This window comes from Streptomyces litmocidini, assembly GCF_014649755.1.
Classification (GTDB): Bacteria; Actinomycetota; Actinomycetes; order Streptomycetales; family Streptomycetaceae; genus Streptomyces; species Streptomyces litmocidini.
Window position 1 is genome coordinate 228334 of record NZ_BMTQ01000009.1, and the last position, 55213, is coordinate 283546.

At 72.2% G+C, this 55213-nt stretch carries 54 protein-coding genes and 1 pseudogene (2 of these 55 running past the window's edge); 30 read left to right on the forward strand and 25 right to left on the reverse strand.

Features of this window, described 5'->3' with window-relative positions; all coding sequences use genetic code 11:
- From IE180_RS20965 to IE180_RS20975, 3 genes and pseudogenes are all read left to right on the forward strand, one after another.
- Positions 1-133: the 3' end of a heavy metal translocating P-type ATPase gene (locus tag IE180_RS20965; RefSeq protein ID WP_190158447.1), read on the forward strand. Its footprint begins 1838 nt before the window's first position; only the last 133 of its 1971 coding nucleotides appear in the window; its start codon lies off the left edge, out of view; the stop codon is at positions 131-133.
- Positions 134-405: 272 nt separating this feature from the next.
- Positions 406-693, forward strand: a pseudogene (locus IE180_RS20970) (substrate-binding domain-containing protein); the annotation flags it as partial.
- Between the two features lie 262 nt (positions 694-955).
- Positions 956-1345, forward strand: coding sequence for a VOC family protein (locus tag IE180_RS20975; RefSeq protein WP_190158448.1), 390 nt, complete (start codon positions 956-958; stop codon positions 1343-1345).
- Between the two features lie 307 nt (positions 1346-1652).
- On the opposite strand, the gene IE180_RS20980 is transcribed toward IE180_RS20975, so the two are convergent.
- Both IE180_RS20980 and IE180_RS20985 read right to left on the reverse strand, forming a co-directional pair.
- Positions 1653-1952 (reverse strand): SHOCT domain-containing protein, encoded by a 300-nt coding sequence (locus IE180_RS20980; RefSeq protein WP_190158449.1) that lies wholly within the window; start codon positions 1950-1952, stop codon positions 1653-1655.
- A gap of 42 nt (positions 1953-1994) precedes the next feature.
- A complete protein-coding gene (locus tag IE180_RS20985) occupies positions 1995-2633 on the reverse strand; it encodes an HdeD family acid-resistance protein (protein WP_190158450.1) in 639 nt (212 codons plus the stop codon).
- A 662-nt stretch (positions 2634-3295) separates the two neighbouring features.
- On the opposite strand from IE180_RS20985, the gene IE180_RS20990 reads away from it, so the two are divergent.
- Positions 3296-3487: a CsbD family protein gene (locus tag IE180_RS20990; RefSeq protein WP_190158451.1), complete on the forward strand. Its 192-nt coding sequence runs from the start codon at positions 3296-3298 to the stop codon at positions 3485-3487.
- A gap of 248 nt (positions 3488-3735) precedes the next feature.
- On the opposite strand, the gene IE180_RS20995 is transcribed toward IE180_RS20990, so the two are convergent.
- Genes IE180_RS20995 through IE180_RS21005 form a run of 3 tightly spaced genes read right to left on the reverse strand, consistent with a single transcriptional unit; the run spans position 3736 to position 7213 of the window.
- The gene (locus IE180_RS20995) at positions 3736-4470 is read right to left on the reverse strand and encodes an ATP-binding cassette domain-containing protein (protein WP_373302802.1); all 735 of its coding nucleotides are present in this window, start codon (positions 4468-4470) and stop codon (positions 3736-3738) included.
- A complete protein-coding gene (pstC, locus tag IE180_RS21000; protein ID WP_190158452.1) occupies positions 4458-6290 on the reverse strand; it encodes a phosphate ABC transporter permease subunit PstC in 1833 nt (610 codons plus the stop codon). The genes IE180_RS20995 and pstC overlap by 13 nt, the downstream gene beginning before the upstream one ends.
- A 2-nt stretch (positions 6291-6292) precedes the next feature.
- Positions 6293-7213 (reverse strand): phosphate ABC transporter substrate-binding protein, encoded by a 921-nt coding sequence (locus IE180_RS21005; RefSeq protein WP_190158453.1) that lies wholly within the window; start codon positions 7211-7213, stop codon positions 6293-6295.
- A gap of 848 nt (positions 7214-8061) precedes the next feature.
- Here IE180_RS21005 and arsL point away from each other — a divergent pair.
- The 4 genes from arsL to IE180_RS21025 are packed head-to-tail and all read left to right on the forward strand — an operon-like array spanning position 8062 to position 12553.
- Positions 8062-9312, forward strand: a complete 1251-nt coding sequence (gene arsL / locus IE180_RS21010; protein WP_190158454.1) for an arsinothricin biosynthesis radical SAM protein ArsL — start codon at positions 8062-8064, stop codon at positions 9310-9312.
- A gap of 30 nt (positions 9313-9342) precedes the next feature.
- The gene (locus IE180_RS21015) at positions 9343-10602 is read left to right on the forward strand and encodes a GNAT family N-acetyltransferase (RefSeq protein WP_190158455.1); all 1260 of its coding nucleotides are present in this window, start codon (positions 9343-9345) and stop codon (positions 10600-10602) included.
- A 37-nt stretch (positions 10603-10639) separates the two neighbouring features.
- On the forward strand, positions 10640-11746 hold the full coding sequence (locus IE180_RS21020; protein ID WP_190158456.1) for a GTP-binding protein: 1107 nt from the start codon (positions 10640-10642) through the stop codon (positions 11744-11746).
- 18 nt (positions 11747-11764) lie between these two features.
- Positions 11765-12553: a methyltransferase domain-containing protein gene (locus IE180_RS21025; RefSeq protein WP_190158457.1), complete on the forward strand. Its 789-nt coding sequence runs from the start codon at positions 11765-11767 to the stop codon at positions 12551-12553.
- A 220-nt stretch (positions 12554-12773) separates the two neighbouring features.
- Here the strand turns inward: IE180_RS21025 and IE180_RS21030 are convergent, their stop codons facing one another.
- Complete coding sequence (locus tag IE180_RS21030; protein ID WP_190158458.1) at positions 12774-13187, reverse strand: hypothetical protein; 414 nt, start codon at positions 13185-13187, stop codon at positions 12774-12776.
- Between the two features lie 255 nt (positions 13188-13442).
- Here IE180_RS21030 and IE180_RS21035 point away from each other — a divergent pair, with 255 nt between their 5' ends.
- The gene (locus IE180_RS21035; protein WP_190158459.1) at positions 13443-13784 is read left to right on the forward strand and encodes a hypothetical protein; all 342 of its coding nucleotides are present in this window, start codon (positions 13443-13445) and stop codon (positions 13782-13784) included.
- A gap of 112 nt (positions 13785-13896) precedes the next feature.
- Here the strand turns inward: IE180_RS21035 and IE180_RS21040 are convergent, their stop codons facing one another.
- Positions 13897-14535 (reverse strand): aminoglycoside phosphotransferase family protein, encoded by a 639-nt coding sequence (locus IE180_RS21040; protein WP_229860693.1) that lies wholly within the window; start codon positions 14533-14535, stop codon positions 13897-13899.
- Positions 14536-14858: 323 nt separating this feature from the next.
- A complete protein-coding gene (locus tag IE180_RS21045) occupies positions 14859-15287 on the reverse strand; it encodes an arsenate reductase ArsC (protein WP_190158460.1) in 429 nt (142 codons plus the stop codon).
- A 71-nt stretch (positions 15288-15358) separates the two neighbouring features.
- On the opposite strand from IE180_RS21045, the gene IE180_RS21050 reads away from it, so the two are divergent.
- The 11 genes from IE180_RS21050 (at position 15359) to IE180_RS21100 (ending at position 24591) form a co-directional block, all read left to right on the forward strand.
- Positions 15359-15667 (forward strand): ArsR/SmtB family transcription factor, encoded by a 309-nt coding sequence (locus IE180_RS21050; protein WP_190158461.1) that lies wholly within the window; start codon positions 15359-15361, stop codon positions 15665-15667.
- Complete coding sequence (arsB, locus tag IE180_RS21055; protein WP_190158462.1) at positions 15664-16749, forward strand: ACR3 family arsenite efflux transporter; 1086 nt, start codon at positions 15664-15666, stop codon at positions 16747-16749. Before IE180_RS21050 ends, arsB begins: the two co-directional genes overlap by 4 nt.
- 75 nt (positions 16750-16824) lie before the next feature.
- Positions 16825-17916 (forward strand): ArsO family NAD(P)H-dependent flavin-containing monooxygenase, encoded by a 1092-nt coding sequence (locus IE180_RS21060; RefSeq protein ID WP_190158463.1) that lies wholly within the window; start codon positions 16825-16827, stop codon positions 17914-17916.
- A 55-nt stretch (positions 17917-17971) separates the two neighbouring features.
- A complete protein-coding gene (locus IE180_RS21065; protein WP_190158464.1) occupies positions 17972-18352 on the forward strand; it encodes an ArsR/SmtB family transcription factor in 381 nt (126 codons plus the stop codon).
- 179 nt (positions 18353-18531) lie between these two features.
- The gene (locus tag IE180_RS21070) at positions 18532-18840 is read left to right on the forward strand and encodes an ArsR/SmtB family transcription factor (RefSeq protein ID WP_190158465.1); all 309 of its coding nucleotides are present in this window, start codon (positions 18532-18534) and stop codon (positions 18838-18840) included.
- 569 nt (positions 18841-19409) lie between these two features.
- Positions 19410-20672: an ATP-grasp domain-containing protein gene (locus IE180_RS21075; RefSeq protein ID WP_190158466.1), complete on the forward strand. Its 1263-nt coding sequence runs from the start codon at positions 19410-19412 to the stop codon at positions 20670-20672.
- 38 nt (positions 20673-20710) lie between these two features.
- Entirely contained in the window at positions 20711-21736 is a 1026-nt protein-coding gene (gene mtnA, locus IE180_RS21080) for an S-methyl-5-thioribose-1-phosphate isomerase (protein WP_190158467.1), read from the forward strand.
- Positions 21733-22395, forward strand: a complete 663-nt coding sequence (mtnB, locus tag IE180_RS21085; protein WP_190158468.1) for a methylthioribulose 1-phosphate dehydratase — start codon at positions 21733-21735, stop codon at positions 22393-22395. The genes mtnA and mtnB overlap by 4 nt, the downstream gene beginning before the upstream one ends.
- Before the next feature lie 24 nt (positions 22396-22419).
- Positions 22420-22995 carry a 1,2-dihydroxy-3-keto-5-methylthiopentene dioxygenase gene (locus IE180_RS21090; protein ID WP_190158469.1) on the forward strand — a complete coding sequence of 192 codons (576 nt, stop codon included), beginning with the start codon at positions 22420-22422 and terminating at the stop codon, positions 22993-22995.
- Positions 22995-23777 (forward strand): acireductone synthase, encoded by a 783-nt coding sequence (gene mtnC, locus IE180_RS21095; RefSeq protein ID WP_190158470.1) that lies wholly within the window; start codon positions 22995-22997, stop codon positions 23775-23777. The genes IE180_RS21090 and mtnC overlap by 1 nt, the downstream gene beginning before the upstream one ends.
- Complete coding sequence (locus IE180_RS21100) at positions 23770-24591, forward strand: S-methyl-5'-thioadenosine phosphorylase (protein WP_190158471.1); 822 nt, start codon at positions 23770-23772, stop codon at positions 24589-24591. The genes mtnC and IE180_RS21100 overlap by 8 nt, the downstream gene beginning before the upstream one ends.
- Positions 24592-24695: 104 nt before the next feature.
- Here the strand turns inward: IE180_RS21100 and IE180_RS21105 are convergent, their stop codons facing one another.
- Both IE180_RS21105 and IE180_RS21110 read right to left on the reverse strand, forming a co-directional pair.
- The gene (locus tag IE180_RS21105) at positions 24696-25211 is read right to left on the reverse strand and encodes a GNAT family N-acetyltransferase (protein WP_190158472.1); all 516 of its coding nucleotides are present in this window, start codon (positions 25209-25211) and stop codon (positions 24696-24698) included.
- A gap of 130 nt (positions 25212-25341) precedes the next feature.
- A complete protein-coding gene (locus IE180_RS21110) occupies positions 25342-26463 on the reverse strand; it encodes a permease (RefSeq protein ID WP_190158473.1) in 1122 nt (373 codons plus the stop codon).
- A gap of 401 nt (positions 26464-26864) precedes the next feature.
- On the opposite strand from IE180_RS21110, the gene IE180_RS21115 reads away from it, so the two are divergent.
- Entirely contained in the window at positions 26865-27194 is a 330-nt protein-coding gene (locus tag IE180_RS21115) for an ArsR/SmtB family transcription factor (RefSeq protein ID WP_229832930.1), read from the forward strand.
- 32 nt (positions 27195-27226) lie between these two features.
- Complete coding sequence (locus IE180_RS21120; protein WP_190158515.1) at positions 27227-27601, forward strand: ArsR/SmtB family transcription factor; 375 nt, start codon at positions 27227-27229, stop codon at positions 27599-27601.
- 87 nt (positions 27602-27688) lie between these two features.
- On the opposite strand, the gene IE180_RS21125 is transcribed toward IE180_RS21120, so the two are convergent.
- Complete coding sequence (locus IE180_RS21125; RefSeq protein ID WP_190158474.1) at positions 27689-28201, reverse strand: GNAT family N-acetyltransferase; 513 nt, start codon at positions 28199-28201, stop codon at positions 27689-27691.
- 105 nt (positions 28202-28306) lie between these two features.
- A complete protein-coding gene (locus IE180_RS21130) occupies positions 28307-28669 on the reverse strand; it encodes an ArsR/SmtB family transcription factor (RefSeq protein ID WP_190158475.1) in 363 nt (120 codons plus the stop codon).
- Between the two features lie 261 nt (positions 28670-28930).
- On the opposite strand from IE180_RS21130, the gene IE180_RS21135 reads away from it, so the two are divergent.
- The 3 genes from IE180_RS21135 to IE180_RS21145 are packed head-to-tail and all read left to right on the forward strand — an operon-like array spanning position 28931 to position 32022.
- Positions 28931-30295, forward strand: a complete 1365-nt coding sequence (locus IE180_RS21135) for an NAD(P)-binding domain-containing protein (RefSeq protein ID WP_229860695.1) — start codon at positions 28931-28933, stop codon at positions 30293-30295.
- Between the two features lie 34 nt (positions 30296-30329).
- Positions 30330-30797, forward strand: a complete 468-nt coding sequence (locus tag IE180_RS21140) for an ArsI/CadI family heavy metal resistance metalloenzyme (RefSeq protein ID WP_190158476.1) — start codon at positions 30330-30332, stop codon at positions 30795-30797.
- Positions 30798-30804: 7 nt separating this feature from the next.
- Positions 30805-32022 carry an MFS transporter gene (locus tag IE180_RS21145; RefSeq protein ID WP_190158477.1) on the forward strand — a complete coding sequence of 406 codons (1218 nt, stop codon included), beginning with the start codon at positions 30805-30807 and terminating at the stop codon, positions 32020-32022.
- A 295-nt stretch (positions 32023-32317) separates the two neighbouring features.
- Here the strand turns inward: IE180_RS21145 and IE180_RS21150 are convergent, their stop codons facing one another.
- From IE180_RS21150 to IE180_RS21175, 6 genes are all read right to left on the reverse strand, one after another.
- Complete coding sequence (locus IE180_RS21150) at positions 32318-33076, reverse strand: D-Ala-D-Ala carboxypeptidase family metallohydrolase (protein WP_190158478.1); 759 nt, start codon at positions 33074-33076, stop codon at positions 32318-32320.
- 17 nt (positions 33077-33093) lie between these two features.
- A complete protein-coding gene (locus tag IE180_RS21155; RefSeq protein ID WP_190158479.1) occupies positions 33094-33855 on the reverse strand; it encodes a peptidoglycan-binding domain-containing protein in 762 nt (253 codons plus the stop codon).
- 589 nt (positions 33856-34444) lie between these two features.
- Positions 34445-36421 (reverse strand): oxidoreductase, encoded by a 1977-nt coding sequence (locus IE180_RS37225; RefSeq protein WP_190158480.1) that lies wholly within the window; start codon positions 36419-36421, stop codon positions 34445-34447.
- A 54-nt stretch (positions 36422-36475) separates the two neighbouring features.
- On the reverse strand, positions 36476-37354 hold the full coding sequence (locus tag IE180_RS21165) for a TetR/AcrR family transcriptional regulator (RefSeq protein WP_190158481.1): 879 nt from the start codon (positions 37352-37354) through the stop codon (positions 36476-36478).
- Positions 37351-38769, reverse strand: coding sequence for a flavin monoamine oxidase family protein (locus IE180_RS21170; RefSeq protein ID WP_190158482.1), 1419 nt, complete (start codon positions 38767-38769; stop codon positions 37351-37353). Before IE180_RS21170 ends, IE180_RS21165 begins: the two co-directional genes overlap by 4 nt.
- Positions 38770-38857: 88 nt before the next feature.
- Positions 38858-39478: a TetR/AcrR family transcriptional regulator gene (locus IE180_RS21175; protein ID WP_190158483.1), complete on the reverse strand. Its 621-nt coding sequence runs from the start codon at positions 39476-39478 to the stop codon at positions 38858-38860.
- Positions 39479-39610: 132 nt separating this feature from the next.
- On the opposite strand from IE180_RS21175, the gene IE180_RS21180 reads away from it, so the two are divergent.
- Entirely contained in the window at positions 39611-41170 is a 1560-nt protein-coding gene (locus IE180_RS21180; protein WP_229860696.1) for an APC family permease, read from the forward strand.
- A gap of 297 nt (positions 41171-41467) precedes the next feature.
- Here IE180_RS21180 and IE180_RS21185 read toward each other — a convergent pair whose 3' ends face one another.
- The 7 genes from IE180_RS21185 to IE180_RS21215 form a co-directional block, all read right to left on the reverse strand.
- A complete protein-coding gene (locus tag IE180_RS21185; RefSeq protein WP_190158484.1) occupies positions 41468-42265 on the reverse strand; it encodes an SDR family oxidoreductase in 798 nt (265 codons plus the stop codon).
- A complete protein-coding gene (locus tag IE180_RS21190) occupies positions 42262-44391 on the reverse strand; it encodes an acetate--CoA ligase family protein (protein ID WP_190158485.1) in 2130 nt (709 codons plus the stop codon). The genes IE180_RS21185 and IE180_RS21190 overlap by 4 nt, the downstream gene beginning before the upstream one ends.
- The gene (locus tag IE180_RS21195) at positions 44388-45593 is read right to left on the reverse strand and encodes a Glu/Leu/Phe/Val dehydrogenase dimerization domain-containing protein (protein WP_190158486.1); all 1206 of its coding nucleotides are present in this window, start codon (positions 45591-45593) and stop codon (positions 44388-44390) included. The genes IE180_RS21190 and IE180_RS21195 overlap by 4 nt, the downstream gene beginning before the upstream one ends.
- Positions 45590-47227, reverse strand: coding sequence for a 5-guanidino-2-oxopentanoate decarboxylase (locus tag IE180_RS21200; protein ID WP_190158487.1), 1638 nt, complete (start codon positions 47225-47227; stop codon positions 45590-45592). The genes IE180_RS21195 and IE180_RS21200 overlap by 4 nt, the downstream gene beginning before the upstream one ends.
- The gene (locus IE180_RS21205) at positions 47227-48384 is read right to left on the reverse strand and encodes an acyl-CoA dehydrogenase family protein (RefSeq protein WP_190158488.1); all 1158 of its coding nucleotides are present in this window, start codon (positions 48382-48384) and stop codon (positions 47227-47229) included. Before IE180_RS21205 ends, IE180_RS21200 begins: the two co-directional genes overlap by 1 nt.
- Before the next feature lie 656 nt (positions 48385-49040).
- Positions 49041-50006, reverse strand: coding sequence for an MASE1 domain-containing protein (locus IE180_RS21210; RefSeq protein ID WP_229860698.1), 966 nt, complete (start codon positions 50004-50006; stop codon positions 49041-49043).
- 160 nt (positions 50007-50166) lie between these two features.
- Positions 50167-51009: a PP2C family protein-serine/threonine phosphatase gene (locus tag IE180_RS21215; RefSeq protein ID WP_190158490.1), complete on the reverse strand. Its 843-nt coding sequence runs from the start codon at positions 51007-51009 to the stop codon at positions 50167-50169.
- A 413-nt stretch (positions 51010-51422) separates the two neighbouring features.
- Here IE180_RS21215 and IE180_RS21220 point away from each other — a divergent pair, with 413 nt between their 5' ends.
- The 4 genes in view from IE180_RS21220 to kdpB are tightly spaced (at most 8 nt apart) and all read left to right on the forward strand, a layout consistent with a single transcriptional unit that may run on beyond the window.
- A complete protein-coding gene (locus IE180_RS21220) occupies positions 51423-51572 on the forward strand; it encodes a hypothetical protein (RefSeq protein WP_190158491.1) in 150 nt (49 codons plus the stop codon).
- Positions 51569-51658 carry a K(+)-transporting ATPase subunit F gene (gene kdpF / locus IE180_RS21225; protein WP_190158492.1) on the forward strand — a complete coding sequence of 30 codons (90 nt, stop codon included), beginning with the start codon at positions 51569-51571 and terminating at the stop codon, positions 51656-51658. The genes IE180_RS21220 and kdpF overlap by 4 nt, the downstream gene beginning before the upstream one ends.
- A gap of 8 nt (positions 51659-51666) precedes the next feature.
- On the forward strand, positions 51667-53331 hold the full coding sequence (gene kdpA, locus IE180_RS21230; RefSeq protein ID WP_190158493.1) for a potassium-transporting ATPase subunit KdpA: 1665 nt from the start codon (positions 51667-51669) through the stop codon (positions 53329-53331).
- Positions 53328-55213, forward strand: the 5' portion of a protein-coding gene (gene kdpB, locus IE180_RS21235; protein WP_190158494.1) for a potassium-transporting ATPase subunit KdpB. Its footprint extends 226 nt past the window's final position; the window shows 1886 of its 2112 coding nt (coding positions 1-1886); its start codon is at positions 53328-53330; its stop codon lies off the right edge, out of view. Before kdpA ends, kdpB begins: the two co-directional genes overlap by 4 nt.

Here is a 55213-nt window from a genome sequence, read left to right on the forward strand (position 1 = left end):
GGACCTGGCCGGCACCCTGCCCCTGCCGCTGGGCGTCGCCGGACACGAGGGCTCCACCGTCCTCGTCGGCCTCAACGGCCTGCGCCTCCTCGCCGACGGCGCCTGGCGCCGCGCCCACCCGGCCGTGCGATGAGCCGCCGCGCGGGCAAGCGGAGGGAGGCCGCCCCCGTCCGGACGGGGGCGGCCCCTGCTCGTCACCGGCGTCGCCACCGTCTCGACACCCACCCTCGGCCACGCGGTCCCCGCCGCCCTGCCGGCAGCGGGTGACGGCGGCCAGGGGATCGGCGCCGGCAGGACGGTGGACGCCGTCGTGGACGGTGGTGTCGCCGACGGCGAGGCGGAAGGTGCCCAGGCCCCGGGTGCCGACCCCTCGCCCCGACCGTCGACGTCTGGCGCGACCCGCGGTCCCGGCCGGACGCCGTCTGCGCGTACAACGACGAATTCGCCCCGGTCCTCCCCCAGGCGCTCGCCGACGCCGGCCTTCGCGTGCCCGAGGACATCGCCGTGATCGGCACCGACGACCATCCGCTCGGCGCGGTCCTGCGACCGGCCCTCACCACGACCTCCCCGGACCCGGTCGAAGGCGCGGCGGCCGTGGCCCCGTCCGTCGAGCGCCTTCCCCATGGCGAGGAACTCGCCCCCGGACCCGCCGAGATCGCCCGCCCGCGGATCGTCACACGCAGCACCGCGTGATCTGAACGCACCGGCGAGAGCGTGGACATCCACGCCCGATCCCCCGCCCGAAAAGCCGGCGCGTGAGCCGGATGCCGTCGCTCGGGCCGTCGCCGCGAAGGCGGGGCCGAGCACTTTTTCGCCTTCGCCGGTGCAGCCGCGGCCCTCGTCAACCACCGTTGACTCATGACCTGGACAGAACTATGGTGTACGGCGACATCGCGTGTCGGTCACCGGCTGGGTGAGGCATGGAGGTGTCGGGACATGCCTTCGGAGGCATTCCTTGTCAGTCGAGTTGAACCACACGATCGTCCACGCCCGGGACAACCGGGAGTCCGCGGAATTCTTCGCGAACCTGCTCAACCTCGAGATCACCGCCGAGTGGGGCCCGTTCATCGCGGTCGGCCTGGGCAACGGCGTCACACTGGACTTCGCCACCGTCCCCGCGGACAGCATCACCCCCCAGCACTACGCCTTCTTGGTCTCCGAGGAGGAGTTCGACGCGGCGTACGCGCAGATCGGACAGCGCGGCATCGAGCACTACGCCGACCCCCACCGGAAGCAGCCCGGCACGATCAACCACAACGACGGTGGCCGCGGCGTGTACTTCATGGACCCGGCGGGCCATGCCATGGAACTCATCACCGTGCCGTACGGCGGCTGGACCTCGTAACCACGTGGACCGGGGGCCGCACCCCTGAAGGGTGTTGCGGAAGGCTCAGTTCTGGGCGCCTTGCCTGCACGGGCGGGGTGGTGAGGGCTGAGCCGGTCTGTGGGGGTGGGGGGGAGACGTCCACGGGCCTGTGGGCCGAGGCCTCCTGCTCCAGGAGAGCGCCCCGGTGCCCCCGGCCGCGTGCGTGAAGCCGTCGTACACGCCCGCTCACATCCCGCGGCGTGCGGAGGCGTCCGACCCGGCCGCCCCGTGGCGGGCCGACGAAGCCGGCACCGCCCGACGCGGTCGCCCTACGCGGCGAAGGCGGTCAGTCCTCCGGCCCGGGCCTGCCGCGTGGTGTCTGCCGGCCGTGTGGCGGTCTTGGCGATCCCTCGCTTCTCGGTCGTCGGGGTGCGGTCAGGGTCCGGGGGCGGGGGGGCACGGAGGAGCCGGAGCCCGGGGCGGGCCGGTCGTCGGTCAGGATCAGCGCTTTCGCCCTGTCGAACTCCTCGGTGGTGATGTCCCCGCGGGCACGGAGTTCGAAGAGCCTGGTCAGTTCGTCGACGCTGCTGCGCCGCTTCCACGGCCGCCGGGCACATCGGTGCGGGCGGGGTGAGGGGAGCCCCATGGGGGGGAGGCGGCCCACGGGGCCGGGCGGGCGGCGCGGCCGTCAGAGGGCGGGGTGGGACACGTCGCCGCCCTTGACGCCCGCCCGGCGCAGGGCAGACCGCCACGCCAGGGCGACGGCCGTCTCCGCCAGGCCGAGGAGGACGAGCCACAGGCCGAGCAGCCTGGTCAGGGCCCGGGCGGACTCCGTCGGCAGTGCCAGGACCACGATGCCGGCGACGATGCCCAGGGCCGCGACCGCCATGACGATGCCGCGGTGGGGCATGTCCTTGGTGGCGACGGCGGTGTAGAGGGTGACGATGCCGGACACGAGCCAGACGGCGCCGACGATCAGCGAGAGCGCGGCGATCGTCTGGAGCGGGTTCCTCAGACACAGCACGCCGCCCAGGACGCACAGGACGGCCACGATCAGGCCGGGCACGCGGTCACTGTCGCGCCCGAACACGGTCACGAACCGGAAGGCACCGATCAGCAACAGGTACACCCCGATGAGCACGGCCAGGACGTGCAGAGTGGCGTCCGGCCAGACGAGCGCCAGGACGCCCGGGACGAGCGTCGCCATCGCGGCGCTCAGCAGCCAGACCCAGGAACGGCCGAGACGTGCCAGTTGGTCCGCCGGGTCGACCGTGTCGGCCCCGGCCCCCGGCCCTGTACGGGGCGCGGAGCCCTGTGACGTCGACATGTGTCCTCCTCCCGCTCGCCCGGGCGGATCGTCCCGGGACTTCTCACGGCCGTCGGCAGCGTCACGTGTCCACGACGCTCGGGTCGGGTGACCGGAGGGGGCCGGCGGTTCGTGCGGATGGGCCTCGTCGACGAGGGGTCCGGACGGGAGCGCCGGTCCGGCCGTCGCCGCGCGGTTCGACCGGGAGCGAAAGCTCCGGCCGATGTTCCCCTTACCTCCTCAAGGGCTCTCGCAGCACATGAGATGTCTCCCGTAGGGGGTCGGAAACGGGGAGCACGCGGTGCTCCAGGACCAGTGTGCACCCTTCGTCCGTGCGCCGCCTCACCCCGTGAGGGGCGGACGGGTCGTCGCTGTGCGCGGGCGGAAGACCGCGGCCGCGAGCCGTGGACGTGGAAGAGCCGCCGGAGGGCCCCGGCATCGCGCGATCGGCCGTTTCGCCCTGGAGGGGACACGACGAACACGGCGTACCCCAGGACACGCCGGCGAGGACGAACGCCACGGGTGCGGCCCCGGAGCCGTCGGCGACGAGATGCCCGGGGGAACGGCCACGACGGTCTCGGCCGCCGCGATCACCGCTCCGACCGGAAGGGGCGCCGACGGGCACGGCGGCCCGCTCGAACCTAGCCTGGACCCTGATACCCCGCTCCGACGAAGGGACCATCATGAGAAGGCATGGCGCCCTGGACAAGGCCAAGGCGAGGTGCAAGGTGATCGTCGGAAAGGCCACCGGGCACGAGCGCCTTGAGGCCGAAGGCAGAACGGACGAGGTGAAGGCCAGGATCCGGCACAGGGCGACGAGCATCCGCCGCCGCGCCGAAGGCATCAGGGACTCACTGCGACACGACCGCTCCTGACGTTCTCCGGATCGGCGGGCGCCGTCGAACGGGTGTTGCGAAGGCGTCGCCGACGGAGAGGACCTCGGACCTCGATCAGCACCGACCCGCGCCGGCTGTGGCTCGATGGGGCTCGCGGGTGCTGCCGGAGCGGTTTTCGGACGGGACGTCGCTCCGCCGCACCTCGTTGGCCGCGACTGGGCCCGCCGTCGCGCTTCCGTCGCGGGGGCGGGCCCAGGTCCCTCGGGTCCGGCGGGGTGGGCGAGCGCTCAGACCGCCGCTGCGGAAGGCTCGCAGGCGTGCGGCAGGTCGATGCGGACCGTCCGGTCGCAGAGTCGCTCCACCTGTGCGGGGTCGTGGGAGACGAGCAGGACCGTCCGGTTGCCCCGCAGGGCTGCCACGGACTCCTCGACGGTGTCGCGGCTCCGTTCGTCCAGGGCGCTGGTCGGCTCGTCGAGCAGGAGAGCCGCCGGTTCGAGGGCCAGGGCGCGGGCCAGGCAGAGCCGTTGGCGCTGGCCGTTGGACAGGGTCTGGGCCGGGGTGCCCAGCCGGTCGGAGACCTCGTTCCACAGGCCCGCCTCGCGCAGTGCCCGTTCGACGCGGTCGTGCAGCTCCGTCCGGGACGCCCGCACCAGGTGACGGAGGCCGAACAGGGCGTTGTCCAGGATGCTGCCGCCGAAGACCACGGGGGTCTGCGGCACCAGGACGACCGTGCTGCGGAGGTCGGCGTCGCCCTTGCCGTACCGGACGGGACGGCCGAGGACGTGGACCTCGCCCTGTCGGCGGAGCCCGTGCGGCAGCAGGTCGACCAGGGCGCGCAGCACGGTGGACTTGCCGGCGCCGGACGGACCGCACAGACCGGTGGTGGATCCGGTGGACAGCTCGAACGTGACCGGTCCGACCAGGCGCTTCGTGCCGTCGAAGATCTGCAGGTCGCGGACCGCGATGACGGTTTCGTGGACCGTGTCGTCCAGGGTCGAGGAACCGGTCGTCATGTCGTCCATCGTCGTGCTCCTTCGAAGCGGTTGCGCAGGAGGACCGCCAGGCTGAGCAGGCCCGCGGTGATCAGGACCAGGACGAGGGCGCTGCCCCACGCCTGGGCGATCGCCTCGGGAGCGCCCGAGTCCTGCGACAGGGTGAAGATGTGCGTGGGCAGGGCCTGGACCGGAGCGTTGACGATGCCGGTCGGGAGGGCGGGTGCCCCGAAGAACACCGTGGCGGTGAAGATCAGGGGGGCCGTCTCTCCTGCCGCGCGGGCCAGGCCGAGCAGCAGGCCGGTGAGCGTGGCCGGCCAGGTGTACGGGATGACCACGGAGCGGACGTACTGGGAGCCGGTGAGGCCCAGTGCGAGCGCGGCCTCGGTGATTTCCGCCGGCATGCCCCGGATCCGACCTGCGGTGGTGAGGGCGACCACCGGGATCACCACGGGCACCAGGACGACGGCGCCGGCCAGCCAGGAGCGGCCCCAGCCCATGGTCGTGCAGAAGAGGACGTACCCGGCGAGCCCCAGCAGGATGGTGGGCGTTCCGCCGACCGCCACGGTCAGGGTCTCGAGCACGCGGGAGGCTTTCGCGGAGGCACGCGTGCCGATCACGACGCCCGCCCCGTAGCCGAGCGGCAGCGCGATCAGCGCCGTGGTCGCGAGGAGCAGGAGGGTGCCGAGGATCTGGTCGCGTATGCCGCCCCCCGCCGCGCCTTCGGAGGCCGTGAACCAGAAGACCGGGTTGAGCGCCGCGCCGCCGCGGGCGAGCAGGATGCCGAGCATGCCGACGAGCAGAGCCCCCGGCAGCAGCAGGGCCCCGAGCCGGGCGAAGGTGGTGAGCCGGTCCTTCGGAGTGCGCAGCCACGCGGAGGACCGTCGGGCACGTGGGGCGCGTACGGCCCTTCCCGTGGAGCCGCGGGTGCCCCAGACGGTGGCGACGGCGACCAGGGCCAGCAGGATGACGCCCAGCCCGCACAGGGCCGCGAAGTACGGCCCGGAGGTGCCCGCGAGCATCGGCTCGGGGCCGGCCAGTTTGGTGGTGAGCGTCTGGCCGGGGCGCACGAGGAAGGAGAACACGTCCCCGAGCGACTCGGGCAGCCGGTCGTCGGCGCGGCCGATGACCATGAAGACCGCGATGGCCTCGCCCAGCGCCCGGGCCAGGCCGAGGAGGACGCCGGCCCGCATGCCGGTACGAGCCTGGGGCAGGACGGCCGACCGGACGACCTCGCGGCGGGTCAGGCCGAGGGAATAGGCGGCCTCCCGGTACCGGCCGGGCACGGCGGCCAGCGCGTCCACGCTGACCGCCACGATCGTCGGCATGATCATCACGGCGAGGACGATGCCGGCGGCGAGCAGGCTGTCTCCGCCCGGGACGTCACCGAGGTCCGCCACGAACGGCCGGATCACCATGATGCCGATCAGGCCGTAGACGATGGAGGGGACCGCTGCCAGGAGTTCGATGCTCAGGCGCAGCGGCTTGGCGAGGCGGGGCGGCAGGTACTCGGACAAGGCGACGGCCGCCGCCCAGCCGACCGGGACGGCGAGCACCAGTGCCAGGACGCACACGACCGCCGATCCGTAGATCATGGCCAGGCCGCCGAAGGCGAGGTTCCCCGGACTCCAGGTGGACGAGGTGAGCAGTGCCGTCCAGTCGACGGTTCCGCTCGCGATGCCCGTGACCAGGTAGCCGAGCAGGACCGTGAGGGTGAGCAGCACGGACAGGATGCCGCTGTAGGCCCAGCCCCAGACCCATCTCGCCCGGCTGCCGCGGCCGCTCCCGGGGGAGGGCCGCGGCACGGCGGGTCCGGGCGCCTGGGTGGGGCGCTCCAGAGTGAGACCCATGGTCAGAGGCCCATCTGCTCGCGCGTGAGGTAACCGTGCTCGGGCAGCAGCTTCTGGCCCTCGGGCGAGAGGACGTAGTCGATGTACTGCTTGGCGGCGCCCTTCGGCTTGCCGTTGGTGATCATGAACAGCGGGCGGGTCATCGGGTACTTGCCGGAGGCCACGTTCGCCAGGGTGGGGGCGACGCCGTCCAGGGGCACGGCGACCAGGTCGGGGTGACCTTCGATGAAGCCGGTCGACAGCGGGGCGATGGAACCGCGGGTGGACTTCAGCTTGTTGCGGGTCTCCAGGTTGCCGCCCACGATGGCGTAGTTCGCGGACTTGGGCGGGGCCGGCGCCTCGCCCTTGCCGTAGATGAACTTGTCGAGCACCTCACGGGTGCCGCGGCCGGGCTCCTTGTCGTACACGAAGACCGGGAGGTCGGGGCCGCCGACCTCCTTCCAGTTGGTGATCCTGCCCTCGAACAGGCCCGCGACCTGCGCCTTGGACAGACCCTTGACCCCGCCGTCGGCCACTTCCTTGGTGATGATGACGCCGACGGCGTCCGCGCCGATCTGCGTGGGGACGAAATCCGTGTCGGGGTAGGCCTTCCGGTCCTTCTCCGACAGGGGCTTGGAGCTGAGGGCGATGTCGATCTGCCCGGTGCCGAGCTGGGAGATTCCGCCGGCGGAGCCGCCCTGAGTGGCGACGGTGATGTTCAGTCCCTTGGCCTTCAGCGCCTCGGCGGCGTCGGAGGCCACCGGAGCGACGGTGGTGGAGCCGCTGGCCTGGACGGCGTCCGAGCCGGCCTTCGCGGAGCCGGCGCAACCGGTCAGGGCGGCGGAGAGGAGGAGAGAGGCGGAGGCGACGGAGGCGCTCCGGCGGACACGCCGTCCGGTGAGGCGCGCTGCTCTCTTGCGGGTTTCGGCGGACAGGAAAGACATGGCGGTGCCTTTGCGGTGAGGGAAGGGACGGGAGTCGGGGGACACCGGTGGCGGATCGCCACCCGTGTGGCGTGCGTGTCGGGGATCGGGACGTGGCAGGGGTGCGGCCGTGACCGCCGGTCGCACCCCTGCCACGTGGACGAGGCGGGACGCCGGGCGGGCCCGCGGGTGCTCCGGGAGGGCGGCGCGGTGGACACCGGACGTGCGGGTGATGGCTGCTCAGGGCCTGCGACCGGATGCCCTTGAGTTCCTTCCCGCGTGTCCGATGAACTCGCTCAGGACCGTAGGGGGCTGCCGTGGGGCGCTCGCGCGTCTGAACGATCGGTGCTCGGCCCACTCCCCTTCGAGGGACCTGAAGCATCAAGGCGTCGGTGGCCGTTCACCCGCTGACCCCGGGTGCGGACCGCGATGCCGTGGCCGAACGCTACCGCCTCGGAGCCGCTCTGGCGAGATCTGGTGGGACGAAACCATCGATGGTCGGCGATTGAATTCGAGTCATGCGTCGAGGTGGCGGGTGCGTTGCCTGCGGTCGGCCGCGGATTCCGAAGTCCTGGTGGGCGTTGGTCGACGCTTTCGCCGGGGGTGGCTTCAAGCTGCGTGAACTACAGAATTCAAGCAAGTGACCTCTCTTCGCAACCAGTCACAGAGGAGGGCGAACCAGGGCATCGACCCCCTGTGTCGACGGGGACCGCAGGGGCGGTCTTTCAGTCATTCATCGATCTATTGACATACATCGCTCAACGCTGGCAGGGTTCCGGCCGTCGGTCGACAGCGTCGTTACCGGCCTCGGCTCTGACCCGGCCCCATCTCGATCCGCCACGCTCCTTGATCACTCCCTGGGGGGAAGTGTGAGTAGTCCCCGTGTCCTGGTCGCCTCCGCGTTCGAAGCGGAACTCCAGCCCTTGACGTCCGCGTGTGCGGCTGCCGCCCTGCAGCACCACGGCGCCGACGTCGTCGGCTGGGACGCACACCTGCTTCCCGACGCCATTCCGGAAGGCCCCTTCGACCTCACGCTCGTCTCGGTCCAGCAGTTCGAGGGCCTCGAACGGGGAATCGCCCTGGCGCGCAGGGTCTCGGAGGCGTACGGCACCACGGTCGTGACCTTCGGCCAGTACGCGCAGATGAACCACCGGGAGTTCCTCGAGGTCGCCGACGGCATCATCATGGAGGAGCCGGAACTCATCAGCGAGGAGCTGGCCCGGCTCGCCGCCGGCACTCTCGCGCTCGACGCGGTGCCCGCCCTGATGACCCGCACGGGAATGCGGCCCAAGCCCCCGCGCCGGCGCATCTCGGTCACCAAGCCCGCCCGGGACCTGTTCCCCTCCCTCGTGCACTACCCGGCGCACCACTCGCCGTTCGGCCTGATGGGCAACATCGAGGCGTCCCGCGGCTGCCACCACAAGTGCACCTACTGCTCCGTCTACGGCGCGTACGACGGCGGCGTCGCCGCCTACGACGCCGACAGCGTCCTGGCCGACGCACTGCAGCTGGCGGAGGAGGGCGTCCGGCACTTCTGCTTCATCGACGCCGAGTTCTTCAACTCCCGCACCATCGGCATCGGTGTCGTCGAGCGACTCGTCGAGGCCATCGGCCCGATCACGTTCGAGTTCACGACGCGCGTCGACCACGTCCTGGACTACACGAAGGAGCTGGAGAAGCTCGTCTCGCTCGGTCTGCGCCGCGTCACCTGCGCCCTCGAGTTCCCCTCCAACCGCATCCTGCGCATCTTCGACAAGCACATCGACGTCGACCACATGCGCGAGGCCATCGACGAGGCCGAGCGGATCGGCTTCGAGCTGTACCCGACGTTCATCCCGTTCACCCCGTGGATCGAGTACGAGGAGCTCCTCGGCTTCGAGGACTGGCTGGTCGAGACGGGTCTCGCCCGCGTCACCGACCCCACGGCCCTGCAGACCCGACTGCTGCTCTTCAAGGGCTCCCCGCTGCTCTCCTCCCCCTGGATGGAGGACATCGCCACCGTCGACCGCGGTTTCTGGGTCGAGTGGACCCACCCCGACAAGCGCGTCGAGGAGCTCTGGCAGGAGCGCCGCACCGACGCCGAAGACGCCGGCAAGATCCGCTGCTGCGTGAAGTGCTGACCCACCCGCTCACAAGAAAAGGACACTGACATGGGTGGATCACCCCGCGTCGTCATCTCCACCGGCCAGGCCCTCCCGGACATGGACTGGACCGGCGAGCTCGCCGGGCTCACCGACTCGTGGCCGTACCTCGGCCCCACCTGGCTGCGGGCCACGGAGAAGGTGCTCCCCGACGTCCAGCCCTGGCACACCCTCGCCCACCGCGCCCGCGGCGAACTGGCCCTCCTCCCCGGCTACATCCTCACCACCCCGCCGGTCGTCGACCACGAGCCGCGCACCTACCTCGGATGGCAGGCGCCCTCCGGCGAAGAGGTGTGCTGCGGTGCCGAGACCGACGCCGCGCGCAGCGCCGAGGTCGACGCCCTGGGAACCGAGCCCTTCTTCCCGACGCTCCTGCTCGGCTCCCCGCTGGGCTACCGCACCGAGGTCGCCTACAACTTCTGGACGCCGACCCTGATGGGGGCGATCGTCGACAAGCTCGTGCCCGCCGCCTTCGAGGCCGGCATCCGCTGCATCGTCGCCCCCTGGATCCCCGGTCGACGCGGCAACGACGCCCTCGTCGACGCGCTCGACGCAGCCGGAGCGTCCAGCACCTTCTGGGGCTACGAGGACTTCATGAGCCTCGACGCGCCGAACTGGGAAGGACACCTCGCCGCCCTGCCGTTGAAGAAGCGCCAGCGCATCAAGGGCGACGTCCGCCGGGCCGAGGCCGCCGGCGTGACGATCAAGCGCGTCGACGGCACCGACATCCGCCCCTACGCCACCCGCATCGCCGAACTCACCTGCCTCAACCGGGAGAAGAACGGCGCCGGCGAGGAGCCCGAGCACATCGTCGGCATCCTCTCCGCGCTCATCGACAAGGGCGCGGACGTCCGTGCCTACCTCGGCTACAAGGACGGCGCGCTGGTCGCCACCTGCGTCACCATCCGCAAGAACCACCGCCTCTTCCCGAAGTGGGCCGGCTTCGACTACGCGGCGATCGGCGAGCGCAGCGGCATCTACTTCGCCCTCGTCCTCGACGCGCCCGTCCGTGACGCCTACGCCGAAGGGCTGCGCACCGTAGAGTTCGGCGCCGGAGCCCACCAGGCGAAGGCCCTGCGCGGCTGCACCCCGCGCGAGGTCACCACCTCGATGCTGCTCTCCGACCCGGCGCTGCGGCCGCGGGCGAGCGCCTGGCTCGACGCCTTCGGCAGCAGCCGGCGCGTCGCGTTCGGCGCCGCGTCCCCCGCCCCGGCCCAGCCCGCGAACCTGCCCCTCCTGGGCGGCTCCGGCGACAGCTGCTGCGGCTGACCCCACCCGACTCCACGACAAGGACGAGAAGGACCACATGATCACCTTCATCCCCCTGACCGGATTCCTCGGGGCGGGCAAGACCACGACCATGACCGCCGCCGCGCTCGCGCTCCAGGCGCAGGGCCGCAAGGTCGCTGTCATCACCAACGACCAGGGCGTCGAACTGGTCGACACCAAGCTGGTGCGCAGCAAGCTCGACAGCGTCGCCGAGGTCACCGGCGGCTGTTTCTGCTGCAAGTTCGAGGACCTCGTCGAGGCCGTCGTCGCGCTCGTCGCCTCCGACGGCGTCGACACCGTGATCGCCGAAGCCGTCGGCAGCTGCACGGACCTCCAGGCCACCGTCGTACGACCGCTGCGCCAGTACTACGGCGACGACATGGTCGTCGCCCCCCTGACCACCGTGGTCGACCCGCTGCGGCACCTGGCCTTCGCCCGTGCCGCCGAGCGGGGCGAGCCGGAGTCGGACCTGTCGTACCTCTTCCGTCAGCAGGTCACCGAGGCCGACGTCATCGCCGTGAACAAGCTGGACACGATCGAGGCGGACCGGGCCGAGGAGCTGCTCGCCTCGCTCCGTACGAGCAACCCGAAGGCGACCGTCGTCGGTTACTCGGCCACCACGGGCGCCCACCTGGAGACGCTGCTCGACGCGTGGCAGGCGCCGGCGGCCAACGAGGACGTCGTCCTCGACATCGACTACGACCGCTACGCGGCCGCCGAGGCCCAGCTCGCCTGGATGAACCAGGAACTCGACCTCACCGCCGCCGGAGAGGGTTTCGACGCGACCGCGTGGGCCCGGACCGTCCTCCAGGAGCTGTCCGCCTGGGCCGCGGAGCACGACGCCGTGATCGGCCACGCCAAGATCACCGTGGAGACGGCCGACGGCGACTTCGCCAAGCTCAGCCTCACCGAGTCCGGTGCGCAGCCCACCCTCGACCGCGCCGCCGACGCGCACGCGCCGACCGGACGGGCCGTCGTCAACGCCCGGGTCGCCTGCGAGCCGGATGCCCTGGACGCGGCCGTCACCGAGGCCGTCGAGGCCGCCGACCTGGCCACCGCCGTCACCTCCTCGGCGACCACCCCGGTGTCGTTCAAGCCCTCCTACCCGCGCCCCGTGCACCGTCTCGCCCCCGCCGGCGCCTGACCGAGAAGGACCACCGTCATGAGCGACACCACCACCGCCGGCAGCCTGCAGGAAGAGGTCCGGGAGTACTACCGGGCCAAGGCCGCCGAAGCCGAGACGAGCGGCGCCTGCTGCTCGCCGGACCCGCAGACCTTCGGCCCCGCCGCGTACGACGAGATCGGCCCCGGCACCGCCCCGGACGCCGCCCTCCTCGCCAGCCTCGGCTGCGGCAACCCGAGCGCCGTCGCCGAACTGCGCGAGGGCGAGACGGTCCTGGACCTCGGCTCCGGAGGCGGCCTGGACGTCATCCTCAGTGCCCGGCGCGTCGGTCCCGACGGCCGCGTCTTCGGCCTGGACTTCCTGGAGGAGATGCTCGCCCTCGCCGCCCGCAACGTCGCCGACGCCGAGGTCGACAACGTCGTCCTCCTCAAGGGAACGATCGAGTCCATCCCGCTGCCCGCCGACACCGTCGACGTGATCATCTCCAACTGCGTGATCAACCTGTCCCTGAACAAGCCCGCCGTCTTCGCCGAGATGGCCCGCGTCCTCGCCCCCGGTGGTCGCCTCGGCATCAGCGACGTCGTCGCCGAGGACCGGCTCAGCCCCGAGGAGCGGGCCGAGCGCGGCGGACACAGCCAGTGCATCGCGGGTGCCCTCTCGGTCGCCGAGTACAAGGAACTCCTCGACGCGGTCGGTCTGAAGGACGCGGAGGTCGTCTTCACCCAGGAGGCGGCCGACGGCCTCCACGCCGCGATCATCCGCGCCCACAAGCCGGTCGACGGCACCGCCGGCGCGCAGGAGTGCGAGCCCGGCGGCACCTGCTGCTGAGCACGTCACCGCACCCGAGCCGTGGCCGGAGCCGAACGCTCCGGCCACGGCTCGCACCGTCGCACCCGCCCGCGTCCCCTCGCGACCGTGGGCGGACGACCAAGCTCCCGACGGCACGACCGGGTCCGCACTTCGCCGCAGCCGACGGCGCGGAGACGATCCCCGCGGCCGCCGACGAGCGGGTGCGTGATAGGGGCTGATGCGTCGTTGCTGGTGGATGTCATGATCCGGGCGTGACGATCCTGACAGTGGCGCCGGAGCAGTGAGCAGGGCGCTTGCCGTGGCCAGGACCGTTCAAGTGGTGCGGCGTGTGGATCGCTCTCGGGGATTTCCGCCGGATGGCTCGGAGGACGAGGTCGTAGATGTTCCAGCCCCAGCCGATCTTGGTGCGGGTCGCCGGGACGTGACCGGATCCGGACGGCTTGCCCCGGTAGGCATACAGGTCGCCTCCGGGGGTGCGGGCCAGCAGGTCGAGGCCGTTCCAGCGACCGAGGTCCTCGGTGCCGGCGAGCGTGTCGTAGGTGCTCCAGCCGCCGCCGGCTCTCACCCGCGCGTCGAACGGTCCGCTCGACGGGTGCTCGGCGGAGCTGTGGGTGTACTTCCACAGGACGCCGGCCGTGTCACGGGCGACCATGCTCACTGAACCTCTTTCACCCTCCAGCACAGGATGAAAGAGGCTCACTGAGTGGACCCGGTGGTGTGCGTCCGGTGCGGTGGTGCGCACCGACGAGACCCGGCTCCACTCCACCGAGTGGAGTCCGCTCGCGCGACGGTGTGACCGGACAAACGATTCATCATGGCCCGTCCGTGTGGCACCGGGATTGCCTCGTCACCACGAGGGGCATTGCTCGCCCTGCTCGCCGCTTTCACCTGCGAACCAGGAACTTCGATGCGTCTTCGCTCTGCTCTCGCCACCGCTGCCGCCGCTCTCCTGCTGGCGACTGTCCCCGGTTCGGCCTCCGCGGCCGAGGGGCAGTTCCGGTACACGTACCGGACGTCCGGCGGATATGAGGCGGTCGGCTTCCTCGACAACCCCGATAGCGGCACCTGCATCGATATCCAGGGAACCGCTCAGGAGCCCGGCTCTGCCGCCTACGCCCCGAAGAACCGTACCGACGCCACAGCCGTGGTCTTCCTGGAGCCCAACTGCGAGGGCGACTCCTTCTACAGCCTGCGCCCGGGCGGAGGCGCCTCGGATCGCCTTCTGGTCCGGTCGGTCCTCTTCTCCTGACGGTGGGAGTGGATCCCACCCGGTGGGGTCCACTCCGGTGCGCCCTGGGCCGGTGGGGGAGCGGGGCATCCCGACGTCCGCCCCCTCCACCAGATGATCGCTTCCAAGGTGTTCAGCGGTCGTCTGAGGGCAGGAAGGCAAGCGCCTGCTGAAGGTTGTGCTCGGCGATCCCCCTCATCGCTTCACGGTCGGGGAAGTCTCCGTCCAGCAGCCGCAGCGGTCCGGCGACGAGCGACAGCCGCATCGCCGGCATGTGGAAGGCCAGGCGCTGTCCATCGAGGCGACCGCTGTTCAGCCACCGATAGTGCTCGCCGAAGCGGATTCGTGGGAACGCGTGCTCCCGTTCGACGTCGAAGAACATCAGGCCCTCGATGCCGATGAGGACCGGCTGCCCGAGCCGGTCCACCAGCACGTGGTCCGGTCCGAGCTCCCCGTGGACGAGCCCGCACTCCGAGCGCGGACACACGGAGGCGGCCGGCCCGCGAGCCACCGGCTCCAGGCGGTCCCGGACGCGCGTGATCCGGGCGTCGCGCGAGGCGGCCTCAGCGAGGTCGTCGAGCGCGCGGTCGAGGACGACCTGCTCACACGATCGGCCCCGGGAGGTGCCGCCGCTGTCGATCAGGGCGACCTTGCCGAAGCCCGGTCCTGTGTGCCGCCGCATTAGGTCGAGTGCCTCAGCCGGCAGCGCCAAGGTTGTCTCCGCGTGGTGCGGGTCGCGGCGGAGCGGTGCCTCGAGGTTCTCGCCGGGCACGTCCTCGACGACGGCGATGTCCGCCGGGTAGTGGCTCCGTCGCTCGTGGCCGTGGAGCGAAGTGCCAGCTCCTGCCCGTCGGGTCCGCCAACGCGACGGGCAGGAACTGGTGTTCGTGGGGGCGACGGCGTGGGCTTCGGCGCGGCCTCAGGCCGTGACGGCGACGCCTGCGGCGCCTCGCTCGTGTCGGCGGGGGCGGCGAGGCACCGCTCCGCGTCGCCTGCGGCCCGGCAGCCGGAGCCCGCCGGGGTGACGGCCCGCCGGGGTGACGGCCTGGCGGCAGGTGTGGTCGGCCTCGCCCCCGGCCGCCGCGTTCGAGCCGGTCAACGGGGTCGCTCCTCCTGCTTCGTGTCGATCTCGGCGATGAGTCCCTCGATCAGGCCCTTGATCTCGTCGCGGATCGGACGGACGGCCTCGACGCCTTGGCCGGCCGGGTCCTCCAGGGCCCAGTCGAGGTACTTCTTGCCGGGGAAGACCGGGCAGGCGTCGCCGCAGCCCATGGTGATGACGTAGTCGGACGCCTGGACCGCCTCGGTGGTCAGCACCTTCGGCCTCTGGTCGGAGATGTCGACACCGACCTCACGCATCGCCTCGACCGCGGCCGGGTTGACCTGGTCGCCGGGAACCGAACCGGCGGAGCGGACCTCGACGCGGTCGCCGGCCAGGTGGCGCAGGAATCCGGCGGCCATCTGGGAGCGGCCCGCGTTGTGGACGCAGACGAAGAGCACGGAGGCGAGCGGAGCGGTGGTCATCGGTTCTTCCTTGCCGGCGAGAGGTCAGCCCCGGCTGGTATCAGCAGCGAGTGATGTGACAATATCAGCCCATGATGACGTCAGTCGATACTGATCTGATCCGGGTTCTGGCCGATCCGCTCAGGCTCCGGATCGTGACCCTGCTCGCCCGCGAGACCCTCTGCACCACCCACCTCGTCGAGGAGACGGGCGCCAGGCAGACCAACCTCTCCAACCACCTGCGCGTGCTGCGCGAAGCCGGTGTGGTGGAGACCGAGCCCTGCGGTCGCTTCACGTACTACCGCCTGAAGCCGGACGCCATCGCCCAGCTCGCCGGCCAGTTCGCCGACCTGGCCGAGAGCGCCCGTACCGCTGCCGAGAACAAGAGGGCCTGTCCGTGACCCCCACCCAAGCGCCCGCTCCGGCGGCGCGTTCCTCGGTCGTCGGGAGGCTGTCGACGCTCGATCGCTTCCTCGCCGTCTGGATCCTCCTCGCCATGGGCCTCGGCCTCGGGCTCGGGAGGCTGGTCCCCGGCCTGAACGACGCGTTGGCCGAGGTGGAGATCGGCGGCATCTCGCTGCCCATCGCCGTCGGCCTGCTGATCATGATGTACCCGGTCCTCGCGAAGGTCCGGTACGACGAGCTCGACGTCGTGACCGGCGACAAGAAGCTCATGGTCTCGTCGCTCGTCATCAACTGGGTCATCGGCCCGGCCTTCATGTTCGCCCTCGCCTGGATCTTCCTGCCGGACCTGCCCGAGTACCGCACCGGCCTGATCGTCGTGGGTCTGGCGCGCTGCATCGCCATGGTGATCATCTGGAACGACCTCGCCTGCGGCGACCGCGAGGCCGCCGCTGTCCTCGTCGCCCTGAACTCGGTCTTCCAGGTCATCGCCTTCGGCGTCCTGGGCTGGTTCTACCTCGATCTGCTGCCCGGCCGGCTCGGCCTCGGCGAGGGCGAGACGCTCGACGTCTCCCCGTGGAAGATCGCCCTGAACGTCGTCATCTTCCTCGGCGTCCCGCTGGTCGCCGGCTTCCTCACCCGCCGGATCGGCGAGCAGCGGATGGGCCGGGAGTCGTACGAGACGAAGTTCCTGCCGAAGATCGGACCGTGGGCGCTCCACGGGCTGCTCTTCACGATCGTCATCCTCTTCGCGCTCCAGGGGAAGACCATCACCTCGCAGCCGCTGGACGTCGCAAGGATCGCCCTCCCGCTCCTCGTCTACTTCGCGGTCATGTGGTTCGGCACCTTCGCGCTCGGCAAGGCCATCGGCCTCGACTACGACCGCACCGCGACGCTCGCCTTCACCGCGGCCGGCAACAACTTCGAGCTCGCCATCGCCGTCGCCATCGCCACCTTCGGCGTCACCTCCGGCCAGGCCCTCTCCGGAGTCGTCGGCCCCCTCATCGAGGTCCCGGTCCTGGTCGCGCTCGTGTACGTGTCGCTGGCCCGGCGCAAGAAGTTCGCCCCCGCCCAGCAGTAGTCCCGCCGTGTCGCCACTCTGCGCCTCGCCCCTCCGCCGGGGCGAGGCGCAGCCGGATGAAGGGAAGTCGAGGAGATGAGCAAGGCGCTCGACGTCGTCGTGATCGGCGGCGGCCAGGCGGGACTCGCCGCCGGATACCATCTGCGCCGCCTCGGCGGCCTCGACTTCGCCGTCCTCGACGCCCAACCCGCGCCGGGCGGGGCCTGGCAGCGCATGTGGGACTCGTTGCACCTCTTCTCGCCGGCCGCGTACTCGTCCCTGCCCGGTCGCCTCATGCCGCCGCAGCCGGGGGAGACGTACCCCGAGGCCGCCCACGTGGTCGACTACCTGACGGACTACGAGCGCCGGTACGAGCTCCCCGTACAGCGGCCCGTTCGCGTCGAGGCGGTCCGCCGCGACGGCGAGCACCTGCGCGTCGAGACCGACTCCGGTGTCTGGCGCGCCCGCGCCGTCGTCAGTGCCACCGGAACGTGGGCGCGGCCGTTCCTCCCCTCCGTCCCGGGCCGCGGTTCCTTTCCGGGGCGGCAGCTCCACACCGTCGAGTACCGCACTCCCGGTGAGTTCGCCGGAATGCGGGTCGTCGTCGTCGGAGGCGGGAACTCCGGAGCGCAGGTCGCTGCCGATCTCGCGTACGACACCGACCTCACGTGGGTCACCCGGCGACCCGCGCGGTTCCTCGCCGACGACGTCGACGGCCGTGTCCTCTTCGACCACGCCACCGCCCGCCGCCGTGCCCTCGACGAAGGCCGTGCCGACGGCGGGGGAGTCGCTTCGCTCGGTGACATCGTCGCCGTACCGCCCGTACGCGAAGCCCGCGACGCGGGCCTCCTCGAGGCACGACCGATGTTCACGCGTGTGACGGGGACCGGTGTCGAGTGGGCCGACGGTACGCGGGCCGAGGCCGACGCCATCATCTGGTGCACCGGATTCCGTCCTGCTCTCGCCCACCTCGCCCCGCTCGGGCTCCGCGGGCCTCGCGGACGCGTTCCCACCCGGGGGACAGAGGCTGTCGGAGAGCCCCGGCTCCATCTGCTCGGGTACGGCGACTGGACCGGGCCCGCCTCGGCCACCCTTGTCGGCGTCGGCCGTCCCGCACGCGAAGCCGCGCGGGCCATCGCCGCCCTTCTGCGCCGAGGCGACGCAGGTGAACGGACGGTGAACGCCTGACGGATGTCGATCATCGGATTGGCCGTGGAATCTTGTCGGCTCGTATGGTGTCAGGATGGCGATTCCTGCGATGGGCACACCGATCGAGGACGTGAGTGCGGAGCGCTGTGTTCCGTGCTCCCCGGGACTGCTGATCGACCGCGGTGAAGTCGAGCTGCTGACGGCACAGTTGAAGGCGATGGCCGACCAGACCCGCCTCCAGATCGTCCACCTCATCGACCGGTCGCCGACCGGAGAACTCTGCGTCTGCGACCTGACGGAGTCGCTCGACCTGGCGCAGCCCACGGTGAGCCGTCACCTGAAGATCCTCACCACGGCGGGGCTGCTGCGCCGTGAACAGCGAGGAACCTGGGCCTGGTTCTCGATCCGCTGGGACGCCCTTCGGGAGCTCAGGAAGCGTGCCTTTCCCCAGGGCGCCGACTGCTCGTCTTTCTGACCCTCCCGGTTCGACGCGGCGACGCCGCGTCCGTCTCCGCGGCGAGGATCCCGGGAACCTCCGCGGACGTGCCGGTGCCGACTTCGCGCATCGCTGTCTCCTCAAACGGGCTGCGGTACAACGGCGTTGGAAAATCCGTCGGTTGACACCGGTTGTGCTCGGTGTGTCACGATCAGGCCATGACGACGTCGGTGAACGCGGAACTGCTGAGGGCTCTGGCGGACCCTCTGCGGCTTCGCATCGTGTGCCTGCTCGCCCGTGAGTCGCTGTGCACGACTCACCTCGTCGAGGAGACGGGCGCGCGGCAGACGAACCTGTCGAACCATCTCCGGGTTCTCCGGGAAGCGGGTGTCGTGGAGACCGAGCCCTGCGGACGTTTCACCTATTACCGGCTGTGCCCGGAGGCGCCGGCCGATCTGGCCGCGTTCTTCGGCGGTCTGGCCGACGGGGGACGCGGAGCCACGGCGGCCCGGCGGCCTTGCGGTTGAGGCCGGCCGCTTCTCCTTCGGGGCGCCCGTGCCGTTCGGCGTCCACCGACCCGTGGCCCCGAGAGCCGTGGGGCGCGATCCGTGCGGGAACGCCACTCCTTCCCGGCCTTTCCGGCGGCCCCGGCGCAGGTGGTCCGACCGTGTCGGGCAGGTGGGCCCCGAAGCCGTTCGCCACGCCTGAATCATCGATGGCCGCCGATCGAATTTCGCCGTCCGTCGCGCGGTTCAAATGTCTTGCCGCGGTTCTGGCGACGGAATCCGCAGAAGTCGCAAGGTGCGCGGACGTCTCTCATCCTTGCCGGCCTCATCTGCGTGAACGCCCACCCTGGGTGACCTGTCCGGCTTTCGCGAGCACCCGCCGAGGCGGCCGGTCCGAGCCAGGTGCGCCGTGCGGCGGCGACGTCCGGAGAGGGGCGACCCTTCGACCGTTCATCGATCTATTGACATAGATCGCTCGACCCTGGCAGGGTTCCGGCCGTCGGCCGACAGTGCCGTTGCCGATCTGGTCCCCGCCCCGTTCCGTCGGCCGGCCCCGGCCCCGACCACACGTCGACGCAAAGGTTCCCACCATGGCCGCCACGCCCCGCCCGCACTCGCCCACCACCGAGGCACCGGTCCTGCTCCTCATGGGCAGCGGTGACCGCCGCTACCGGGAGTACATCGTGGCGGCCGTCTCGCGCCACTTCCGTCTGTGGCTCCTCGACGCCTACGAGCCCAGCTGGCAACTGCCGTACGTGGAGGGGACCTCGCTCCTCGACACCAAGGACCTCGACGCCCTCCTCGCCGAGGCGAAGAAGGTCATGCAACAGCTGCCCGTCGCGGGGGTCTTCACCTACGACGAGTCCCTCGTGCACACCGCCGCCCGCCTCGCCGAAGCCCTCGGCCTGCCCGGAAGCGCGCCCGACGCGGTGCTCTCCTGCCGGGACAAGGCGACCACGCGGGCACGGCTGACGGCCGCCGACGTGCCGCAGCCGGCCTGCACCCCGGTCTCCACGGCGGCCGAGGCGCGCCGTGCGGCCGAGGCGACCGGCTATCCCGTGGTGGTCAAGGCCCGTGGACTCGCAGGCAGCCTCGGTGTCGTCCGGGCCGACCACGGCGACGCCGTCGAGGCGGCCTTCGATGCGGCCAGCTCCGCCCACTGGCCCGGAGTGCCCCGTTACGAGGCCGACGTCCTGGTCGAGGAGTACCTCACCGGTCCCGAGATCAGCATCGACGCGGTCGTCGTCGACGGCGTGTGCACCCCGATGATCGTGGCGCGCAAGCAGACCGGCATGGACCCGTACTTCGAAGAGACCGGCCACACCGTCGACGCCGCCGACCCCCTCCTCCAGGACGTCGAGCTCCTGGACCAACTGCACCGCATCCACGAGGCGCTCGGTTTCGCACACGGTGCCACGCACACCGAGTTCAAGCTCACCCCCAAGGGACCGCGCCTCGTCGAGATCAACGCGCGCCTCGGCGGCGACTTCATCCCCCTCATCGGGATGCTCGCCACCGGCACCGACCCGGCGGTCGCGGCCGCCCACGTGGCGGCGGGGCTCACTCCCGACACCGCGCCGAAGGAACGGAGGACCGCGGCCATCAGGTTCCTCTACCCGGAGGCCGACTGCGAGGCGGCCGAGGTGACCGTCCGCACCGACCTCTTCGGGCCCACGGTGCACAGCGCGGTCGCGACGGCCGGCCCCGGCACCCGGCTGGCACTCCCGCCCCGGGCGTACATGAACCGGTACGGCTACGTCATCGCCGTCGGCGAGGACCCCGAGCAGGTGACCGCCGACCTGGAGGCCGCGCCCACCCTGGTCGCACTGCGGTCGCGTCCCCTGACCGACTGACCGGTTCCACCTCTCAGGCCCCCAAGGAGCCACCGCCCGTGAGCAAGCCCTCCGACCAGCCGTCATTGCGCTGGGAAGACAACGCGATCGTCACCCTCGACCAGCGGGCGCTGCCCCACGAGAGGCGGCTGCTGCGCCTGGACACCGTGGACGACGTCGTCACCGCCATCACGACGCTCGCGGTGCGGGGCGCCCCCTCCATCGGACTCGCGGGCGCCCTGGGCGTCGCGCTCTCGGCGTACGCCCACTGCTCGCCCGACACCAGCGGCGGCGGGCGGCAGGCCGTGCGCGCCGACGCCCGGCGACTCGCCGCCGCCCGCCCGACGGCCGTCAACCTGGCATGGGCCGTCGACCGGGCCCTCGGAAGGCTCGCCGACGGCCCGGACGCGGTCCTGGCCGAGGCCACCGCCATGATCGACGAGGACCGGGCGGTCAACCGGCAGATGGTCGCCCACGCGGTCCGGGCCGTACTGGACCGCTGCCCGCGGCGGTCCCTGCGACTCCTGACCCACTGCAACACCGGCCGGCTCGCGACCGCGGCCGTGGGCACCGCCCTCGGCACGATCCTCGCCCTCGCCGATGCCGGAAAGGTCGCCGAGGTCCTCGTCGACGAGACCCGGCCGCTCCTGCAGGGCGCCCGGCTGACGGCCTGGGAACTGGCAGAGGCCGGCGTGCCGCACCGCGTGTGTGTCGACAGCGCGGCCGCCGCGGCCATGAGCCAGGGGCTCGTCGACTGCGTCCTCGTCGGAGCCGACCGGATCACCGCGCGCGGGGACGTGGCCAACAAGATCGGCACCTACGGGCTGGCGATCGCCGCCGCCCACCACGGCATCCCCTTCATCGTCGTCGCCCCCGAGTCGTCGTGGGACAGGTCCCTCGTCGACGGCCGGGACATCGTCATCGAGGAACGCGCCACGGACGAAGTGACCTCCTACGGCGAGATCCGCACCACGCCACGCGGTACACGCGCGTACAACCCCGCCTTCGACGTCACCCCGGCTTCCCTGATCACCGCGGTCGTCTCCGAGCACGGTGTCCACCACGCATCCGAGGCAAGGGCATGAGCTACGCACCGTCCACCGCCGCCGGCAAGCAGACCGCCCAGCAGCTGGCCGACATCTCCCGCACCCTGTACGCGCGGGGATGGATGCCGGGCACGTCCGGCAACATCTCCATGCGGCTGCCCGACGACCCCGGCCGGGCGCTGATCACGGCGAGCGGCCGGGACAAAGGCGAACTGACCGCCCGGGACGTGGTGGAGGTCGACGCCCTCACCGGCCGGGCGTCCCCTCCCGGCCAGGACCGCCCCTCGGCGGAGACCTCCATCCACGCGGCGGTCTACCGCGTCACCGAAGCCCGCGCCGTCATCCACGTCCACTCCCCGTACGCCACCGTCGTCGCCCACCGTGCCGCTTCCCCGGACACCGTCTCCTCGGTACGGGTGGACCGCTTCGAGCTGCTCAAGGGACTGGGACTGAAGGACCCGACCGTCACGGAGCTGCCGGTCTTCCCCAACTGGCCCCAGGTCGAGCGGATCGCCGACGACGTCGCCGCCCGTCTCGCGGTCGACCGGGAAGGTCCGCCCGGCCTGCTTCTCGCCGATCACGGCATCACCACGTGGGGCGACTCGCTGGGCCAGGCGAAGAGCCGGCTCGAATGTCTCGAGTCGCTCTGCCAACTGCTCGTGCTCTCCCGGTCCGAGCTGCACGTCTCCCGTGCCTGAAGAACCCGACGACAGGACCACACCATGACCTTGCTGCAGATCATGCCGGACGACGCACCGGACACCGTGCTGCTCCGCACGCAGGACGAGGAGACCATCGCACAAGCCCTGCGCGAGAGGTCGGTCTCCTTCACCCGCTGGCCGCTGCGCGCACAGGTGACGCCGCAGACGTCGTCCGGGGAACTGCTCGACGCCTACCGGGCCGAGGTCGACGAACTGTGCGCCCAGCAAGGGCTGCGCCTCGTCGATGTCGCCCGCCTGCACCCCGAGGAGGGAGCGGAGTGGCAGCAGCGCGCGGCCAAGGCCCGGTCGGCTTTCCTCGACGAGCACCGGCACGCCGAGGACGAGGTCCGGTTCTTCGCCCAGGGCACCGGCTGCTTCTACCTGCATCTGGACGACCGCGTGTACGCCGTGGTGTGCGAGGCCGGTGACCTGCTGTCGGTCCCGGCCGGCACCCGGCACTGGTTCGACATGGGGCCCGTACCGGACTTCTGCGCCATCCGGTTCTTCGAGAAGGAGGACGGCTGGGTGGGGGACTTCACCCAGGAGCCCGTCGCCGAAGGCTTCCCCCGCCTCGACGCGTTGCTGCGGGAGGGCTGATGCCGGGCAGCCGACAGGCCCGGGTCCCCGACAACGGGCTGCGGGCCGTCGTCCTCGACATCGAGGGAACCACCGGCTCCCTCGGCCACGTGCGTGACGTCCTCTTCCCCTACGCGCGTGAGAGGTTCGCCCCCTGGCTCGCCGCACACCGCGGCACCGCACCCTGGCGGCAGATCCTCGACGCGGTCACCGCCCACACCGGGACGGCCCACGACGAGGCGAGTGCCCTGGCGCTCCTGGAGCAATGGGCCGACGCCGACGTGAAGGCGGCGCCGCTGAAGACGCTGCAGGGACTGATCTGGGCCGACGGCTACGCGGCGGGCGAGTTGTGCGGTCACGTGTACCCGGACGTGCCGCCCGCACTGCGGCACTGGAAGTCGCGGGGCACAGGCCGCTTCGTCTATTCCTCGGGCTCCGTGGCCGCCCAGCGGGACTGGTTCGGCCACACCGCCCACGGCGACCTGCGCCCGCTGCTCGACGGTTACTTCGACCTGACGACAACCGGCCCCAAGGCGGACCCCGACTCCTACCGTGCGATCGCGGCGGATCTGGGGCACGCACCTGCCGACCTGCTGTTCGTCAGCGACGTCGGTGCCGAGCTCGACGCCGCGGCCGCGGCCGGCTGGCGGACGGCCGCTGTGCGCCGCCCCGGCGACGAACGCGCGGCAGTGACCGGCCACGAGGCCGTGGCCTCTCTCACCCCACTCGTTTCCCGGCCCGGCCCGGGTGGACCGGCGGCGCCGGTCGACACGCACACGCAGGAGCATCCGAACGATGAGTGATCCGTCCGACACGGCGCCGAAGGCCGACTTCGCGGTCATCGGCGGCAGCGGCTTCTACGAACTCCTGGAGTCGGTCCAGCGCGTCGAGGTCACCACCCCCTACGGCGCACCCTCCGACGCGGTGTCCATCGGCACCGTGGGCGACCGCAGAGTGGCCTTCCTGCCCCGGCACGGCAGCCACCACGAGCTCCCCCCGCACCGCATCAACTACCGCGCCAACATGTGGGCACTGCGCTCGTTGGGAGTGAGGCAGGTCCTCGCGCCCTGCGCCGTCGGCTCGCTGCGCGCCTCCCTCGGCCCCGGAAGCGTCGTCATCCCCGATCAGCTCGTCGACCGGACCGCCGGCCGCGTCCAGACGTACTACGAGCACGGCGCCGTCCACGTGTCGTTCGCCGATCCGTACTGCGCGGCGGGCCGCGCGGCCGCGCTCAAGGCCGCGGGGGAGGCGGGTGCCGACGTCCACGACGGGGGAGTGATGGTGGTCGTCGAAGGGCCCCGGTTCTCCACCCGGGCCGAGTCCCAGGGGTACGCCGCGGCAGGCTGGTCCCTGATCAACATGACCGGGCACCCCGAAGCCGTACTCGCCCGTGAACTCGCCCTCTGCTACACCTCCATGGCCCTGGTCACCGACTACGACGCCGGTGTGGAGCACGGAGAGGGCGTCTCGCAGGACGAGGTGTTCCGCGTGTTCGCGGCGAACGTGGAACGCCTGAAGAGCCTGGTCCTGAAGACCGTCCACGCCCTGGACCGCGAGCGGACGTGCGCGTGCGCGACGACGCTGGACGGGATGGAGCTGCCGTTCGAGCTCCCCTGATACGACTGGTACTGATACGACTGGTACGACGGCCGGTACGGGCCGGATCCGCGCCGGTCAGGAACACGCAGGCTGATGCCGGTCACCGCGGTGACCGGCATCAGTCATCCGACCACCGGGCTGCGGCGCTCCACGAGCAGGACGTCGCGCCAGACCCCGTGGTGGCGGGCCACGCGCTCCCGCCGGCCCAGCACGCGGAACCCCACGGCCTCGTGCAGAGCCAGGCTCGCCGCGTTCTCGGGGAAGACGCCCGCCTGGATCGTCCAGATCCCCGCCTTCTCCGTGGAGACGACCAGTGCCTCCAGAAGCGCTCGCCCCACGCCGGTTCCGCGCGCCGTGGGACAGACGTACACGGAATGCTCGACGACCCCCGCGTACGCGGGCCGGGTCGAGACGGGCGACACCGCCGTCCAGCCGACCACCCGCCCCCGCCGCTCCAGCGCCACGAACCGGTGCGCCACCAGCTTGGCGGTGTCGAACGCGCTCCACGGCGGCGCGGTGGTCTCGAACGTGGCGTTGCCCTCGTCGATGCCTTGCCGGTAGATCGCCAGGACGGCCGGCGCGTGGTCGTCGGTCATCGGGACCAGGGTGATGTCCGAGCGCGGGGATGTGGTGGTCATGCGTGCTCCTTGTCCCCGTGCGCTCCCGCGGACGGGGTGCGCACGGTGTTCGTCAGCGGGTACGGCGACGCTCCCGCGGCGCCGGGGGTCGCCGCAGGAGCGTGGGTGGGGGGTGGGGAGGAGCACCGGGTCAGAGCAGGGGCAGCGTGACGAGACCGATGCCCACGCTGCCGATGAGGCCCACGCCGAGGTAGAAGGCGAACACCTTCGTCTTGACGACGCTCTTGACGGCCACCATGGCGGGAATCGTCGTGATGGCACCGCCGAGGAGGAAGGTGACGCCCGCCGCCGCGACCATGCCCTGGTCCAGGAGACCCTCGACGACGGGGATGGCACCGACGCCATTGAGGTAGAGCGGGACGCTGATGAGCCCGGCGATCAGGACGGAGAGGACGCCGTCCGTGCCGAGGATGCCCGAGACGACATCGGTGGGTACGTAGCGGACGATCAGGGCCTCGAGGACGATGGCCAGGAGCAGCCACTTGCCCAGGATCAGGGAGTCGCTGACGATCTCCTTGAGGATCGCGCCGGCGCGGAGGTTCTTGATGTCGCGCCGCACGAGTACGCGCCACGGGGTGCCGTCGTCGTCCGCGTCGTTCCGCGCGGCGGCGGAGCAGCCGCCGGCCGCGGGCTCGGCCGCCTGGGTGGAACCACCACAGCCCCCCGCAGGGCCGCTGTCGCTCCCGCTGCCGCCTCCGACGGTCACGGTCTCGGGCACGGTCGCCTTCGCGGTCGAGCAGGCCGGCTCGGGCACGGCCACCGTCTCCTGCGAACAGCTCTTCGCGGGCGCCTTCTCCTCCGTCGAGTCGAGCAGCGGATCGGCGAACCGGCCGCGCCGCTCCAGTGCCAGGACGAGGAGACCCGCGCCGAAGCTCAGCACCAGGGCGCCGATGAGGCGGGCGGTGGCGATGGGGAGTCCGAGCTGGGCGGCGGAGAGCGCGTAGATCTCCGGGTCCATGGACGGGGAGGCGATCCAGAACGACATCACCGCCGAGAGCGGGACGCCGGCTATCAGGAAACGGCGGATCAGCGGGATCACGGTGAAGGAGCAGAAGGGACTGAACGCTCCGATGGCCGTGACGATGGCGATGCCGAGGACGCCCCTGCGTCCCTGGGCGAAGCTGCGGCGCGCGACCACGTCGATCGACAGACGCTGTACGGCGATGCCCAGGACGATGGCGAACAGGAACCACGGGAGATAGTGCAGCACCTCGAACAGGATGAACAGGCCAAGGGCCCGCAATTCGTCCACAGGTGAACCTCTCTGAGACGGTGACACATGAGGGGAGCGGCGCCGTGAAGCGACGAACAGGAGACGTGGCGAGCCGCGTGGGGAGGCTCGATCGGCATCCCCTTCTATCGAATATCGATGATAGACGATTAAAGGGAAGAGGGGCAATGGGAATCGGGGGGACCCACGTCGTGCTGAAGGGAGCCGCCCCGCCTCTTCGGTGGCGGCTGCCCGGAAACGGAGCTTGTTTCCCGGGTCGTGCTGGTGCGGATGCCCTCTGTGCGGCGTCTGTGCCGCCACCCTTGTCGGCGGTCCCGCTCGCATGTGGGGCGCCGACGGGGTCGTACGGGCCCTCCGTGGCGGTCCTCCGCGCGGGGCGAACCTTGCCGTCGCGGGTGGTCATCGAATAACATCGATGAATCATGAGCGGTACGATGAATGCCCAGCTGATCGATCGGACCACGGCCGAGTCCTATGCGACCTGGTTCAAGGCCCTTTCCGATCCCACCCGCGTGCAGATCCTCAATCTTCTCGCCCTGGCGACCGGGCCGATGAGCGTCGGAGAGATCGTGGACCGGATGGGCGTCGGACAGTCGACGGTGTCCCACCACCTGAAGCTGCTCGCCGACGTGCGATTCGTCCTGCGCGAGCGCCAGGGGACCTCGATGCTCTACTCCATCAACGTCGCCTGCGTGGCCTGCTTCCCCAGTGCGGCCGACGCCGTCATGGGCCGCCCCGCGGCCTCGGCGTGAGGACCGGTCCCTTGACCAAGTCGACCCCGCACATGTCCGGTGCGAGCGCCACGGCCTGCTGCCCGCCCCTCGTGACCGCCGCGCTGTCCGAAGGGGACGCCGAGATCATGGCGGCGATGTTCAAGGCGCTGGCCGACCCCGTCCGGCTCCGCCTCCTGTCCAGAGTGGCATCGCACCCCAACGGCGAGGCGTGCGTCTGCGACATAGCCGACGTGGGCGTCTCCCAGCCCACGGTCAGCCACCATCTGAAGAAGCTCCGGGAAGCGGGCCTGCTCACCTCCGAGCGGCGCGGCACCTGGGTGTACTACCGTCCCGCGCCCGGCGTCCTGGCCTCGCTGGGCGCGTTTCTCGCCGACGCCGAGAAGGCCGGCGAGGAGGACCTCTCTCTGGCGGCCCGGAACTCCTGACGTTCGGCGTCGCCGCTCCCGGACCCGGGGCCGCGACGTCGATTCCGCCGTGGTCCGCCCGTCCGCACCCGTCCGTGCTCGACGGGGTCAGCCGATGTGCGGGCTGCGCCGCTCCACGAGGACGGTGTCGCGCCAGACCCCGTGGTGACGGCCGATGCGCTCACGCGTGCCGATGACCCGGAAGCCCGCACGGGCGTGGACGGCGAGGCTGGCGGAGTTCTCGGGGAAGACGCCGGACTGGATGGTCCAGATCCCGGCCGCCTCGGTGGAGTCGACGAGCGCCTTCAGCAGCGCCGACGCGACGCCCCGTCCCCGCGCGTCGGGGTGTACGTACACGGAGTGCTCGACGACGCCGGCGTACGCGCACCGGTCGGAGACCCTCGTGACGGCCACCCACCCGAGCACCCGGCCGGCCTCGTCGAGCGCGGCGAATCGGTGCTCCGGCAGCTTGGCCCCGTCGAACTGCTCCCACGTCGGGGCGACGGTCTCGAAGGTGGCGTTGCCCTCGTCGATCCCGGCCTGGTAGATCGTGACGACCTCGTCGGCGTGGTCGGCCGTGAGGGGGACGACGGTGACGGTGCGGGTGGCTGATCCGGTCATGGAGCGGAGTCTCCCAGACGGAGGCGTGGGTGCGGCGTCGGGACGGGGCCGGAGGTGCGAGGGAAATCCGGGGCGGGTGCGCTTCCCCCGGCGCTCCGGCGGCCGTCAGGCCGAGGCGGCCCTGGTGAGGAGGGCCCCCATGGCCGCGAGGACGGTGGGCTCGACGCGGTAGTACACCCAGGTGCCGCGCCGCTCCGAGGAGAGCAGCCCGGCCTCCTTCAGCTTCTTCAGGTGGTGGGAGACGGTGGGCTGGGAGACGCCGACGTCGGAGATGTCGCAGACGCACGCCTCGCCGCCCTCGTGCGAGGCGACGGAGGAGAAGAGCCGCAGCCGGACCGGATCGCCCAGCGCCTTGAACATCACGGCGGTCCGCTCGGCCTCCTCGGCGGTCAGTGGCCGCTCGTTCAGGGGCGGGCAGCAGGGCTCCGTCGCGGGCTCCAGCACCGGCAGCACCTTCATCTTCGACATCCGTCTATGTTGACACATGTCGAACCAGCCGCCCAGGGCTTCGCCCGGCCGGGGGGGGGGGGGGGGGGGGGGGGGGGGGGGGGGGGGCTGCGGCGCGTGGCGCCATGGTGCGGATCCACGGCCGGCGTGCGCCCGTCCCGCCCCGTCGGCACGTGCTTGAGATCGCAATTTCGATGCATGTCTATGTTGAAACTCATCGAATCAAGTGCCATGCTGGAGGCGCAAGAGATCGACGAACGTCGAATCAAAAGGGGAAGAGCCGTGAACGTCACCGCCACCGACCAACTGCCCGTCGTGGTCGTCGGAGCCGGCCCCGCCGGCCTGGCCGCTGCCGCGCACCTCGTCGACCGGGGCCTGGAGCCCTTGGTCCTGGAAGCCGGCACCCGGGCGGGAGCCGCGGTTCGGGAGTGGTCCCACGTGCGGCTCTTCTCCGCCTGGGGCGAGGTCGTCGACCCGGTCGCCGAGAAGCTCCTGGCCCCGACCGGCTGGGTGAAGCCCGACGCGGACACGTACCCGACCGGTGGGGACTGGGCGGCCGCCTACCTTCAGCCGCTCGCCCACGTCCTCGGCGACAGGGTCCGGCTCGACGCCCGGGTCACCGGCGTCTCCCGCACCGGACGCGACCGCGTCGTCGACGCCGACCGCGAGCAGCAGCCCTTCACCGTGTACGTCCGGTACGGCGACGGACGCGAGGAGCGGGTTCTCGCCCGGGCCGTGATCGACGCCTCCGGCACGTGGTCCACTCCGGGCCCGGCAGGCGGAGACGGGCTCCCGGCCCTCGGCGAACGTGCGGCGGCGGAGCGGATCTCCTACCGGGTTCCCGACCTCAAGGACCCTGCCGCACGGGCCCGTTATGCAGGCAGGCGCACCGCCGTCATCGGTTCCGGAGCCTCGGCCTTCACGGCACTCGCCTCGCTCGCCGCCCTCGCGAAGTCCCCGGGCGGTGCGGACACCCGTGCGACATGGATCCTGCGGCGCGGCATCTCGGGCAACACCTTCGGCGGGGGCGGCGCCGACCAGCTCCCCGCCCGTGGAGCCCTCGGCCTCGCGGCGAAGGCCGCGGTCGACGAGGGGTACGCGGACGCCGTCACCGGCTTCCGCACGGACGCGATCGAGCGCGACGGCGAGCGCCTGGTCCTGGTCTCCGAGGACGGCCGTCGGCTCGACCCCGTCGACGAGGTCATCGTCCTGACCGGCTTCCGCCCCGACCTGACTTTCCTCGGCGAGCTGCGTCTGGGCCTCGACGAGCGGCTCCAGGCCCCCGTCGAGCTGGCCCCGCTCATCGACCCGAACCAGCACTCCTGCGGCACGGTGTACCCACACGGTGTGAAGGAGCTGGCGCACCCGGAGCCGGGCGTGTACCTGGTGGGGATGAAGTCCTACGGCCGCGCTCCGTCCTTCCTGGCCCTCACCGGCTACGAGCAGGTCCGATCGGCCGTCGCGGCCATCGCCGGTGACCGTGAGTCCGCCGAACGCGTCGAGCTCGTACTCCCCGAGACCGGGGTCTGTGGCGGCGCCGGCCTCTTCGACCAGCCCGCCGACGCCACGACCGACGGCGGCTGCTGCGCGGCCCCGACGGCACTCCGGACCGGCGTCGGAGCCCCGGCCGCCTCCGGCGGCTGCTGACCCCGCCCCATCCACCCACAGCTGGAGGAACACGATGTCCCGCGTACAGCTCGCCCTGCGCGTTCCCGACCTGGCGGCATCCGTCGCCTTCTACACGAAGCTCTTCGGCACCGAACCGGCCAAGCTCCGTGACGGCTACGCCAACTTCGCCCTCGCGGAACCGCCGCTCAAGCTCGTCCTCATCGAAGGCACCGGGAACGAGGACACCCGTCTGGACCACCTCGGTGTGGAGGTCGACACCACCGAGGCGGTCCACGCCGCCACGGCCCGCCTGGGCGAGGCCGGTCTGCCGACGACGGAGGAGAACGACACCACCTGTTGTCACGCCCTCCAGGACAAGGTGTGGGTCCACGGCCCCGGCCGCGAACCGTGGGAGGTGTACGTCGTCAAGGCCGACGCCGACACCCTGACCAAGCAGCAGGGCAGCACCTGCTGCGCTGGCACGGCCGCCAGCACCGACAGCGACGCGAGGGAACCGGTCACCGCCGGCGGATGCTGCTGACCTCTCGATGTCCGACCTTCACACCCGCGGAGCCGCGGCCGGAGCAGGGGACCGGTCGCGGCCTCGCGCCGCCCTGCCCGCGCTCTGCGCCACCCAGATCACCAGCTGGGGCACCGTCTACTACGCCTTCCCGGTCCTGAACCCGCAGATCACCGCCGACAGCGGCTGGTCCACCGGCGCCACGACGGCGGCGTTCTCGTTCGCCCTGGTCGTCTCCGGTCTCACCGGAATCCGGGTCGGCCCGATCATCGACCGCCGCGGCCCGCGCACGGTCATGACGGCAGGCTCTGTGGCCGGAGTCCTGAGCCTGGTGATCGTCGCCCTGGCGCCGAACCTGCCGGTGTTCTTCGCCGGCTGGCTGTTGGGCGGATTCGCCATGGCGGCCACCTTCTACCAGCCCGCGTTCGCCGCACTCACCCGCTGGTGGGCTCCTGACCACGTCCGCGCCCTCACGATCGTCACCCTCGCCGGTGGGCTCGCCTCCACCGTCTTCGCCCCGCTCACCGCCGCCCTGGCCGACCACCTGTCGTGGCGCGCGACCTATCTGGTGCTGGCGGCGATCCTCGCCACCGTCACGGTCCCGGCCCACGCGATCGCCCTCAGGGCCCCCTGGCCCCCGGCGGCACCCTCCCCGGCCGATACGGTCGCGGGCCCCGGCGCCGTAGCCCGAAGCCGGCCGTTCCTCCTGCTCGCGGTCGCGTTCACCCTCTCCGCCTTCGCGATGTACGCCGTCGTCGTCACCCTCGTCCCGCTCCTGCTCGAACGCGGCTACACCACAGCCCAAGCGGCCTGGGCGCTCGGCCTCGGCGGCGCGGGCCAGACCCTCGGCCGCACCCTCTACGCGCCGCTGGCCCGCCGTACCGGTGCGACGGTCCGCACCGTGGTCCTCATCGCACTCGGCGCCCTGACCACGGCGGCACTCGCCGTCACACCGGGCCCGTACGGCCTGGTGATCGCGGTGTCGATCGCGGCCGGCACGGTCCGCGGCAACCTCACCCTCCTCCAGGCGACCGCGATCACCGACCGGTGGGGCACACAGCACTACGGCCGCCTCTCCGCGATCCTCGGTGCTCCAGCCATGACGGCCTCGGCTCTCGCGCCCTTCGCGGCAGCCACCCTCGCCTTGGTCCTGGGAGGTCACCCGGAGCTGTTCGGAGTGCTTGCCGGTCTCGGGGCGGCGTCTGCTTTCGTGGCCACGGCGACATCCGTACGCGGCAAGAAGTGATTCCGATCGTCGAGGCCGACGGTCCCGGCACGCACGTCGTGGAGCCCTCGCCCACCGGACCGTCGTACCGGACCAGGAGCGGGGCTTCCGCCTCCCGCCGGAGACGTTCGCTCCTCTCGTGGAGTCCCTGGTACGGCCGGATCGTCCCTGCCACCCGAAACCGCCCCCCGGCCCGTGCCGCGCTCTCGGCGAGGACGCGCGTGACCGGTGGCGGCGGGACGACCCGGCCGGCCCCGCGTGGGCCCTGGCCGATCTCCGCGATGCCGTGCGGAGGACAGGCGTGGAGCGGGAGGGGTCAGGCCACGCCGTCCTGCCACCACCAGGACTGCGACCCGTAGGGGTACTCGACCCGGGAGTCGACGTGCTGCCACGAGACCGTGTAGGTCTCCAGGCCCGAGTAGCCGCAGGTCTCGGCCTTCTGGTAGACGGTCTTCGTGGACAGGCCGGAGACGGCGACGTCCGCGGCGATCCCGTACAGGTGCATGGAGTTGGAGGCGCCACCCACCGACGCGTTGTGGGAGATGCTGCGGAAGCCGGAGTTGACCGTGACGGCCAGGTCGCCGCACTTCTTGCGAAGCGCCTCCAGCTTGTACATGGTGCGGCGCACGTTCTCCTTGACGGTCGTGGCGCCCACCTTGCCACCCGAGAAGCCGGAGCCGTCCTTGCTCTCGAACTCGGAGAAGTCGAAGTGCGCGGTCGATCCGTCGGAGCTCTCCAGGGCGTTGAGCCGGCCGAACGTCTCCGGCCCCGCCACACCGTCCACGGTGAGTCCGTACGCGGCCTGGAACCGACGGAGCGCCGCCTCGGTGCCGGGGCCGAAGTCACCGTCCAGCGACACGAAGGTCTGCTGGGCCGAGCCGGCGGCCCAGCCGGCGATCCGGATCTGGAGCTCCTTGACGGCCGCACCGCTGGAGCCCTGGGAGAGCTGCGAGGGCCAGCCGTAGGCGGCGGCCGGGGCGGCGAGGGCCAGGCCGGTGCCGACGGCCAGACCGGTGGCGGCCACCGCGCCGGCGCCGTAGCGCAGCAGCGAGCGTCGGGAGAGGTCGGATGTCATGGTCGAGTCCTCTTCCTCTAGTACCAGTTGTGGGACTGCCAGAAGGACCACGCCGCGCACGGGGTGCCGTACCGCGACTTGACGTAGTCGAGGCCCCACTCGATCTGGGTGGCCGGGTTGGTCTGCCAGTCCGCTCCCGCCACGGACATCTTGTCGCCGGGCAGGGCCTGCGGGATGCCGTACGCGCCGGACGAGGGGTTCGTGGCGTACACCTTCCAGGTGCTCTCGCGGATCCAGAGGTTGTCCAGGCAGTCGAACTGGCTGCTCACGGACCAGCCGTGCTCGGTGGTCTTCCACTGACCGGTGATCTTCACGGTGCGGGCGACGCGCATCGCGTTCATGGTCGCGGGGCCTGTGATGCCGTCGGCGGACAGGCCGTTCGCCTGTTGCCAGGCCGCCACCTTGGACTTGGTGCCGTCGCCGTAGGCGCCATCGGCGGTGGTTCCGACCTTGCGCTGCACCTCCATCACCTTGTTGTGCAGGGCGAGTTCGGTGCGACTGCCGTAGTCGCCGTCCTCGGCCAGCCCGTTGTCGTGCTGGAAGGAACGGACCGCGGTGCTGGTCTGGGAGCCGTAGACGCCGTCGATGCCGCTGTACGGCAGGTAACCGATCCCCGCGAGATTGCGCTGGAGCCAGGTGGTGGAGTCCAGGGCGTGCGCGGGGGCAAGGGGCGCCAGCACGGCGAGCAGGGTGACGAACAGCACGAGTGCCGCGCGGGCGACGGGCAGCCGGGGGGCCGGCACCTGGGAGGCCGGAAGGGCCGTACCGATGGGTATCACTCCGAGTCCTTGTCTTCGCGGGTCGACGCCGTTGCCTCGACGGATGCACGCCGAGATGGCCAAGTCGCCTGCGTACGGGCGACTTGGTGGCTGAAGCCATGGTGCCGTCGGGGTCCGTGGTGAGGACCCCCTCGGGAGCGGTACGGGACGGTCCGGGACGTGCGGGACGCGCGGTGCGCGGGGGCCGGGAAGGCGTGGGACGCGTTCCCGCAACGGCTCCCGCCTGTGGTGCACACCGTTCGGGCGTGCTTCGAGCGGCTGCTGTCGTGAAGCAGGCCGGGGACGACCAGGTCTGGGACGACCAGGTCTGGGACGACCAGGCGTGGGACACCGGGCTCGGAGGAGGCCTCGCGGAACGGGACCGGCCCGCCGACCCGCCGCGGCTCGCGCGTGTCCTCCGTGCGCATGCCGACCGCGGCCCGGTGGGGCGCCGTCCGGTGGCATCGGCGGCACGCCGGACACGGGCCGAGCAGCAACGCAGGGACGGGCGAGGGGCGACACGTCGCTGTGCGGCGCGGGGGCGGCGGTACGCGAAGAGCTCAGGGGCGAACGGTGTGCAGGCCCTCCGGCGGCGACGGAATCACCACGTCTACAACCCGGACGCCACCGTCAGGCCCTCCAGCACCGCCTCCTCCACCGTGCGCGGGCTGACGCAGTCGCCCACCGCGAAGACGCGGTCGGGCGTGACGCCCAGGGCGAGCGGGTCGAGATCGGTGACCGGCAGGTGGCCCTGGGCCAGGACGACTCCGGCCGTGCCCTCCAGCACCACCGGGTCCTCGGTCAGGGTGTGCTGCAGGTAGACGGTGTCGTCGTCCGCGCCGTGGAGCCGGACGTGGGGAACGATCTCGATCCGGGCGCGCACGGCCTGGGCCAGCATGGCGACGCGTACGTACTGCTGCAGGTGCTCGCCGGCCGCGAAGCCGGTCACGCAGAGGGTCACCTTCCGGCCCTGGCCGGCCAGGAGGAGGGCGGTGCCGAGGCCGATCCAGTCGCCGCGCCAGTCCGCCACCACGATCCGTCCCCGGCGGCCGCGCGGGACCTCGGCGTCGCCGCGGATCACCGACCAGGCGTCCAGCACCACCGGGTCGTCCATCAGCTCCATGCGCGGGCGGCGGGGCCGGGCCCCGGTCGCGAGGACCACGGCGTCCGGGGCCGCGGCGGCGAGGTGCGGTGCGTCGATCCGCGAGCCCGTCACGACGCGGACTCCGGCACGGTGCGCCTCGCCCTCCAGGTTGGTGATCACACCTCCGAACTCGGCCCGCCCCGGAAGCCGTTCGGCAAGGAGCACCTGGCCGCCCACACGTCGGCCCGCCTCGTGCAGTTCCACGTCGTGGCCGCGCGCGGCCGCCACGGCCGCGGCCTTCAGGCCGGCCGGGCCGCCGCCGACGACCAGCACCTTCCTGCGTCGTGTCACGAGCGGCAGGACCCCGAAGCGACGTTCCCGTCCCGTCTCCGGGTGCTGGATGCAAGAGAGGGGACGGCCGAGCTGGAAGTGGCCGATGCAGGCCTGGTTGCAGCCGACGCACGCACGGATCTCCCCGGTACGGCCTTCGGCGGTCTTGGCCGGCAGGTCAGGGTCGCAGATCAGCGCCCTGGTCATCGCACAGGCGTCGGCCTGCCCGTCCGCGAGGATCCGCTCGGCCTCCTGCGGCTGGTTGATCCGGCCGGCCACCATCACCGGGACGCCGACCACCGCGCGTACCTTCGCGGCGAGCGGGGCGGTGTAACCGGCGGGCCGGAACATGGGCGGAGCGATGTGCTCGGCTCCGGACAGGCTGGACGAGCTGCCCGCGCACACCGAGACGTAGTCGAGGAGTCCTTCGGCGTCGAGCCGGGCGACGGTCTCCAGGACCAGCTCCGTGTCCAGGCCGTCATGGCTGAGTTCGTCGCCCGAGACGCGCAGGCCGACGGCGAAGCCCGGTCGGGCCTCCGCCCGGGCGCTGCGCAGCGCCTCGCGCAGGAACCGCAGCCGCCCCTCGCGGTCGCCGCCCCAACCGTCGGTCCGGACGTTGACGTGGGGGCTGAGGAACTGCGCCGGCAGGTAGCCGTGGCTGGCGACGACCTCCACGCCGTCGAGTCCGGCCTCGCGCAGTCGGCGCGCGGCTTGTCCGTAACCGTCGACGACCTCGTGGATCTCCGCCTCGGTCATGGCGCGCGGCATGACGTGGAAGCGCTCGCTCGGCGTGGCCGAGGGCGCCCACGCCACCGGCGCGGTGCCGTCCCCGGACTCCAGGATCTCCCGGCCGGGGTGGAACAGCTGGCCGAAGACCTTCGTACCGTGCCGGTGCACCGCCGCCGCGAGTCGGGCGTAGCCGGGGACGCACGCGTCGTCCGTGGCCATCAGCACGTGCGTGGTGTAGCGGGCGGACTCGTGCACGCCGGAGACCTGGAGCACGATCAGGCCGACGCCGCCCGCGGCGCGGGCCTCGTGGTAGGCGATCAGGTCATCGGTCACCGAGCCGTCCTCGGCCAGGACCGTGTCGTGGCCGGAGGACAGGATCCGGTTGGGCACGGTGACGCCGCCCACCCTCAACGGGCTGAACAGGTGGGGGAACCGCGTCGTCATGGAACGTCCTTTCTCGGGCCCGGGCGGGCGGCCGGAAGGGGCCGCCGCGCCCCGTCAGCGGAGCGTGATGTGCGGTTCGAACGCGTCGAGGAGCAGGTCCCGCATCCGGGCCGGGGACATCTCCCCGTTCCCCGCCAGCACCTGGATGGCCAGGCCGTCCGCGAGGGCGGTGAACCGGCTGGTCAGCGCCTCCGGATCGGCGTCCGCGGCCATCCCCTCGTACTGGCAGGCGTGCACCAGGTCGAGCACGGTCCGCCGCCAGCGGGCGTAGATCTCGCGCTGGCCTTCCCGCAGGGCGGGGTCGAGGATCGCCTCGTTCCACGACTGCACCCACACCGACCATTCGTCGTTGTCGTCCTCGCCGCTGATCAACTGGACGTCGATCAGCCGCCGCAGCTTCTCGACCGGCCCGTCCGCGTCCCGGAACTCGGCTTCGAGTCGCTGGTGGAGCCGCTCGGCGTAGTGGTGCAGGGCGGCGCGCAGCGCGTCGCCCTTCGTGGGGAAGTGGTAGTGGATCGTGCCCGTGCTGGTTCCGCAGGCGCGGGCGATGTCCGCGACCCGGACCTGGTGGAAGCCGCGGCGGGCGATGAGCCGCGCGGTCTCCTCGAGGATCTGGGCCCGGCGGACCTCCGCGTCGACGGCGTCGGCGCGGCGTCGCGCCTCGGGCACCACCGGGTCGTCCGGGGCGGTGGGCGGCCGCCCCTCCCCGGTCCGCAGGTACCGCAGGGACACCTTCCCGATCCGCGCGATGGCGGCGAGTTCGCGGTCCGCGAGGCGGCGACCGCCGTTGAGGGCCTTGGACAGCGCGGTGGGCTCCATGCCGACGCGGGCGGCGAACTCGCGCTGGCTGACCGCCGCCGACCGCACCACCAGGCGCGCCCGATCCGCCACGGCCCGGACGTCCTCGTCCCGCCCCCGCCGGATCGCCGTCATCGCGCCGCCCCGTCCCGTCCGTCCGACTCGTCCGTCCCGTCCGGGCAGGCGAGGACTTCGTCGGCGGCCCGGTATCCCGACGACACCGCGCCGTCGATGTAGCCGTTCCACTCCGACGCGGTCTCCGTCCCCGCCCAGTGCAGGGGGCCGGTCGGCTCCCGCCAGCCGCGTTCGCCGTGCCCGCTCCATCCGCCGGGCGTCGCGTAGGCCTCGTATCCGCCCCGGGCGAAGGGGTCCTGGGACCAGATCTTCTCCGTGTAGTCGCGCGGCCGTCCGGCCCGGGGGCCGGCCACCGAGACGAGACCGTCCAGGACGGCCGCCCTGCGGCCGGCCTCGTCCAGGGCGGCGAAGCGGTCCAGGCGGTCGCCGTACACGAATCCGACGAGGACGCCGTGCGAGCCGTCCTCCGGGGAGTTGTCGAACACGACGCCGATCGGCCCGTCGTCGTACAGGGTCGCCACCCCGGACAGCCCCTCCTCGCGCCAGAACGGGGTGTCGTAGACCGCGTGGACCTTGGCGACGCGCCCCATCGGACTGTGCGACAGCCAGCCGTCCCGCGCGGCGGGCAGGGGCGGCGTGAAGTCCATGGCCCGTACGGCGTGCGGGGGCAGGGCCACGATCGCCCGGCGCGCCCGGAGCAAGGTGGCCGGGGTGCGGACGCGGACGCCGTCGGCGTCGTACGCGATCGAGAGCGCCCGCTCGCCGAGGCGGACGCGGTCGCCGAGCAGGGCCGCGACCGCGCGGGCCGGGCCGGCGGCGCCCGCGGCGAACCGGCTGTCCTGGGCGCAGCCGCGGGTCTCCATCAGCTGTTCGAAACCGCCGGCCGCGGCGATGTAGAAGAGCACGTGGAAGAGCGAGATCTCGTCGGGCTCCGTACACCACAGCCCTTGGACGGCGAGGGCCATGCGGCGCAGGGCGTCCGCGTCGTCGGTCTCGGACCGGAAGAAGGACTGTGCCGTCCGCGCGTCCCATTCCCCGAAGCGGGCCGTGCGCCACGGCCGGACGGTGTCCACGGTGCGGGCGAACTCGTCGAGGAGCTCGGTGACCCGGACGTACTCGGCCGTGCCGGGCCCGTCGGCGGGCGCGGCGCCGGTGTAGGGGACCCGCGCGCCGTCGTGCCAGACCTCGATGTGGCTGCCCTTCTCCCAGGTCGGGAAGGTGGGGCAGCCGAAGCGTGCGGCGAGTTCGAGGAGGCGGGTCTGTGTGGGGCCGACCCATTGGCCGCCGTGGTCGAGGGGGCCGCCGCCCGGTCGGATCTCGGTCAGGACCCGTCCGCCGACCCGGTCGGAGGCTTCGACCAGGGTGAAGTCGACGGCGTTGTCGTGGAGTCGGAGGGCCGCGGCCAGCCCGGCGTACCCTCCGCCCACGACGACGACATCGGATTCGATCAGACGCGTTGCGCTCTGTCTCTCCATGGCCCGAGAGGATGCGGCAACACTGACGAGTGCGTCAATGGTTGCGGCAGGAAGGCCGGGCCGCACGGCCGGTGGGGGAGGCGCGGCCCTATCGACCGGCCGTCAGCGTCTCCTGGTCGATGCCCAGTTCGGCCACGAGAGCGTCGTCCACCCACTCCAGCATCGTGGCGCGGCTGAGCGGTCCCTTGTACGAGGTCATCTGCACGGCCAGTCCGTCGAGCAGCGCGGTCAGACGCCAGGCCGCGTCCTCGGGGCGGTCGCAGACGAACTCGCCGGCGGCCACGCCCTGCGCGACGACGTCGGCGATCGCGGCCTTCCACTGCTGGTCGAGGTCGTGGGCGACCTTCCTGAGGGCGGGTTCGCGCAGCGCGGCCGCCCAGCCCTCGATCCAGAGCCGCCAGCCCTTCGCCTGCCCGGTCGGCGCGTACCAACGCACGGCCGAGCGCAGCCGGAGCGTGGCGCTGGTGCGGGGCTTGTCCAGCAGTCTGCGCAGGTGGGCGAGGTCTCCCTCGGCGGCATGGGCGAAGGCCTCGGCGACGAGCAGCTCCTTGGTGGAGAAGTGGTAGAGCACCAGGGAACTGCTGACTCCGAGCGCCGAGGCGACGTCCGCGATGCGTACACCGCTGACGCCGCGGGCTTCGATCTGCTCGACGGCGACGCGCAGGATCTCCGCGCGCCGTTCCTCCACGCTCAACCGGACTCTGGCCACCGCTTCACCCTACACAGCTCTTGACACTGCCGTGTGGCCGGGCTCACAGTGCTGGCTACTGACTGGCCGTTCAGTCAGATGATGTGCCGCTCCGTACGTGACCCTCCCCGTGCTGCCGTAGGAGTCCGCCCCGTGACCCAAGCACCCGTCACCCCCAACAGGGCCGAAGAGCCCGCACCCGAGACCCCCGACCTCTCCGAGGGCTGGGACGAACAGCGCGGCCGGCTCCGCAAGGAGCTGCGCCGTTTCGACGTCCTGCTGTTCCTCATATGCACCCTCGTCGGACTGGACACGATCGGGTCGGTCGCGGCGCAGGGCCCGCAGGGACTGACCTGGATGGCCATCCTCGCGGTGCTCTTCTTCCTTCCCTACGGACTCCTCGTCGCCGAACTCGGCTCGGCCTTCCCCGTCCAGGGAGGCCCGTACGTCTGGACGCGGCTCGCCTTCGGCCGGCTCACCGCGGGCCTCAACCAGATCCTCTACTGGATCTCCAACCCGGTGTGGGTGGGCGGCAGCCTGTGCATCATCGCCCTCACCACCTGGGAGGAGTTCTTCACGCCGCTGCCCGGTCTGTGGAAGTACGCCGCCGGCCTCGTCTTCATCTGGGGCGGGGCGCTCGCCGTCGTCCAGTCCGTCCGGGTCGGCAAGTGGGTGCCGATCGCGGGCGCCGTCGCGCGCATCGTGCTGCTGGGGTTCTTCCTCGTCTCGGTGGTCGTCTTCGCCGTGCGGAACGGCGTGCACGCCCTGCCCGCGAGCGAGTTCTCACCGACCTACGCCGGTTTCGTGGCGCTCGTCCCCGTCCTGATCTTCAACTACGTCGGCTTCGAACTTCCCAGCTCCGCAGCCGAGGAGATGCGCAACCCGCGCCGCGACATCCCGCTCTCCATCCTCCGCTCCGGCGTCGCCTCGCTCCTGCTCTACGGCGGGCCCATCCTCGGCATCATGTTCGTCCTGCCCGGCGAGAAGATCGGCAGCCTCGGCGGTTTCATCGACGCCTGCAAGGCCGTCTTCACGGTCTACGGGGGGACCATCGCCGCGGACGGCACGGTCACCCTCACCGGTGCGGGCGCGGTCTTCGGCGGCATCGCCGCCGCGGGGCTCATCATCGGCCTGCTGACCTCCGGCGTCACCTGGGCGATGGGCGCGCACCGCGCCCAGGCCGTGGCCTGCGCCGACGGCGCCGGGCCGGCCTGGCTCGGCACGATCTCCGAGAAGCACGGCACCCCGGTGCGGGTGAACCTGCTCTCGGCGGTCCTCGCGTCGATCCTCCTCGTCGCCGCCCTCAACCTCACCGAGGGCGACGGCGAGAAGTACTTCGCGGCGGGCCTGGGCCTGACGATCTGCACGACCTTCGTCTCGTACGTCATCACCTTCCCGAGCCTGGTGGTGCTGCGCCGCAAGTACCCCGACACTCCGCGCCCGTACGCCGTCCCGGGCGGTCGCCCCGGCGCCTGGACGGTCACCGCGCTCGCGACCGGCCTGGTCGCCTTCACGGTGGTCGTGCTGATCTGGCCGGGCTTCGGCGTCGGCTGGTTCGGCACGGAGGGTTCCCCCGCGGACTCCCTGCCCGAGGCCTTCGCCGGCCAGCGCTCCGCCTACACGCTGAGCCAGGTCGTGCCGCTGCTGATCATCGCGGTCATCGGCCTCGTCTTCTACGCGGCGGGCGCGAAGACCCGTCGTACGAAGAGCTGAGGTTCGGGCCGGGCGGCCGAGGACCGGCACACGGGTGACCGTGCCGTCGTCCTCGCGGACGTCCCGCACGTGACGGAAACGGAGGGGGCCGAGGAGCGCCGGGGAAGCCCGGTCGCCCTCGGCCCCCTCCGCGCGTGCGTCCGGAGGACCGGTGCCGTGGCGAGCGCCTGCGGTCCGGCCCGGCCCGATGTCCCGACGGTCGAGCGCGCGGAGGGCCGGCCACCCGTACCGGTGCCGGCCCTCCCACGCCCGAGGGGCGGCCCACGGGCCGCCCCTCACCGCGTACGGTCCGCTCCGCTACCCGGCCGACCGCCCGTACACCTGCTTCCCCAGCCACTGGCCGCCGTCCACCGTGAGGCACTCGCCGGTCAGGTACGACGCCCCGTCGCCCAGGAGGAACAGCGACGCCTCCGCGATCTCGGCGGGGTCGGCGAAGCGGCCCGCCGGGACCGTGGCCAGGACCTCCTCGCGGGCCTCGGCGGTGGCCCACAGGGCCGCGCCGGCGCCCTCCGTCTCCGTCGGGCCGGGGGCGATGCAGTTCAGGCGGATGCCCAGCGGGGCGAGTTCGACCGCCAGGGTCCGCGTCATGGCCAGGACGCCGGCCTTCGCGGCGGCCGAGTGGACGGTGCCCGGGTGGCCGTGCCAGGCGTACGTGGCGATCACGGAGAGGACCGAGCCGCCGGTGCCCTGTTCGCGCAGCCTGCGGGCGACGGCACGGGTGCAGTAGTACGAGCCGTTGAGGACGATGTCGACGACGGCGCGCCAGCCGCCCGGGGACAGGTCGATGCCGGGGACGACGAAGTTCCCGGCCGCGTTGTTGACCAGCCCGTCCAGCCTGCCGAACCGCTCGACCGCCGCGGCCACCAGCGCGTCCACCGCCTCCGGGTCGCGTACGTCCGTCGGCACCGCGAGGGCCTCCCCGCCGGCCTTCTCGATCAGGGCGACCGTCTCGTCCAGCCGCTGCGGGGTGCGGCCCGCCACGGTGACGCGCGCCCCCGCCGCCGCCAGCGCCAGCGCGATCGCACGGCCGATGCCGCTGCCGCCGCCGGTCACGAGGTACGTACGGCCGGCGAACCGGCCGGGTTCCGATGTCATCTCAGCACTCCATGGGCGTCGAGGGCGACCGCGCCGCCCGGATGGACGAGCAGCGGATTGACTTCGAGCTCGGCGAGCTCGGGATGCTCGGACGCGGCCCGCGCCAGCGCGCACAGGGCGTCCGCGGCGGCATCCAGGTCGACGGCGGGCGCGCCCCGCCAGCCGGTGAGCAGCGGTGCGTGCCGCAGGGAGAGCAGCAGCTCGCGCGCCCGCCCCGGGGTGAGCGGGGCGAGGGCGAGCGCGGTGTCGGCGAGCAGTTCGGCGGTGACCCCGCCGAGGCCGACCATGGCGACGGGCCCGAACGCCGGGTCGTGTCGCACTCCGGCGATGAGCTCGACGGAGTGCGGGTGGACGGCCATCTCCTCGACCGCGTACCGGGTGACGCCGGTGGCGTCACGCATCCGGGCGAAGGCGGCGCGCAGCGCGGTCTCGTCGGCGATGCCGAGGGCCACCCCGCCCGCCTCGGTCTTGTGGGCCAGGCCCATCGCCTTGAGGGCGAGCGGGTATCCGGTGCGGCGGGCGGCGTCGGCCGCCTCGTCGGCCGTGCCGACGAACTCGGCGGTGGGGAAGCCGAGTCCATGGGACCGGAGCAGGGTGCGGACGCTCTCGTACTCCCCGTCCGTGACGGGGCGGGACGGGGACGGCGCCCGCTCGGGCGGCGCGTACGGCGTCGCGCGGGCCGGCCGGGCCGCATGGGCCAGGGCGGTCGCGGCCTGTTCGATGCGTTCGTAGACGGGCACGCCGTGTTCGCGCAGCACGGCCAGGGCCGGGGTGTCGCGGGCCATGGTGTGGACGACGAGCAGCCGGCCGGCCCTTCCCGCGGCCTCCGCCAGTTCCTCGGCGACCGCGCACTCCTCGCGGGTCTGGTCGGGGTTGGCGGTGGCGTAGTCGCCGAAGTAGCCGGTGAGGACCGTGGCATCGGTGTCCCCGCCGTCGAGCAGGGCCCGGGTGATCCGGGCGTAGTTGCGGAGGTCCGCCTCCCCGGCGCCCGCGAGGTCGACGGGGTTGCCGCAGCCTCCCCGGCCGGGGAGGTGCGCGGCGACGGCGGCCCGGGTGGCCCCGTCGAGGACGGGGACGTCGAGCCCGCGGGCGACGAGCGCGTCGGCGGCGAGCGCGCCCTGGCCCCCGCTGTCGCCGACGACGGCGATGCGCGCCGCTCCGGGGGACGCGGGGGCTCCGCCGGTGGCGTCCGCGGGCACGGTCCGGCTCAGCCCGAGGCGCGGCCCCTGTCCCTGTCCCCGTGCCCGCCGCTGCCCCAGGCCGTGCCGTACCGCCGCCAACAGGACGGCCGTGTCGACCAGTTCGCCCGCCGACTCCAGCAGGATCGCGCCCGTGTCGCGGCAGACGGCGTCCACCACCGCCCGGGCGCTCACCAGCGCGCCCGTGTGGGAGGCCGCCGCGCGACCGGAGGCCTCGCTGCGGCCGAGCGTCAGCAGCAGGACGGGCTTGCCGGCCGCGTGGGCGGCGGCCAGGGTGCGGGCCAGGCGCCGCCCGTCCCGGAAGTCCTCCACGTACGCGGCGACGACGCGCGTCGCTTCGTGGGCGATCAGCGCGTCGAGGGCGTCCGCCGCGTCGATGTCGCGCTGGTTGCCGAGCGAGACGAACCGGGAGAACCCCTGTCCGGCCCGGTCCAGCAGCCTGCCGATCTCGAGTGCGAGGTTGCCGCTCTGCGACACGAGCCCGACCCCACCCGCCGGGAAGTCGCCCCAGCTCAGGCGGAGTTCGGTCGTGGTGTCGACGACGCCCATGCAGTTGGGGCCGAGCAGCCGTCCGCCGTGCGAGGTGACGAGCGCGGCCAGTTCCCGCTCCTCCTGCGGACCGGACCCTCCGGACGTGATCACGGTGAAGCACCGCGCGCCCGCCGCGAGTCCCTGGACGATCACGGGCCGCACCTGCGGCGGCGGCACCGCGACGACGACCTGCTCGGGGACGGTCGCCAGGGACCCGAGGTCCGGCAGGAAGGGTACGCCGTCGAGGTTGCCGCCCCGCTGGTTGACGAGGTGGACGGTGCGCCGGGAGCGTCCGGCGAGGGCTCCGGCGGCCAGCCAGTAACCCCACTTGGCGGGGTCGGCGGAGGCCCCGACGACGGCGACGGAACGCGGATCGAAGAGGACGTCCAGGCTCATGCGTACCAGCCGAAGCGCGCGGCGATCACCGGCAGCCGGTCCGCGACGACGCCGTGCGCCGCCGCGCGCGGGGTGGTCCCGTCGCGCTCGGCCCGGGTCAGGACCTGTTCGACCAGCGCGCGCACGGAGCGCCGGATGTGAGCGAACGCCTCGTCCGGGTCCGGGCCGATGTCGCCGAAGAGGGTCCACCACCACCAGGCGTTGGTGGCCGAGTTGACGACCACGTCCGGCAGGACGGTGATGCCGCGCGCCGCCAGCAGGCCCTCGGCCTCCGGCAGGACCGGCATGTTGGCCGCCTCGGCGATCCAGCGGGCCGTGATGCCGGCCTGGTTGCCGGCGTCGACCGCGTACGAGACGGCGGCCGGGACGAGTACGTCGGCGTCGGCGGACAGCCAGGCGTCGCCGGGCAGTTCGCGGTCGTCCGCGCGCAGGGCGGCGCGGTCCACGGTCCCGTACGCGTCCCGGGCGGCCAGCAGCGCCTCCACGTCCAGGCCGTCCGGGTGGACGATCGTGCCCTTGACGTCGGCCACGGCCACGATCTTCAGTCCGGCCCGGGCCAGGAAGCGGGCGGTCGCCCCGCCCATCGTCCCGAAGCCCTGCACCGACACCCGCGTCCCCGCGTGGGGGACACCGGCCCTGTCCAGCACCGTCAGGACCGATTCGGCGACCCCGCAGCCGCCCGCCAGCTCGTCGAGCCCGATGCCGTCCACGTCCACGGCGAACGCGTCCGCGAGCCGGCGCCGGGCCGCGGCCTCGTCGTCGAGCAGCGGGTACACGGCCTGGATCGAGGAGACCAGACCGGCCTCGGCGGCCGCGCGGTCGACGAGGTCCTGGGTGAGGCCGAGGTCTTCGCCGGTGGTCCAGAAGTGTTCGATGTGCGGCCGCATCGCGCGGAGGTAGCGGACCAGCACCCCGTACGCCTCGGGGTCGCGCGGGTCGCAGTCGATGCCGCCCTTGGCGCCGCCGAGCGGCACGTAGCGGCCCTCGGGGTCGTAGTGCAGGGCCTCCTTCATCGTCATGCCGCGGGCCAGGCCGGCGACCTCGTCGAGGGTGCAGCCCTCCCGCATCCGCAGCCCGCCGCTGGAGACGCCGCGCACGAGCCGGTCGATCACCAGGTGGCCCTGGCGGCCGGTCACGTGGTCCGTCCAGGTGAGGGAGATGAGAGGGGCGTGCGCGGGGGCGGTCGCGGTCTCGGGCGTCATCGGGGGGACTCCTCGGGAACGTCGGGAATGTCGGGAACGGTGAGGACGGTGGGTCCGGGAACGGTCAGCGCGTGGGCCAGGGCGGCGGCGAGTTCCTCCGGCGAACGGACCACCGCGCCCCGACCGCCGTAGGCGCGGGCGAGCGCGGGGAGGTCGACGGCGGGCAGGTCCACCGCCAGGGGAGCGTCCCCGCGGGCCGCCATCTCCTCGCGGATCTCGCCGTAGCCGCCGTTGTCGAAGACCACGACGGGGAGCGGGAGCCGGAGCTGTACGGCGGTGCCGAGCTCCTGTACGGAGAACTGCAGGCCGCCGTCGCCGCTGAGGGCGACGACCTGCCGCTCGGGGCACGCGGTCTTCGCGCCGATCGCGGCGGGCAGGGCGTAGCCGAGGGTCCCGAAACCGGTGGGGTGCAGATAGCGGCCTGCGGGGCCGAGGGGCAGATGGGGCAGCGCACCGTAGTAGCAGCACTGGGCGCTGTCGGAGGTGAGGACGGCGTCCTCGGCGAGGACACGGCGCACGGCCCGGAGGTACGGCAGCCAGCGCGCGTCGCGGGTACGGGTCTCGTCGTCCCGGGCGGCACGGAGGGCACGGACGCCGGCGGGGTCCGCGGGGACGCCGCCGGCTCCTCCTCGGCACTCGGCGAGCAGCGCCTCGACCAGGGCACGTGCGTCGCCCACCAGGGGCACGTCCGCCGGGAGCCCCGCGTACATCTGGGCGGGGTCCACGTCGACCCGGATCAAGGTGCCCGTCAGGGCCGGCGGCGGACCCCAGAGGTCGGACTCGGCCAGCTCCGTGCCGACGGCGAGGACCACGTCGCGGTCCACCAGCCACTCCCGCACGGCCGGGCTGTGCAGCGACACGCCCAGCGAGAGCGGATGGCGCTCGTCCATCACGCCCTTGCCGTTGGCGGTGGTCACGGCCGGCGCGCCCAGCTCCTCGGCGAGCGCCGCGCATTCCGCGGCCGCCGCCCGGGCCCCTCCGCCCAGGACCAGCGCGGGCCGCCGGGCCGCGCGCAGGGCTTCGGCCGCCCTCCCCACCGCCGCCGGGTCGGGCGCGGGGGGTCCGGTGAGCGGCGCACGCCGTACGGGCCCTGCCGGCTCCGCGGCCTCCAGCAGGTCCAGCGGCACCTCGATGTGCACCGGACGGGGCCGGCCCGTACGGAAGAGGGTGAAGGCCCGTGCCACCGCCGAGCCGATCTCCTCCACCGACGACACCCGGTGGCTGAAGGCGGCGACGCCGCGCAGGGCCTCGGTCTGGCTGCGCATCTCGTGGAGGAGGCCGGTGGACTGCCGGGGGTGCCGCAGCGGCATGCCGGGGGAGACGACGAGCAGCGGCACGCTGTCGGAGTAGGCCTGGCCGACGGCGGCGGCGATGTTCAGCAGCGCGGGGCCGGTGGTGGTGACCGCGACACCGGGCCGGCCGGACGCCCGGGCGTACGCGTCGGCGGCGTACCCCGCACCCTGTTCGTGGCGAGGCGTCACATGGCTTATGCCGTAGGCCCGGAGGTGGCGGTAGATCTCCAGGTTGTGCGTGCCGGGGATCCCGAAGGCGTCGGTGACACCGTGCGAGGCGAGGGCGCGGACGACGGCCTCGCCGCCGGTGACGGCCTCGTCCTTCTCGGGCGGGGTCGTCATCACAGGCCCCGCGAGATCACGAGCCGCATGATGTCCGAGGTGCCCTCCTCGATCTCCTCCAGCTTGGCGTCCCGCATCCACTGCTCCACGGGGTACTCGCGCGAGTAGCCCCAGCCGCCGAGGGTCTGCACGGCGGCCCAGGTGCAGTACGCGGCCGTCTCCGAGGCGGTCAGTTTGGCCATGGCGGCCTCGGTCGTCGCGGACAGGCCGGCGTCCAGGCGCTTGGCCGCGCGCCAGGTCATCAGGCGGGCCTGCTCGATCCGGGTCCGCATGTCGGCCAGCCGGAACGCCACCGCCTGGTGCTCGATGATCGGCTTGCCGAACTGCTGCCGGGTGCGCGCGTAGTCGCGCGCGTACTCGTACGCGGCCCGCGCCACGCCGGTCGCCGCCGCCCCCAGCACGGCCCGCGAGACGTCGAAGGTCCGCATGAGCCCCTGGAAGCCCTGCCCCTCCTCTCCGAGGCGGTTCTCCTCGGGCACGAAGGCGTCGGCGAAGAAGACCTCCCGGCACACGATGGCGCGCTGGCCCATCTTGCGCATGGGCTCGCCGAAGGCGACGCCGGGAGTGTCCTTGCGCAGCAGGAAGGCGGTCACGCCCCTGGCGCGCCGCGTGGGGTCGGTCTTGGCGAAGACGACGTACTGCTCGGCCTCTCCCGCGTTGGAGATCCAGGCCTTCTGGCCGTTCAGCAGGTACCCGCCGTCGGTGCGGGTGGCCGTCGTCACGATGGACGCGGCGTCGGAGCCGGCGCCGGGTTCCGTGGTGGCCAGGGCGGTCATCGGGGTGCCGGGGCCGGTCAGCGGGGTGAGCCAGGCCCGCTTCTGTTCCCCGGTGCCGAGTTCGAGCACGGGGTCGGCGAAGAAGCCGTTGGAGCAGAGCAGGTTTCCGATGCCGAGGTCGCCGACGCACAGCTCCTCCTGCACGAGGCACTGGGTGAAGACGTCGGTGAAGCCGCCGCCTCCGTACTCCTCGGGAAGCATGAAGCCGGTGATGCCGACCTCGGCGGCCTTGTGCCACAGGTCCCACGGTGTCTCGACGTCGGCCTCGTCCACGGCGCGTGCCCGCGGCCGGATCTCGTCACGGGCGAAGGCCCGGGTGAGTTCGACGATGCCACGCTGCTCGGGGGTGAACGGAACCAGCTCGGTGGGGAGGTCGGACATGGTGCCTCCAGGTGTGGCAACGGAGTCGCTAACTGAACCGTCAGTCAGTATCGAGAGGCGTCGGCGGCACTGTCAACGCCCCGGATCCGCCCACTTCCGACCGCCGCCTCCGGACCGAGGGCCGGGAATCGTGCGTCGGCTGTCGGCTGCTGGCTGCGGGCTGCGGGCTGCGGGCAGCCGGCTCGTCGGGGCGGCGGTGATCACAGATGCCCGCGGGGAGTGCCGCGTGGGCCTGTGGCGCCGTCGCGAGGGGATCCGGTCGGACGGGCGACGCCCTTCCGTCGCGTTGGAGAACGGCAGGCTCTTCGTCCGCGGACGCGCAGGGGCTTCGCGGCGGGCGGGACGACCGGGCGGGCTCACCGTCGATGAAGACGTGCGGACTGCGTTCGTCGGCCCGGACGGCGGCGGTGCGTCCGCCGGGCGCGGCGGAGGACCTCACCTCCTGGCTGCCGGACGGCCACGGCCTGCCGAGCGGAGTGATCACGGCCTCGAACGCGACGGTCCTGACGACACCTCACCGGCGGACCGCCGCGGCGCCGGCAGCGGTTCCGGGAGGCTTTGGCGCAGGCGGACCCCGGTGCGCACCGCACGGCCGGTTCCCGTGCCCCGCAGTCGTCGTACGGCTCCTGGTCCCCGCGCCGGCTCCGGCGCGGGGGTCACGGATCGCGGTGCCCGCCGGGCGGGACTGCCCGGCTCTCGACGGTGCCGGGCGGACCCGGCGAGGGCTCGCCCGCCGCGAGGTGCTCCAGGACCTCCGCCAGTTCCTGGCAGGCGCGGCGCACCGACCGGCGGGTCGCACGCTGCTCGGTGATGACGGAGGCGAGAAGCAGGGCGGTCAGGGCGGCGGAACCGTTGAACGCCTGGAGCTTGACCATGGTCTCGACGTCCGTCAGGTGGAGGAACGCGCCCCGCCCGGAGTTCGCCTCGAAGGTGGTGAGCACGGAGGCGAAGAGCGCGCACAGCATGCTTCCGGCGAGCTGGAAGCGGAGCGCCGCCCAGATCAGCAGGGGGAAGACGAGGAAGAGCATGCTCATCGGGCTGAGCACAGCCATGGGCATGAGGACCAGGGTCGCCAGCCCCAGAAAGGCCGCCTCCTTCCAGCGCCGCACCCGGAACCGTCCGGCCCCTCCCGCGAGGACGAGCAGGAGCGGGGCGACGAGCAGCACCCCCATCGTGTCGCCCACCCACCAGGCCAGCCAGGCGGGCCAGAACTCGCTCTCGTCCAGGGAGCCCTTCGCCACCTGCAGTCCGACCCCCGCGGTCGCGCTGATCAGCATGGCGCCGAACCCGCCGAGGAAGACCAGGGAGAGCCCGTCCCGCAGCCGCGCCATGTCGCGCCGGAAGCCGGCCCGTCTCAGCAGCAGGAAGGCGCAGAGGGGCGCGACGGTGTTGCTCACCACGGTGACGACCGTGGTGGGCCCCGGAGCGGTGAGGGAGGCGATGACGAGGAAGGAGCCGAGGGCGATCCCGGGCCAGACCCGCGCGCCGAGCAGCAGCAGGGCGGCGACGGCGACGCCGGTGGGCGGCCAGACGGGGGTGACCACCACGCCTTCGACGACGAGGCGGCCCATCAGGCCGAGTCGTCCGGCCGCGTAGTAGCACACCGCCACGGCCAGCGACATCAGAGCCGCCTCCGTAGGGGGACGGAACTGCCGAGTATCCAACACGTCAGCCATCAGACACCGGCCGGGCCGCCACGACCGGGCAAGGACCGCTGCGTGTCGGGCGCCGCCGCACGGCCCGGTCCGAGGCCCGGCCCGGCCCGAGGCGTGCCCGCTCCCCTCACTCCTCGGCCGCCGACCGGGCCGGACCGCCGTCATGGCCGACGACCAGGACGGCCGCGTCGTCCTCGTGCCCCACCGTGGCCGCCAGCTTCATGACGGCGGTGGCGAGCGCGTCGACGTCCAGCCCGGCGACGGCGGTGATCCCGGCGAGCCGCGTCACCCGGTCCAGACCCTCGTCGACGTGGAGCGAGGGCCCCTCCACCACTCCGTCGGTCAGGAGGACGAAGACGCCGTCGGAGGTGAGCCGGTGGCGCGTGGCCGGGTAGTCGACGCCGCGGAGCACACCGAGCGGAGGCCCGCCCTCGCTGTCGTCGATGCCGGAGCGGCCGTCGGTGGTGGCCCAGATGTGGGGGATGTGACCGGCCCGGGCGCACTCGAGGGTGCCGGCGGCGGGGTCGAGCCGCAGGAAGGTGCAGGTGGCGAAGAGGTCGGCGCCCAGAGAGATCAGCAGGTCGTTGGTGCGGCCGAGCAGCTCTCCCGGGTCTCCGGTGACGGAGGCCAGCGCGCGCAGTGCCACGCGGACCTGTCCCATGAAGGCGGCGGCCTCGATGTTGTGCCCCTGCACGTCACCGATGGACATGCCGATCTGCCCGCCGGGCAGCGAGAAGGCGTCGTACCAGTCACCGCCGACGTTGAGTCCGTGGTTGGCGGGCTCATAGCGGACGGCCAGCCGGGCGCCCGGAAAACTGGGCAGGTCCGAGGGCAGCATGCCGCGCTGGAGGGCCACGGCGAGCTCGACACGGGAACGCTGCGTCTCGGCCAGTTCCCGCGCCCTGGCGGTCAGCGACCCGAGCCGGACCAGAAGGTCCTCGCTGTTGTCGGCCGGCCGTCTGCGGAACATCGCTCACTCCGACGTCACGACAATCCTCGCATCAGTCCGTCCCGTCTCCAGCACGCGGGACCACAGGGGACCACCTCGGTACGAACAGGTCCTTCCCCACTCTGCCCGGAGGGGACGGCGTCCGCATCTCATCGGCGGAGAACGCGGCGGATCCCGGCGGGGCCCCCGCGCCACCGGAAACAAACATCAGTTCGACCGAATCGAAGGTGCCGTCCCGCTCCCGGCCTCCGTCCGGACCGAGCGGGCGGACGCCGCGCGGCTCGACGACGGCGCCGGAAACGAGCTGGACCGACTGCTGAGGGCACGGCCGTCGAGGAAGCGGATCGATCCGGGGCGAGGCCGCGTACGGGATGCGTCAAGACGGACGCAGCGCACGTCAGGGATACGTCAACGGCGGCGATGGCATGGCTGAAATGCGTTTTGCTCGTCACGGGTCCGACGGACCGCACATCTCATCCCCACACATCCAGGAGCTCACGATGGCCGACGTGGCCTTCGTCGTCACCACGGTCGCGATCTTCGCGCTGGTGGCCTTCGTCGCCAAGGGGGTGGCGAAGCTGTGACTGCCGAGAACATCGTCGGTCTGCTGGTCGCCGCCGGCCTGCTGGTCTATCTCGTCCTCGCCCTCGTCAAGCCGGATAGGTTCTGAGTACGGATATGAGTCCCGTCCTGGCTGGAGTCCTCCAGCTCCTCGCCCTGCTCGTCGCGCTCGGCCTTTCCTACCGGCCGCTCGGCGACCACATGGCCAAGGTGTACTCCTCGGAGAAGTACTACAAGCCCGAGAAGTGGATCTACAAGGCGATCGGCGCGAACCCGAACGTCGGGATGCGCTGGCCCGCCTATCTGCGCGGGGTCCTCGCCTTCTCCGCGGTGAGCGTCCTCTTCCTCTACCTGCTGCAGCGCGTGCAGGGCTCGCTGCCCGGCTCGCTCGGCTTCGTTTCGATCGACCCGGACCAGGCGTTCAACACGGCCGCGTCGTTCGTGGCGAACACCAACTGGCAGTCGTACTACGGCGAGCAGGCCATGGGCCACGTCGTGCAGACCGGCGGCCTCGCGGTGCAGAACTTCGTCTCGGCGGCGGTCGGCATGGCCGTGGCCGTCGCGCTCGTGCGCGGCTTCGCCAGCTCGCGCTCCGGTGAGCTGGGCAACTTCTGGGCCGACCTGGTGCGCGGCACGGTCCGGATCCTGCTGCCGATCTCGGTGGTCGGCGCGCTGGTCCTCGTCGCCTGCGGTGCGATCCAGAACTTCTCCGGGATCCACGAGGTAGGGCAGTTCACCGGCGGTTCGCAGCAGTGGAACGGCGGCGCGGTGGCCTCCCAGGAGGTCATCAAGGAGCTGGGCACGAACGGCGGCGGCTACTTCAACGCCAACTCGGCCCACCCCTTCGAGAACCCCAACGGACTCTCCAACCTCTTCGAGGTCTACCTGATCCTCATCATCCCCTTCGCGCTCACCCGCACCTTCGGCCGCATGGTCGGCTCGCTCAAGCAGGGCTACGCGATCCTCGGCACGATGGCCGTCATCTGGCTCGGGTTCACCGCGCTGATGATGTGGACCGAGTTCGCGGGCAGGGGCCCGGCCTTCGAGCTGGCCGGCGGAGCGATGGAGGGCAAGGAGACCCGGTTCGGCATCGGCGCCTCCGCGATCTTCTCCGTCGCGACGACCCTGACGTCCACCGGCGCGGTGAACTCCTTCCACTCGTCGAACACCGGCTTCGGCGGCGGCATCAACCTGCTGGGCATGCAGCTGGGCGAGATCGCGCCCGGCGGTGTCGGCTCCGGCCTCTACGGCATGCTGATCATGGCGGTCATCGCGGTGTTCCTCGCGGGTCTGATGGTCGGCCGTACGCCCGAGTACCTGGGGAAGAAGATCGGCACCCGCGAGATCAAGTTCACCGCGCTGTACATCCTGATCACCCCGGCGCTGGTGCTCTGCTTCACGGCGGCCTCGTTCGTCCTGGACACCCCGGTGAACTCGATGACGAATTCGGGTGCGCACGGCTTCTCCGAGATCCTCTACGCCTACACCTCCGGCGCCAACAACAACGGCTCCGCGTTCGCCGGCCTGAACGCCGACACTCAGTGGTTCAACTCGACCATCGGCATCGCGATGCTGCTCGGCCGGTTCCTCCCGATGGTGTTCGTGCTCGCGCTGGCCGGTTCGCTCGCCGAGCAGGCGCCCGTCCCCGAGACCGCGGGCACCCTGCGGACCGAGAAGCCGCTGTTCACCGGCCTGCTCGTCGGCAGCATCATGATCATCACTGGTCTCACCTACTTCCCGGCCCTGGCCCTTGGCCCGCTCGCCGAAGGACTCGCAGCATGAGCACCCTCACTCCTCCCCGGGCGTCCCACCCGGACGCGCCCACCGGGCACAAGCCCGAGGCCGGACGCGTCGGCGGGGGACTGTTCGACCCGAAGCGGCTGGTGAAGTCCTTCCCGGACGCCCTGCGCAAGCTCGATCCGCGGGTGATGGTCAAGTCGCCCGTGATGTTCGTGGTCCTCGTCGGCTCGGTGGTCACCACCGCGCTCGCGATCAAGAACCCGGGCGACTGGTTCGGCTGGGCGATCACCGCCTGGCTGTGGCTGACGACGATCTTCGCCAACCTGGCGGAGGCCGTCGCCGAGGGCCGGGGCAAGGCCCAGGCCGACACCCTGCGCAAGGCCAAGACCGACACCGTCGCCCGCCGCCTCACCAAGGACGGCACGGGCGAGGAGCGGACCCCCGGCACCGAGCTGAGGACCGGCGATCTCGTGGTCTGCGAGGCGGGCGACGTCATCCCCGGCGACGGCGACGTCGTCGAGGGCGTCGCGAGCGTCGACGAGTCCGCGATCACCGGTGAGTCCGCCCCCGTCATCCGCGAGTCCGGCGGCGACCGGTGCGCGGTGACGGGCGGTACGAAGGTGCTGTCCGACCGGATCGTCATCAAGATCACGACGAAGCCCGGCGAGACGTTCATCGACCGGATGATCAACCTGGTCGAGGGCACGGCGCGGCAGAAGACCCCCAACGAGATCGCCCTCAACATCCTCCTGGCGTCCCTCACGATTGTCTTCCTGCTCGCGGTCGTCACCCTGAAGCCGTTCGCGATCTACGCGGGGGCCGACCAGCAGACCTCGATGATCGTGCTGACCGCGCTCCTCGTCTGTCTGATCCCGACCACGATCGGCGCGCTGCTGTCCGCGATCGGCATCGCCGGCATGGACCGGCTCGTGCAGCGCAACGTCCTCGCGATGTCCGGGCGGGCCGTCGAGGCGGCCGGTGACGTCTCCACGCTGCTGCTCGACAAGACCGGCACCATCACCCTCGGCAACCGGCAGGCGTCGGAGTTCGTCCCGGTCAGGGGCACCACGGAGGCCGAGGTCGCCGACGCCGCGCAGCTCTCGTCTCTTACGGACGAGACCCCCGAGGGCCGCTCCGTCGTGGTCCTCGCGAAGGAGAAGTACGGCCTGCGCGAACGCCACCAGGGCGAACTCGCCCACGCGACCTGGATCGAGTTCACCGCCCAGACCCGCATGTCGGGTGTGGACGTGGGCGGGCGCAAGGTCCGCAAGGGCGCTGCCGGCTCGGTCGTGGCCTGGGTCGAGGAGCAGGGCGGCAGGGTCGCGGCCGACGCTCAGGGCCTCACCGACGCGATCTCCCAGGCCGGTGGCACGCCGCTGCTCGTCGCCGTCAAGGACGACGAGGGCGCGCGCGTCCTCGGGGTGATCCATCTGAAGGACGTGGTCAAGGAGGGCATGCGGGAGCGGTTCGACGAGCTGCGCCGCATGGGCATCAAGACGATCATGATCACGGGCGACAACCCGCTGACCGCCAGGGCCATCGCGGAGGAGGCCGGCGTCGACGACTTCCTCGCCGAGGCGACCCCCGAGGACAAGATGGCCCTCATCAAGCGCGAGCAGGCGGGCGGCAAGCTGGTCGCGATGACCGGCGACGGCACGAACGACGCCCCCGCCCTCGCCCAGGCCGACGTCGGCGTGGCGATGAACACGGGCACGTCGGCCGCCAAGGAGGCCGGCAACATGGTCGACCTCGACTCCGACCCGACCAAACTCATCGAGATCGTCGAGATCGGCAAGCAACTCCTCATCACCCGGGGAGCGCTCACGACCTTCTCCCTCGCCAACGACGTCGCGAAGTACTTCGCGATCATCCCCGCCATGTTCGCGGTCGCCTACCCGTCGCTCGACAAGCTCAACATCATGGG

What these genes read in the sequence shown, in the direction of transcription:
- IE180_RS21130 (WP_190158475.1), bottom strand. Translation starts at nt 28,669, where the DNA reads ATGTCGAAGATGAAGGTGCTGCCGGTGCTGGAGCCCGCGACGGAGCCC.
- IE180_RS20985 (WP_190158450.1), bottom strand. Translation starts at nt 2,633, where the DNA reads ATGTCGACGTCACAGGGCTCCGCGCCCCGTACAGGGCCGGGGGCCGGG.
- IE180_RS21140 (WP_190158476.1), top strand. Translation starts at nt 30,330, where the DNA reads ATGTCCCGCGTACAGCTCGCCCTGCGCGTTCCCGACCTGGCGGCATCC.
- IE180_RS37225 (WP_190158480.1), bottom strand. Translation starts at nt 36,421, where the DNA reads ATGACGACGCGGTTCCCCCACCTGTTCAGCCCGTTGAGGGTGGGCGGC.
- IE180_RS21020 (WP_190158456.1), top strand. Translation starts at nt 10,640, where the DNA reads ATGATCACCTTCATCCCCCTGACCGGATTCCTCGGGGCGGGCAAGACC.
- mtnC (WP_190158470.1), top strand. Translation starts at nt 22,995, where the DNA reads ATGCCGGGCAGCCGACAGGCCCGGGTCCCCGACAACGGGCTGCGGGCC.
- IE180_RS21090 (WP_190158469.1), top strand. Translation starts at nt 22,420, where the DNA reads ATGACCTTGCTGCAGATCATGCCGGACGACGCACCGGACACCGTGCTG.
- IE180_RS21185 (WP_190158484.1), bottom strand. Translation starts at nt 42,265, where the DNA reads ATGACATCGGAACCCGGCCGGTTCGCCGGCCGTACGTACCTCGTGACC.
- IE180_RS21075 (WP_190158466.1), top strand. Translation starts at nt 19,410, where the DNA reads ATGGCCGCCACGCCCCGCCCGCACTCGCCCACCACCGAGGCACCGGTC.
- IE180_RS21220 (WP_190158491.1), top strand. Translation starts at nt 51,423, where the DNA reads ATGCGTTTTGCTCGTCACGGGTCCGACGGACCGCACATCTCATCCCCA.
- IE180_RS21115 (WP_229832930.1), top strand. Translation starts at nt 26,865, where the DNA reads ATGAGCGGTACGATGAATGCCCAGCTGATCGATCGGACCACGGCCGAG.
- mtnB (WP_190158468.1), top strand. Translation starts at nt 21,733, where the DNA reads ATGAGCTACGCACCGTCCACCGCCGCCGGCAAGCAGACCGCCCAGCAG.
- IE180_RS21200 (WP_190158487.1), bottom strand. Translation starts at nt 47,227, where the DNA reads ATGACGACCCCGCCCGAGAAGGACGAGGCCGTCACCGGCGGCGAGGCC.
- kdpA (WP_190158493.1), top strand. Translation starts at nt 51,667, where the DNA reads ATGAGTCCCGTCCTGGCTGGAGTCCTCCAGCTCCTCGCCCTGCTCGTC.
- IE180_RS21215 (WP_190158490.1), bottom strand. Translation starts at nt 51,009, where the DNA reads ATGTTCCGCAGACGGCCGGCCGACAACAGCGAGGACCTTCTGGTCCGG.
- IE180_RS20990 (WP_190158451.1), top strand. Translation starts at nt 3,296, where the DNA reads ATGAGAAGGCATGGCGCCCTGGACAAGGCCAAGGCGAGGTGCAAGGTG.
- IE180_RS21005 (WP_190158453.1), bottom strand. Translation starts at nt 7,213, where the DNA reads ATGTCTTTCCTGTCCGCCGAAACCCGCAAGAGAGCAGCGCGCCTCACC.
- IE180_RS21210 (WP_229860698.1), bottom strand. Translation starts at nt 50,006, where the DNA reads ATGTCGCTGGCCGTGGCGGTGTGCTACTACGCGGCCGGACGACTCGGC.
- IE180_RS21190 (WP_190158485.1), bottom strand. Translation starts at nt 44,391, where the DNA reads ATGAGCCTGGACGTCCTCTTCGATCCGCGTTCCGTCGCCGTCGTCGGG.
- IE180_RS21050 (WP_190158461.1), top strand. Translation starts at nt 15,359, where the DNA reads ATGATGACGTCAGTCGATACTGATCTGATCCGGGTTCTGGCCGATCCG.
- IE180_RS21120 (WP_190158515.1), top strand. Translation starts at nt 27,227, where the DNA reads ATGTCCGGTGCGAGCGCCACGGCCTGCTGCCCGCCCCTCGTGACCGCC.
- IE180_RS21170 (WP_190158482.1), bottom strand. Translation starts at nt 38,769, where the DNA reads ATGGAGAGACAGAGCGCAACGCGTCTGATCGAATCCGATGTCGTCGTC.
- IE180_RS21030 (WP_190158458.1), bottom strand. Translation starts at nt 13,187, where the DNA reads ATGGTCGCCCGTGACACGGCCGGCGTCCTGTGGAAGTACACCCACAGC.
- IE180_RS21015 (WP_190158455.1), top strand. Translation starts at nt 9,343, where the DNA reads ATGGGTGGATCACCCCGCGTCGTCATCTCCACCGGCCAGGCCCTCCCG.
- IE180_RS21100 (WP_190158471.1), top strand. Translation starts at nt 23,770, where the DNA reads ATGAGTGATCCGTCCGACACGGCGCCGAAGGCCGACTTCGCGGTCATC.
- IE180_RS21070 (WP_190158465.1), top strand. Translation starts at nt 18,532, where the DNA reads ATGACGACGTCGGTGAACGCGGAACTGCTGAGGGCTCTGGCGGACCCT.
- IE180_RS21150 (WP_190158478.1), bottom strand. Translation starts at nt 33,076, where the DNA reads ATGACATCCGACCTCTCCCGACGCTCGCTGCTGCGCTACGGCGCCGGC.
- IE180_RS21060 (WP_190158463.1), top strand. Translation starts at nt 16,825, where the DNA reads ATGAGCAAGGCGCTCGACGTCGTCGTGATCGGCGGCGGCCAGGCGGGA.
- IE180_RS21065 (WP_190158464.1), top strand. Translation starts at nt 17,972, where the DNA reads ATGGCGATTCCTGCGATGGGCACACCGATCGAGGACGTGAGTGCGGAG.
- IE180_RS21025 (WP_190158457.1), top strand. Translation starts at nt 11,765, where the DNA reads ATGAGCGACACCACCACCGCCGGCAGCCTGCAGGAAGAGGTCCGGGAG.
- IE180_RS21035 (WP_190158459.1), top strand. Translation starts at nt 13,443, where the DNA reads ATGCGTCTTCGCTCTGCTCTCGCCACCGCTGCCGCCGCTCTCCTGCTG.
- pstC (WP_190158452.1), bottom strand. Translation starts at nt 6,290, where the DNA reads ATGGGTCTCACTCTGGAGCGCCCCACCCAGGCGCCCGGACCCGCCGTG.
- IE180_RS21205 (WP_190158488.1), bottom strand. Translation starts at nt 48,384, where the DNA reads ATGTCCGACCTCCCCACCGAGCTGGTTCCGTTCACCCCCGAGCAGCGT.
- IE180_RS21125 (WP_190158474.1), bottom strand. Translation starts at nt 28,201, where the DNA reads ATGACCGGATCAGCCACCCGCACCGTCACCGTCGTCCCCCTCACGGCC.
- IE180_RS21195 (WP_190158486.1), bottom strand. Translation starts at nt 45,593, where the DNA reads ATGACGCCCGAGACCGCGACCGCCCCCGCGCACGCCCCTCTCATCTCC.
- IE180_RS20980 (WP_190158449.1), bottom strand. Translation starts at nt 1,952, where the DNA reads ATGGGGCTCCCCTCACCCCGCCCGCACCGATGTGCCCGGCGGCCGTGG.
- IE180_RS21145 (WP_190158477.1), top strand. Translation starts at nt 30,805, where the DNA reads ATGTCCGACCTTCACACCCGCGGAGCCGCGGCCGGAGCAGGGGACCGG.
- IE180_RS20995 (WP_373302802.1), bottom strand. Translation starts at nt 4,470, where the DNA reads ATGGACGACATGACGACCGGTTCCTCGACCCTGGACGACACGGTCCAC.
- IE180_RS21165 (WP_190158481.1), bottom strand. Translation starts at nt 37,354, where the DNA reads ATGACGGCGATCCGGCGGGGGCGGGACGAGGACGTCCGGGCCGTGGCG.
- IE180_RS21045 (WP_190158460.1), bottom strand. Translation starts at nt 15,287, where the DNA reads ATGACCACCGCTCCGCTCGCCTCCGTGCTCTTCGTCTGCGTCCACAAC.
- IE180_RS21105 (WP_190158472.1), bottom strand. Translation starts at nt 25,211, where the DNA reads ATGACCACCACATCCCCGCGCTCGGACATCACCCTGGTCCCGATGACC.